The following is a 56,561-nucleotide window of genomic DNA, read 5'->3' as shown; positions in this document are numbered from 1 at the left end:
GTGCTATGGACTGTTCATCAGGGGTTTTTACCGCCATTTTTATCTGAGCAATAATTTTTTCACGAAGAAGTGAAAGCTTCTTCAACAGTGCAGGTGCGATATTTTCTTTTGTATAAATCCAGTCGTAATCTTTCAAAAACGTCTGATGGTAAATTCTTTTATACGCTAAAAACCGTTTATAATCAAACTGTGCCGGATTTAAGCGCTCAGGGATTTCAGTAACTTTCGCCTTTAATACAATGACATCCCCATAAGAAAGTTCTTTTGATTTTTCAGACTTTTTAAAATAAGCCAGAATCTTTCCTTTGACATTGTATAGCTTATTACCTGATTTAATATAATCAACCGTAAGAACCGTTTTGAGATTTTTTTCTTTTTCTTCAGGCATTTCTTTGATATGGCAAATAATTACAGCCTTATCAGATAGAAAATTTGAAAAATGATATGGCTTATAGATCTGGACATAAATTGCAGCAAGAAAATAAGATGAAAAAATGATGGATATATTTATCAGAAAGCCAATGAGTTTTCTGTATTTAAAGATTTTGAAAATACTCGCTTTTTCGAAAGAAATGCAGAAAACAAGAATAGCCAAAGGAATCAGGAGAAAAAAATAGCTTATCCGAAGCCCCGTGAAAAATATCAGAATTCCCAGCAGAAAAGGGACAATTAATCTTGTAAAAGGAACTCTTTTCCACGGACTTACGATTTGTTCCACCTTAAAACCTTGAAAAAACCTCAAAAATTATTATTTTGCAAGAAAAAATCCCAGTTGAAAGATAAAAAAAAAGGGCTGAAAAATCAGCCCTTTTAAAGATATTCTGACAGAAAAAATTATCTAAAGAGGGTAACGGTACCAGAAATGTCTTTTCTGGGTTCACCACGTAGCTGGTAGTTTAATACATAGTAGTAGGTGCCACCCGGAGCAGGTTTTCCTGTATTCATATTTGTGCCATCCCAATGATTTTCAGGATCATCAGTCCAGAACATTTTTTCTCCCCAGCGGTTGTAAATGGTGAGATCCCAGTATTCAACACTCTTCGACTTGATTTTGAAGACATCATTAACACCATCGGCATTACCCGGAGTAAAGACGTTAGGAATATCGAGTTCAACTTCAAAGAAGTTTTTCACCGTAATACATTGAGTATCCTGACATCCGTTCAGTCCGGGAACATCAATCCATGTCCACAGGCAAACCTGGAATGTCCCTTTATAGTTCTCAAAGTTGAATACATATTTATCCTTGCTCTGTGTCAGGTATTCTTCATTATAGGTTTTTGAACCGTCATCAGATGTACCTGTTACCGTCCATTTATACCTGTTACCACCTTTAGATTTATTATCAAAGGTGTAGATAGGCATTTTATTTTCGGCAATATCAAGAACGGCATCAGCTTTCATTACCCTGATATCCATATACTTGATTTTATCCGGGCAAGCTACCCCTGAACCATTCAGCTCAACCGTGTAAATAGTATCATAAGAATTACCGCTTGTAAACTGATGTGTAACAGTTGCTTTCGGTGGATGGTTAAAATATCCTGTTCCATCACCAAAATTCCAAGTAAGCGAAGGATAAGCATTATCGGATTGATCGGTAAATCTGGCAACGGTACCATCGCAGATAATAGTATCCCCGGTGAATTTGCTTGGTGGAATGGCATTAACAACCACGGTAAAGTAAGGATCGTCAGGATGGACATTGGTATCTCCATAAATCTGTGTACAATTGCCCCAATATCCGGGTGAAGGTACAGGGAAGAACACTTTTGCCGTACCGTTGAGTACAATGTGGTAAACACCGGCTTTTGTATATTGAATTGCCCATTGTCTGTTCCCCGGTCTTGATGTATCGGAGAAGAATGTCCCGTCACCTTTATTAAACTGCCATTCAGTAACTTCTTCAGATGAGTCATAAACAACGATATATTCCCCTTCACAGATTGTGTCTGAATAAACAAAGTTACCGTTTTTGTAAAGCCAGAATTTGGGTTTCGGGCCTAAAATATTGATATACGAAGGTTTTTCAATGGTATCCACACATCCGTTACTCATTTTGACAATCAATCTGACATTATAGGTCCCGTTTTTAGTATAGGTATGAACCGGATCTTTTAAATAACTATATTGTGAGGCATAAACACCATCATAGAAATCCCATCTCCAGTTCACCACACTGTCCACCTTGGTAGAATCCATAACCTGCCCGTTTTTGTCATAAATGTATTTGTAAATATTCAAACCAATAGATTTGTCAAGGAATTTAACCGGTTGAGGGGCACAAACCTCCGGAGAAGCTGCCGTATCAAATTCAGCAATTACACCAATCACCTTGATGTAATTTTTACGTTCAAGAATTTGCACACAACCATTGCTGTCTGTTGTCCTCATTTTAATGGTATAATCCTGAGGTTTATTAAATACCCATTGAATCTTATCAGTCAGGTTAGGATTGCGGTGCCAACCTGTGCCATCACCGAAGTCCCATTCAACTTTTTCGATGAAGGATGGAGGAGCAGGGGCCCCATTACGGGTACCGAATGCCGGGTCAAAAGTTCCAAGGAAGTTGGTCGGATCGACCCAGTATTCATTGGGATTCAAATCCGGGTCAAATGGAAATACTTTAATCCAGAAATAACGTACCATGTGAGTGAATGTAACGGTATCGCCACCTCCCTCATAGCAGATAATACGGTCGTCTGCTTCGAAGTCAGCATAATGTCCCACGATAATCTGTGCAGAACCACCTGAAGCACAACCATAAACATTCCGAATAGTAGCAGTAACGTAGTATTTCCCAGGGACGGTCAGACTCCAGTCTGGTTCAATCCTTTGTTTACGGGGAGCACCGGCCTGTTTCATAAAGAATGAGTCGCGCAAGGTTAGCTGCGGGAAAGTATCAATTGGTATGAAGCCCATCGAAGTAATAAGCTGCCATTCAGATTTGACCCATTTTCCTCCTTTGGTAAAATCAGGATAGGTGAAACACATGGTGTAAACCTTTTTATTGGTAAACGGATCGATGGTAAAGGAGTCCTTATGGCACATATAATAAATGGTATCACGTTTATAAATCGTATCGATTACCCAGTTATTACCAACTTTTTTCCAAACCGTATCAACGGTTTTCTGACAACTGTCTTCCATGTGTACATCAGGCCACTGGGGCGTGGTTGGAGGGAAAAACTTGTCGATAAAGAATTTAAACTCAGTAATACCCACCTGGTTTGTATCATTAACAGTTAAAATAGCCTGAGAATTCGGACAAATCTTGTAATGCTCCTGAGCCTGATAATTCATTCTTGGGTATTTACCGGGAACGGGGAATAGTTGATTATTAGGTGCCCTCATGAAACCATATTTGTTGGGATCATTTAAATTGAATCCATAATTGAGGTCGGCAATATACTTATAGTTATGATACCAGAAAGTATCGAAACAATCTCCTGTTTTCAGAATCAGCCCAAGGGTTTTCCATCCTCCCTTTCCGTATATCCATTGATTACCCATCATCATGAAGGTAATCATATCTACCCACTGACAACTGATAGTCTGGTGTTTCTGAACACTTTCTTTAATATTGTCAAGATCGAAGTCAAGATAAGTAGTTTCGGTGCATTTTACGGTAGGCGTATCGCATGTACCGAAACCTCTGGAAGCAGAGTCGAATACCATCCACCAGAACTGGCGGTCACAGGTAGGTCGTGTTTCCTGGAAATTTGGTATTTGCGGATAGTTTTGGCCCACACAAGGGACTCCATTCAATCTGACACCACGTCTGATGTCATAGGTTTTGTTCGGATTAACAGTAGTATCAGTAAATGTTCTGGGAGAAATCAACTGGTTATTATAATCAATGTAAGGGCTACTTCCATTCCACATACCATTGTATCTTCTTTTGGTAGGATCAGCGATACGTTCGGGAAGTATTTTATTCAGAGCCCTCTCCATGGCACCATAAGATGTAGTGTCCCATCCTGACCAGGGTGGTTCCATGACAATATTCACACTGGCTTCACTAGAACAGGCTGTTACTGTGTCAATGACAGTCAATGTTACAGAATAGCAACCTGGTTCTTTATACAAGTGCCAGGGAGCTACTTCCGTTGAATACTGACAATTTATATCCGGTTTCTGAACGGTTGAAGTACATGGTTTGGCTGTTCCGTCAGCAAAATCCCAGAAATAGAGCATACTATCGCTGGCCCACGGATAGGAAGGATTGTAACATTCATCAAATTTTATTTCCTTTTGCTTATTAGGATACTGGAAATAATCAAATGGTGAATTGTCAATCGCATAATACATCCTGTATTTGTAAGAATTGTTCGTAAATCTCACATAGTTGGGCGCTGTACAGTTGTGGATGTTCAGATCAGTATCGTGCATGGTTTGCAGGTTGACACTTCCGCTTTTTGGGAAATAGACAGTACCGTTCAGAATACCAGGAGGCAAAGGGGTACCGGGTGTCCATTTTCCCGGAGTTTCCTGAATACTGTCATAAAGAATATCTGTTTTAACCGGATTGGAAAGCAATGGATAGTTTATTCGTGTAGCAATGGTATTGCCTAACGGACAGGGATATGGTTTATATACCGTATCAAAATTGGCGGAATCCAGTAAACTATTGCAATAATAATCAATTTTCCCAACCTGATATTTAGCCACCTGGGTTCTTGTAACATAATCAACAGGATCAAGGTTTGGATTCCAGCACCGGGTACTTGCTGCATGCCAGAAACTTACAGGAATTGGTTTAGCCTGATTCTGATTATTTGGTGGGAATGGAGGGGAAGGCATATTGATAATTGCCTGGGGACCTTTTAGTGGAATATAGGTACAGAAAACAGTATCTCTGATACAGTTTGGTTCCCATATTTTCAATGTAATGTGATAAACGCCCGGTGCGGTATAATGATGGCATGGTTCCCAGTCTTCATCATTGGTATTCAACAACTGGGAAGGCGGATCATCAAAATTCCATAACCAATAATAAGCATTTGGACGTGGTTTCTGGGCAAAACAAAGGTTATTGTCTTGCCAGCAAATGGGTCCGCTTTCAGATTTTTTAATGTCGAAATAATAGAAAATATTTTTAGCTCCGGAAAATTTAATTAAACTGTCAATACAGCCATGGCAGGTTTTAACAATGAGTCTTGGATTAAATGTCCCGTCTTTCTTATATACATGTGTCCATGGTGTAGGATCAAATGTTGTCTGTGTATCGCGTGTTCCGTCTCCATAATCCCATATCCATTCGGTAATACATTTCCCCGTAGTATCTGTCTGGTTGGTAAATTTAACAGGTGTTTCGGGACATCCGATTTTAAACTGTGTCGAAAAACGTGGGTTCAGTTTGGGTAAGACCACAATACTGGTAACTTTTGAAGCAGTATCCCAACATTTATTGGTATCTGTAACGGTCAGGATAATAGAATAAACCCCGGACTGCGGATAAGAATAACATGGATTTTTTGCGGTGTTGGTATCACCATTTCCAAAGTCCCATAAATAAGTAGCAATAGGAGTATTGCTCTTCCCGGGTTTGGAGTTATCAGTGAAACAAAAATGGTTTGTCTCAAAACACATTGTAGTCACTGAAGGGAGTATCAGATCAGCATCGGGCTTATCAAACACTGTTATCGTAACACAACTTGGTCCGCATTTTACTGAATTGTCTGCATTGTACAAAGTAATGCATGCGGTAAAAGTACCAAAAGTGTCGTAAATGTAGGATATTGAATTCTGTTTCTGAATACTGGTTGAACCATCACCAAAGTCCCACAACAGATGGTCATAACTGATGGTGGACGGAAAAGAGAAAAGCACTGAAGTTCCCCGGCAAACTTTTGTTTGCGAAGCCGTCAGTGTACACTGTGAATACGCCCAATTGCCAAGCAAAAGCAGCGTCATCACAATAAAAACAACATTCCGAAGCTTTTTAAAATTTTCCATGGCTATTAATTTTAACATTACAAAACTAAATTATTTTATTCTTTTCAAATAGATTGTTCCTGATTTTTTTTCAATTGAGTTTGCTTCAGCAGTTTTATACTGCAAAAAGTAAAAGTATTGCCCTTCATCACATATTTTCCCTGTTACCTCATTTGTCCCATCCCATTTCTTGTCTTTTGATTTTGAAGAAAATACCTTATTCCCATATCTGTCTGTAATTTCCAGTTCAAAAAAGGTCTCGCCTTCAATAGTAATATAATAATAATCATCAACTCCATCTCCATCCGGTGAAAAATAATTGGGGATATATGGTTCTTTCAATACAGAATTTGCCCTGACTAAAATATCTTTTGTGATCTCTGATTTACATCCGAATTTATTTTCAGCCACTAATCTGACTGTAAAGGTTCCACCGTATTGGTAAATATGTCTGGGGTGAGTCAGTGCCGAAGAAGTTCCATCGCCAAAATCCCATAAATAATGATCGGCATTTGTAGTAAGATTTGAAAACTTAACTTCTCTTTCGTTTGTGTTATCAAATCCAAACTGTGCAAATGACTTAGGTTGAATATAAATTTTCTGTATCTTCTTTATTATCTGATTATCCATGGAACAGATAATGTAAATATAGTAAGTCCCGGGTTTATCAAACCTGTAATTTTTTACTCCTCTGAAACTATTTATTTGCTGATCTGGTAGAATCAACGTGATGTCAATATCATCAAATTTTGAAACAGGATTGAACGAAATCCTCAGATTATCACCTTCACAAAGTATTGTGTCTGAAAATATTACCTCTGGAAATGATGATTGGGTAGTTGTATTCTTCGTATAATCCAGTACAGAGCTTTGATCTGAAATTGAGTTATTTTCAAATTCATTTCTGCCTGTCTGACTATTGTCAGTTTTAAACTCAGGAATTGTCAAAACATGAGCTTTTTTTTCTATTTCGTCAGCTTTTTTGTTTTCATCTGAATTTTGACTTGAGAAAGAATCAGTATGAACAACTATCTCGTCATTATTTTGAGTTGAATTGTTAATCCCGTTATTTTTGTCAATATTGCTGATAATCAAAAGGGCAGTAACTGTAATAGTTATTCCGGCACTAATGATTCCCAAAGATTTAATGTTCAAATGTTTTGAAAAGGGGCTTGAAGATGTTGCAGGGTTGACAGAAATTTGGTTACTGACACTATCCCACATCTGAAGGATTTCATTTTCAGGAACTTCCGGTGAATAATTATCCAGCTTTTCCCTGAAGTGGCCTAAAAAATTATCAATATGTAAGTTTTTATCTGACATTTACGAAAACATCTTTTTTATCATTTCCTGCAGGCTTTGTTTGGCTTTGAAAAGTTGTGATTTGGAGGTTCCTTCAGATATGCCAAGCTTTTCTCCAATTTCTTTGTGAGAATAACCTTCGATGACATACAGATTGAAGATGGTACGGTATCCTAATGGCAACTGATTGATACAATTCAGGAGGTCTTCAGTCGTTAACCGGGATAACATATCTTCAGCCGGATCGCTTTCATTTGTATTTTCAAGTGAGATCTGCTCAGGTTCCGTGATTTTTTTTCTGTATTTATCAATGGCTGTATTAACCATGATTTTTTTCATCCAGCTGATGAGTGTTCCTTCAAATTTAAATGTCTCAAGATGCCTGAAGATTTTAATAAAACCTTCCTGAAGGATTTCCTTTGCATCCTCGCGATTATTGGCATATCTGAGACAAACACCTAACATCAGACTGTAGTATTTTTTAAAAAGTTTTTGTTGTGCCAGATGATTTCCCTTGATACATTGCTGCACCAACTGAAACTCCTCTTTATTGACTTTTTCATTGTCCATCTGGCATTTGTCTTTTTTGACGCAAAAGTAATATTAATGGTTGTCTGTATGAAAATAAAAAAAGCTCATTGAAAAAGGATATCCAATGAGCTTTAGTAGTGAGAATTTATTATGCTTATTCTTCTTCTTTCTTGCTTTCTTCGTATTCTTTCAGCAATTTTTCCTGAATATCCGGTGGCACCTGTGCATATTCTTCAAATTTCATGGTATAGGTAGCTCTTCCGTTCGACAGAGAACTTAAGGCAGTGGAATATTTATTCATTTCTGCCAATGGAACTTTAGCAATAATTTTCTGATAATGTCCTTCACGCTCCATTCCCAGTATTAATGCACGTCTGCCCTGAAGATCGGTCATGATGTCACCCATTCTTTCTTCCGGTAAAAAGACTTCAACCCTGTAAATAGGTTCAAGCAATTTTGGATTGGCATGTTTAAATGCATAGGAAAAGGCGGTTCGACCTGCAAGTTTGAAAGAAATTTCATTGGAATCTACCGGATGCATTTTCCCATCGTAAACAGTAACCCGAATATCACGTGCATAAGAACCTGTAAGCGGCCCTTCTTCCATTTTCTCCATAATTCCCTTTAAAATGGCAGGTAAAAACCTTGCATCAATGACACCACCCACGATGGCATTGTAGTAAACAAGTTTTCCTCCCCATGGCAGATCCATTTCTTCCTCTCCCCTGATGTTGACTGAGACTTCAGTTTCTGCTTTATTAATCTGCATCTGGGTAACTGAAGAATGATAAATGGTTTGTTTTAATTTGAAAGTCGAAGGTTTGGGTTTGGATGGTTCATAGGGTTCAATGATGAGACTGACCTGCCCAAACTGACCTGCCCCTCCTGATTGTTTTTTATGCTGGTAAGTAGCTTGCGACACAGAAGTAATGGTTTCTCTGTAAGGTATTTTGGGCACTAAAAATTCAGTTGGAATTTTAAATTCATTATCAAGATGCCATTTAGCAATATTTATGTGTTGTTCCCCCTGACCATGCAACAGCATTTGTTTCAGTTCTTTACTATATTCAAAAATCAAAGTGGGGTCAGATGCATTCATTCGCTGAAGAACAGATGCCAGCTTTTCATCATCTGCAGTATTGACTGATTTAATAGCTACCCTGTATCTTGGTTCCGGATAAGCTGTTTTTTCAACAGGTTCTGAAACAGATTTGTCGGCAAGGGTGTGTCCTGTGCCTGTATTTTTTAATTTAATAGTAGCAATAATATCACCGGCAACTGCTTTCTCGATTTTCTCCCGCTTTTTCCCAGCTACAGCAAATAACTGACTGACACGTTCCTTGGTACCATTGTTCAGGTTTTCACAATCATAGGATTCTGTAATTTCGCCACTGGCCACACGTAAGAATATCATTTCTCCCAAATGTTCTTCATAAGTTGTTTTGAACACGAAACCTGCAAAAGGACCGGCTGCATTACAAGGAATAATTTTCCCTGATGAACTTTTTAATGGCAATAATTCCGGTGAAGGAAAAACTTCAGTGATAAACTCCAGCAAACGATAAACACCTATATTATTTTTGGCAGCAGTACAGAAAACCGGGAACAACTCCCGTTTAATAATTCCATTTGTTATCCCTTTGAAAAGCTCTTCATCTGTAAGAGTGCCTTTTTCAAAGAAGATTTCCATCAATTCTTCATCGTTTTCTGCAGCTGCTTCAATCAGATTGTTTCTGATTTCTTCTACTTTTGCTTTCTCAGATTCAGGGAGGGCTGTGATCTCAGGCTTTCCACCCGTTGCCGGATACTTATATAATTTTTGGGATAAGACATCAATGATAGCATTGAAATCTTTTCCTGCATTCACCGGATATTGAATCTGTGCGACTTTACTGCCGAAATAATCTTTTGCCTGACGCATTATTTCATCAAAATCGGCCTTTTCGTGGTCAAGATGGTTGATGACAAATACAACAGGCTGTCCGGCATTTGAACTATTTCGCCAGGCTAGTTCAGTCCCGACTTCTATTCCATTATTACCATGAATTAAAATCAGGCTTACGTCAGAAACCCGCATGGCTGTAATGGTTTCTCCTATAAAATCATCAAAACCAGGAGCATCAATAATATTTATCTTTTTATTGTTAAATTCTGTAAACAGAATAGAAGCCACAACAGAATTTAAACGTTCATGCTCAATGGGACGATAATCGGATACAGTATTTTTTGCTTCTATAGTACCTCTTCTGTCTATTACTTTACCTTCAAATAACATACACTCGGCAAGCGTAGTTTTTCCGGTAGCCGGGCCGCCCAGCAATGAAATATTTCTAATGTCTTTTGTCTGATAAAATTTCATATTTTGCTTATTTACAAGGAGTTATCAGTAAAAAATTTTTTTCATGACTTCATTCAAAATTAATAAAAAAGCCCCCGCAAGGGGCCTGATGTGGTGAAGGGCAGAATCGAACTGCCGACACACGGATTTTCAGTCCGTTGCTCTACCAACTGAGCTACTTCACCGGCATTTTTTGAAGATGCAAAGGTAAGGGGATTTGAGAAATAACAAAGAGATTAAAAAATAATTTTTTAAGATGGGTCATCTTTTTTCTGAGCAAATAATTTTCTTCCAAAATAAGCTATAAGCATCCCAAGAAGGAAAAAAATACCACCATGAAGTGGTACTGTTGGCTCAGTTTGTCCCGGATTCCAACTTCCTGAAGGTGGGGCGTAGGATAAAAAGCTTGTTGCCGCAACAAAAAATATGATAGTAATTATTGTTTTTATCTTATTCATAGCTTACTGCATCCCGTAACAAAGGTAATAAAAAATTTGTTTCAAAATTCATCAATTTTAAAAATTCAAATTTCATGCAATGAATTTTTCCGCTGTATTTATGATAAAACTGTGCCAAATTATATTAACCTTTTTATCAATGAAAATTATTTTTCATTTTGAGAAAGAAGCATATACTATTTGTTGCAAAATTAATATACATAAGGAATAAATCGAAATTTAACTTTTCCACAGTAATTAATATAATCCGGGTCGGCAGAAAGATGTCTTTCTTCAGTATATGCCCGAATAAAATAAATCAATGACCAGATTATCATGCTTATTAATACTTTTAAATTAAAAATCGGGATACAAAATATCCACCATGCCAGCACTTTCGATATGTAGGCAGGATGCCTGACAAAACGATAAGGGCCTCTTGAAACAATCCCTCTGTTGGTTAAATTACTGCATTTATATCCAAGCGCTATGGTGGACCAAACGAAAATCAAGTAGAAGACCAAAACCATGAGGTAAATTAAGGTTGTAACAGTATTATTTATCCAAAAAATATTCTCATTTGTAAACAAAGGGAAAAGATGGTAAGTAACACTATTAAATGGTTTGTAACAAGACAAAGCGGATAGCCAACCAAGTATAGAAGGGTCAACCGATTTTACCACATTATTAAGTTTTTTGCTTTCGACAATATAGCCAAAACTAAAGAAAAGCGTATCAATACTGAAAATAATATAGGTCAGGAGAAAGAACCATGTGAATTGAGTAAAAATGATGCTGAAATCTGTCAGGTTTGTAAAAAAATCATACAGGTCAACAACATACATAATGAAATAATTCAACATGATGGGAATAAAAATAATCTTAACCAGGAAAAATAAAAACTTTTGTTTTTCCTCCTGAGATTCAAAAAATCTGTATTTTGATGAAAAATAATTTTTGTTAAAGAGAAATTTTAAAAACCTTAATGAAACTGATAATACAACATTGCCCTTAAAGAGTGTTTCATGATTATCCTTTAAAAGGTTAATAGGTAGAACGATAATCAGATATACAGCACCTAAAATGATTAAAACCAGCTTGGCTTGCTTTATCAGAAAATTGCCATAATAAAAGCCTTTCAGGTAAAATCCTAAAAGAAAAACTATGACGATAAACTCAGCCAAATAAATGGCTGCCCTTTGATGATCTTGTTTTTTGAGTAAAAGCATCAATAAATAATAAAAAAATCCCAGACAAAATTAACAAATGTCCGGGATTTTCAAAATAGTACTGATGCGAAATAAAAAATTATTTTAAAAGAACTTTTGAGGTATAATTTCCATTGTTATTGTTAATAGTTACAAAATAAATACCTTGAGGCAAATCGGTGTGAATTACAGAAAATCCGTTAAGATTATTTTTGTTTAAAATAGTTTTACCATTCAGGTCAATCACCGACACATGGTAGTTTTCATCATTGGTATTCACATAAATTGCCGATTGGTGTGCATAAACAACCGGTAAATCTTTTTGTTCTTTAAATCCTGTAGTATTGTCATTAATAGACTGATTTTGAAGGATATGTATTTTAAACCGGTTAGGGTTATCTCCAATATTTCCTTCAAAAAGATAATCACCGGTACGGAAATCGTGAATTTTATTCAGGAATAAATCTTCAAGTAAAACATACTTGTCTGTCAATAATTTCTGTACATCAGCCCTGATAGTGACAGGGCCGGAAATACCAATTTTGACATAGAGAGGTAATGTCATTGTTTGATTAAAAGGTAAAGAGTTAATGGAAATTTCTTTGTTATCGGTCGACAGCGTATAGACATCCGGCATATTCAAAACCGGGTTCATGATTTTTAAAGCATCGAATTCGCCATCAAAATCTGTACTTGCACTGTTGTCGAGTACAATAGAGGTTTCATCTGAATAATCAGTGCCTATCACTTTTATTTTCAAATACTCTTTTTCTTTATCATTTCCATCATTTCTGAAAGAAGCAGCAGAATTATGCTGAACAGTGGGTGAAATACCAAGTGTCCCTCCTCCAGCATTATTACATTGTACCCAAAAGGCCATTGTTGGTGGTATATAACGACCGACACAATTATTATTGACACCGTTTACATATTCACAATAATTATTGATGGAAGCATCCCAAATATAAATGGCATTATTGACATTTATCTTTGTCCAACCCTGGGTAGCATCCCAGTCGATGGTAGCAGGATAAGGATTTCCCATAAAATTGAACCCATCGGTTACTCTGGTTAAGGATGCAGAATAGCTTCCGGAATTAAATGTACCTGAAAAAGTAACTGTTTTATTCGTGTTTTTGTAATAGACATCATATCCTTTGAAATTAGTCAGCGTTGTATTGCTCCCAATTTTAGTCCAAGAGGCAGTTGGTTCATTATAGGTATAAAGTGCACTGCCCAGAAAAGTATTTGAATTACCGTTATTTACCGGGGATGAAACATAATGCCATCCATTTGCGGTTAAATACCTGTTGAAATAACAGACTCCATCTACCTGTAAAGTACCATAAGCAACCAGATAACCCGTATAGTTTGTGCTTGAATTAATAGTTACATCACCTTTTACAGTTAAGGTTTTATTTATTTTAATTACCACAGCAGCATCCGGCTGGATAATAAGGTTCCGGCATGTTGAATTGACGGTAACTTCAGGATCAAAGTTTCTTGCAGGAACGATACAGTTTGTCAAAGCATTAGGAACCATTTTGGGTAACCAGTTATTCGGATCATGAAATTCCTCAGAATAACCCTGCCATGTCAAATCAAACGAAATATTCACAGGAACCCATACCGGTGAATTAATAAGAGTACCCGTATTTTCGTTTTTACTACCATCATAGGCTTTTATCCCTTTGCCCGTATCAAATTTCCAGTAGGCTTGCAGAAAACTCCACTTGGCATCAGTTTCATTTATCCATTTAATTACCATACGGTTAGATATGTCATCAGCCGTAAGGGCAGTGTTCCAGATTCTTACCTCTGATATGTAACCATGAAAATGGCGACTGGTATCAGCATCATCATAACCAACATAAATCTTTTCAGTATTTGAAGCGATTGATGAAGAAACAGAAGATGAATTATCAAGTACTCCGTTTATATAAATTTTAGCTGTTGTTCCATCATAAGTAGCAGAAATATGATACCAAATACCCGTATCAAGTGTAGAAATACTTTGGAGTTCAAATGCACCGGAAGCAAGATGCATTTTAAATGATACTTTTTTAGTGCCCATGACACTCAGATTATAGCCTCCCTGAGGGCTGATGTCTTTCAGTTTATCAATAATGGCTTCATTGTTACCGAAAGAACGGGGTTTAATCCATGCTTCAAGTGTAATGGCGGAAGTAATATTTAATGAAGCAGGTGAAGAAAAATCAACGTACTGATTAACTCCGTTAAAATACAAAGCGTGATCGGTATAAGCAACAGGTGCAACGTTATTGTTCCATGTGGCACCGTTCATTAATGTGCCATCCAGTCCATTTACGACATCATCTGTAGTCGTACCGGTTCCTTCATCGAAACGCCAGTACCCTACAAGGTTCGGGTATTGAGGGTCATCCTGATCAAGTATCTGATACATTCTTGCCTGTATCTGGGTTTGAGTTAAAGCAATTTTCCAAATTGATACTTCATCGATAATTGCATTGGTAGCATGGCTGTGGTTATATCCGATAATCAGGGGATAGGTATCAGTTAATACCGTTCCTGTCCATGTTGCCGTTTTGACCAGTTCTCCATTCAGATAAAGCTTAAAATTATCACTCCCTAAGTTTTTGTCAAAAACACCTGTAATGTGATACCATGTATTTGCAGTGAGTGTTGGTCCACCTGTCAGAATTCCTCTGGCAGTATTTGTATTATCGTACAGAAAAAACCTGAGTTGTCCGCTACTTCCCAGGTCAATAGCATAATTTGTGGGTGTATATCCTGAGCTTTGCCTTTTACGGATAAAAGGAACATTTGCAGAAACATTTCTTGGATAGACCCAGAAACTAATGGTAAATGTATTGGTTAGGCTCAGGCTGTTATCATGAGGTATTGATACATAATCATTTGAATTGTCCAAATCAACGCCATAAGGATTTGAAGCCGGAGACTGGGAAAATGCTAAATTAATTACAATTATAACTAATGCAGGCAATAAAAGTAAACTTCGCATAGTACAATGTTAAATGATGATAAATGGACTATACATTAATTAATAAATATGCCATAAGAAAAGTGATTGATTTTCAACATATTAAGAAAACTAAATTGAAACAGCAAAATTCAAATTGGGAATTAATTTTAAAAATGAAGAAACAAAACTCTGATGAGTTTTGAGAACAAACCCGTTCTTACGAAATCTCAGCAATCAAGGGATTGCAAATTCAAAATCATTTATCAATTATTTTATTTATTTTCTCAGGCAAAGCATTTTTATTGACCATCACAGCAACAGTATTTAATCTGACATAAAACTCGCTTAAATACCAGAATCCATTGTATTTATTATCTGTTCCCCACGAATTTTTCACTTTGTAATATTTATTACCATATTGATCGTGAGCAATGCCTACAATATGCATCAAATGGTCATCAGTAGTTGAAAGATGATCAAAAGAAGCCTGCCTGTTTTCCTGAGTAACTTTCGGATAAACTGAAATATCTAAAGTGGCAATTCCCTTTTTTGATGAAAAATCACTTCCTGAAACATCACCATCCCAACAGACAGAATACCCTTTCTGCAGGGCTAAATCAATGACAGCCATCAGGTCATCGATCGGAATATTATAGTATTTATCGTGTGACCAGTTATCAGGAATCTGAAGATCGATAAAAGAATTAAACGGATAGCAGGAATAGGAGGTGAATTCTACATAATCGTTTACATCTATTCCGAACGATTCCCAAAATGATTTTGGTGAATATGCTTTGTTTTTAAACATAAAAGTCTCCGGTTTCTTCCCCAGGTAAAGATCCAATATATTGTTTATCAGATTAATACCTAAAGTAGCATCATTTTTCTTCTGAGAAAAAAGAACATCACTGACAGCTTTCAAAACCGCATCCAGTTCCTCATGATTATGTCCTGCAGACGGATACTGTATTCCTTTAAAAACTTCTTCCGGAACTAATCCATCTCTTTTAATGGCATTCAAAACATCATGAGCCTGTCCTCCTCTGCCAAGGTTGGCAGTCTTGTGTAAGCGAAGATAATTTTCACATTTTACCGGGTAAGTATTCCTGACAATATACATTTCAGATAGGTCATATTCACCTTTTCCCATCCTAAGAAGTTCTGATTCAATGAATGAGATTGTTGCAAAAGCCCAGCAGGTACCGGAATTTGCCTGATCTTTCACACTTGTGGACTTCACTTCAATATCTGTTTGAAAAACAGGCTCTCCGTTAAACAGGTTTTGTGCTGAGCCGTAAAAAGGCAGTAACAACACAAGCAATAAGACTAAATTGTTTTTCATAAGTTATTGTTTTTGAGGCTTATCTTTAAAATTTTTTTCGTTTCTTCAGAAATTTTAACGGGATCAGCAATCCGAATCCCTGCAATCCAGATGATATTTTTACCGGAAATTAAAACTTTTATCTTTTTCCGCTCATGTACCGGAATTTTTATATCTGTCAGAAAATCACTGACTTTCTTTTCAACATTCATTCCATAAGGAATAAAACGGTCAGAAGAAGCCCAGTTGCGGAGGATTAATGGAAATACAACTTTATCGGCATCTACATAAGCCACCTTGCTGTTTTTCAAATCTTCTCCGGGGTGAAAATCAAGCAATTCAATTCTCAGATTGCCAAAATCTTCAGATTGTTGTGTGAAATTAAAATATATTTCATTAATCTCTTCATTATCAGGAACGTACGGACTTACTGTCAGAGAATTTCTGTCTTTGCAAAAAAGGAAATTGTTAAAACAGACTTGTTTACCTGTTTGTGCGGAGGTCAGCTTGATAATTTGCTCAAACTGACTGAAATTCAGCTCATAAGCTTCAAGGATTTTATAAAGCAAAATTTCGGAATGGCCGGTTTTGTTTAATTCAATCAAATCTATTCTGATTGTCTGATCCCTGGAGGAAACAATTTTTTCTGAGGCCTCTCCCATTTTTTCTTCCAGAAAATGGTTTATTTTAGACAATATCAGCGAATTCCGATAAACCGTTTCGGTCAGTGAAGGATTAATTTTTTCAAGTTCAGGAATAATCTTCAGGCGAATTCTGTTGCGGTGAAAACTGATATTTTTATTTGAAGAATCAACTGAATACAGAATATTTTCCTTCTGTGCATAGGCTTCAATTTCACTTCTTGAGAAAGATAACATGGGGCGTATGATTTTATTAACGGAAGGCAAGATTCCTCTGAGACCCTTTAAAGAAGTCCCCCTGCAAAGGTTTAGCAAAACTGTTTCGACATGGTCATTTTTATTGTGGGCAACGGCAATTTTATCAAAACTATTTTTTTTACAAATCTCCGAAAACCAATCATATCTAAGCTTTCTTGCTGCCATTTCGATGGAAAGATGATGCTTCCCGGCAAAGGCAGCTGTTTCAAATTTTACTGAAAAAAAATTGATTTTGTGTTTGTTACAATATTCTTTTACAAAAAGTTCTTCCTTGTCGGATTCTTCACCGCGCAACAAAAAATTGACATGGCCGACATTTATCCTGAAGCCATATTTTTGAAACAAATGCATCATCACCATCGAATCCACCCCACCGCTGACACCTAATAGCAAATTATCAGATTTTTGACACAAATGGTTTGCTTCAATAAACCCGAGAAATCGATTTTCAAATATATCCGACTGATTATCAATCATTTGCAGGATATTTAGCCATTAAATCATGATAAGAAAATCCTGTAATTCTGACCTGATAAAATTCTCCCGTCAAGAGTTTTTTACGGCTTTTGACCAAGACTTCATGGTCAATTTCAGGGGAATCAAATTCAGTTCTTCCGATGTAATGATTGTTTTCAAGCCTGTCAATCAATACTTTAATGTTTTTCCCGACAAAAGATTCATTCTTTTTAAGCGAAACAGACTGCTGGATAGCCATGATGACGGAAGCCCTTTCCTGTTTCTGATACCTGTCGATTTTATTTTTAAGCCGGTAGGCTGCAGTGCCTTCTTCATCTGAATATTCGAAAACACCGAGTCTGTCGAATTCTACCTCTTTCACAAAATCACACAACTCTTCAAAATCATCATCGCTTTCTCCCGGATGTCCGACAAGCAATGTCGTACGGAGCGCAGCCTGAGGTGCACGTTTTTTTATTTCTTCGAGCAGCCTGTAGGTTTTAACAGAAGTAAACCCTCTTTTCATTGCCCTGAGCACATTATCAGAAATATGTTGAACAGGCAGGTCAACATATTGGCAGATTCTTTCATTAGCAGCCATCAAATCTATCAGTCTGAGCGGAAGTCCTGAAGGATACAGGTAATGTAATCTAATCCATTCAAATTCATTTATTTCTGCAAGCTGTGATACTAATTCTACGAGCTTTCGCTGACCGTAAAGGTCGAGTCCGTAGGCAGAGCTGTCCTGCGAAACCAATATCAGTTCTTTGACTCCTTTCTGTGCAAGCCAGTTAGCTTCTTCGATCAAGGTATCAATGGGAGTCGATTTGTGTTTTCCTTTAATAAGCGGTATGGCACAAAACGAGCATTTCTGATCGCATCCATCCGAAATTTTCAGATATGCATAATGTCCCGGTGTTGATAGTTTTCTCGAATATCCTTTTGGCACCAGCAAGCCGGGTTCAATGGCTTTAATAATTTCATCAAAACTGAAAACCCCGAAAAAATTTTTTATTTCAGGTATTTCTTTCTGTAACTCGACTTTATATCTTTCTGAAAGACAGCCAAATACAAAAATATCTTTTATCAGTCCCCTGTTTCTTTTTTCAATAAATTCAAATATGGCATTGACAGATTCCTGTTTGGCATCATTGATAAAACCACAGGTATTGACAATGACTATATCCTCTTCCTCAAGCTCCTTTTCATGAACCACCTCATAGCCAATCTGACTGAGTTTCCCCATTAAAACCTCAGAATCATAGAGATTTTTAGCACATCCAAACGTAAAAACATTAATTCTCTTCATCTGAAATGATTACAAATTATGAGGTCTTAAAAAGCGATTCCACGAATTTTCGCTTATCAAAGAGTTGCAGGTCTTCAATTTTTTCACCTACACCAATATATTTTACAGGGATTTTAAACTGATCGACAATTCCCAGAATCACTCCGCCTTTTGCCGTGCCATCCAGTTTTGTAATAGCCAAAGTATTGACTTTTGTTGCTTTGATAAATTGTCTTGCCTGTTCAATAGCATTCTGGCCGGTGGAGGCATCCAGAATGAGCACTGTTTCGTGTGGTGCATCAGGCACTACTTTCTTAATGACCCTGTCCACTTTTTCAAGTTCAGCCATCAGATTAATTTTATTATGAAGCCTGCCAGCTGTATCCAGAATAACTACATCTGCATTTTTTGTAACAGCCGACTTAACAGTATCATACGCAACAGAAGCCGGATCGCTGCCCATTCCCCTGCTGATAACCTGGACTCCGGCACGTTCACCCCAGATTTTCAACTGGTCAACTGCTGCGGCACGGAATGTATCGCCTGCACCAACAAAAACTTCTTTTTCCATCAGTCTGAACTGATATGCAAGTTTTCCGATGGTTGTTGTCTTCCCTACCCCATTTACACCAACTACCATGATGATGTAAGGTTTAATATTTTCAGGAAAATCAAAGCTCACATCCATTGTACCCTCATGCTCTGAAAGCATTTTGATGATCTCTTCCTTAAGAATACCTATTACCTCATCGGTGTTGAAATACTTTTCCCTGCTCACCCGTTTTTCCAGCCTGTCAATGATTTTTACGGTTGTTTCGATACCCACATCTGAGGATAACAATATTTCTTCAAGCTCGTCAAGAAAACTGTCATCAACAGTTGACTTCCCGACAAGAGCTTTTGTTATTTTACTGAAAAACGAAGTTTTTGTCTTTTCAAGGCTTGCTTCAAGTTTTTGTTCCTGTTCAATTTCTTTTTCCTTATTTCTGAAAATACCGAAAATTCCCATTTTGTTATTATTTACCTGTAAAATAAAGTGTATTGAATTTTTCAGATTGCCAAAATGCAATCAGCTCTTTTAATTTCTGATAACTGTCTGGTTCAATTATCTGTTTGTTAAACTGGATTTTTCTCTGAATAATAAGTTTTTTCCCTTTTTTGCTGATGTCAAAGAAAAAACTACCTGCCTCATTTTCAATGAAAAAATGGGTATTATTCCCTATAAAACGTAATTTTGAAGGATATTCCATGACTATTTTACGATTGTCGGATCTGATTGCCGGTAAAAAGACTGGTGTTTCCCTTTTGCTGACAAAAGCAGGAAGGTGCCACATTTCCATACCCGATTCCGACCATGGAATGCGAATGATTTTGAAAACCGTATCCTGTACAACTGCCAGTTTTTTATTTTCAGGAGAGGTCACCGAAAAAATGTAACCCTTTTCATCCATTTTTACATAATTAACACTTTGAAAATCAATCGATATACAATCGGAGCAGCTTGTCGGATCGTAAGTTGACATTCCTGAATAAAGAGGAAGATAGGTGGCGTAAACTACTCTCCAATAATTTTGATTAACAGATAATTCATCTTTCTGATCAGCATAATAAGTCAAATCCCTGCTCTCTTCTCCTCTGAGCATTATCTCAATCATACAGTCGGAAAAAGCATCAATATTCAATGAAGATATTGATTTTGTAATTCCCGGGGCGATCAACTTCAGAACAGGTTTAATTCCAACACTCTGTAAAATGGCATTCATCAGGGTAAGCTTTTCTATTCTGGTCCCTCCGCAATTCTGAAAAACCTCATCCGGAGTCTGAATTTTATAACCTGTCAGGTTTAGCGGCAATGGGTAAGTCCGGATATAATCAGTAATGTATTGATGAACTTTGGAAATAAAATCCAGATTGTCTTTTGAAGCAGATTTTGTCTTTTCAACCCACTGGCGTGCTTTTTCAGAAAGATAAAAACTCATGGCCGGTTGATTTAAAAACTCATTGTAAACCACTTTCAAATCTTTGGTGGTGAATATCAGATAGGGTTCAAAAACCTGAGGTGCCGGTTGCCAAAACTCTTCCGAAATTGCTTTCAGTTGAGAAAACTTCCATTCATATTGCCGCGTTCCTTTTTCAGAAACTATTTCCGGCTGAGCCTGAATATTTAGTAAATCATATTTCAAGTCAGTCTGCTCAGGGACAATAACTTTGATATTCAACTCGCCAACCGGTGAACTTTGCTGAATGCGTTCATTGCCCATCAGGCAAGGGAAAAAGCCATTTTTTGTAATCAGTGAATAATCCACATGAATAATACAATTGGGTTCAATCCCTGTATGAGTAATGACTAACCTCCTGAGAAAATTGTAAGCAGGGGCATCGGCAGCTTCAGCAGGCAACACTTCATTAATAGCATTTGCAGGCAATCTGACAATTTTTCCGTTTTCAAGCCGCGTAAATACTTCGTGAATTTTTATTTCCTGATAACGAGGATTGTAATTGATAACTGTTTCCCCGTACTTCCGGTGAATAGCATAATATGATAAGATTTTCAGGTCATGACTATAACGTTGTTCAATGGTACCATCCTGATGAAGAATAAATGTTTTTTCCATCTTTAGATAAACAGCATCTTCATTTCCGGCAAACAGCCTGAAAGAGGCAACTGTCAACAAGATTATGATTAACTTTTTCATTATCAGAAAGTTATTTTATTTAAAATAATTTTTGAAGCAGCAAGCCTGACCTGATTGTTTACCACCTGCCTGAATACAGGCCAGTCTTCTTTTTCATATACCCGTTTATTTAAGGAAACATTTTCCTTGAAGATCAGTGTCTTATCTTTAATCTGAAAGGATGAAAAGAATGAAGCAGGGGTTCCCTCAATGTCTTTTACCTGAGGAATAAAAACAGCGTTCATAGAAAAAGGCAGCTCCATGGTTTCATAAATTTCAATCCATTTTGAGCAGGCATCCCGAAAGCCATATTTCTTTTTTTCAGACTGCAGATTAATTTTCAGGTGTGGATGAAAATTTTTAAAAATGGCAGTTGCTGAAAATGGGGTAAAAATGAACTGGTTATCAACAACATTTGCAAAATTACCAATGTGGAAAACAGCTTCCAGCCTGAAAGGCTCACTATAATCATAAGCATCTGAAAATGAAATCTTTTCAATAGTCATCTGAGGAAAGACTGATAATAACTCTGTTTCCATCAATCTTTCCCAATTGTTGCGGAAAGTCCTTGTAAGAGAAGAGCGGAATGCGGCATCGCTTTGCCCTTCAGCAATCAGGAAAAGTTTACCGCTGAGACTGCCGTCTTCATGGAGTTTTGATTCAACTGTCAGGTTAAAATAATGGTTTTTAGCCGGAGAAACAGGAATTTCCTGCAGCTGTTCGCCTTTTGGGGTTCCGATAATATAGTTTTGTTGTTGTTCACGGCTCGACCAAAGCTCCCTGACAAAAGGTACCCAGGTAGGATCGAGCATATGAAGCTGGCCGTCTGACAACCTGACCGCAGTAACGGAATGATTGAAATGGTCGGCAGGAATATTTTCAATACGTGATCCTGCCATGGTCATGGCGGCATAAGCTTCAAATCCGGCTGCACGAAGCATGGTAACGAGCATGCCAGCCTTATCTTTGCAAACCCCGCAGCGGTCTTCAAAGGTCATTTCCGCTTTATGGAGGGTATATCCTTCTCCGCAACCCATGTTAAGCCCGAAATACCTGATATTGTCGGCAACCCAATGCGTCAGTCTTGAAACAGAGTCTAACTCATCTTTGGCTCCTTTCAAAATTTCGTCAGTTTTGGCTTTAATATCCGGTGTCCATTGAAAACTCCCGTAGTCTTCATTCACTTTGTAAAACCATCTCGACTTTGAAGGCCAATCGGGAGCGGTTGTCAGAATGAGTTTTGGTGCCACATCGAAAGGATCAACCATATTGGGTTCCCTTTCAAGAGGAGAAATGTTTTTCTTGCAAAATGAATAGCAGATTTTTCCATCCAGATTCCTGACAACTGGAGTAATTTCGCCATTGTAAAATGAATATTGAAGCAGTTTGGCCGAAGGAAGGATTGTTTGATAAACCTTTTCAAGAGTCTGCCAGCTGCTCCAGAAAGGAACTATATCGTAATAATGCCCGCGCATAGGAGGAATATATTTATCCTCATCTTCCTCAAGTAGGGCATAAGTGTAACCTTTTTTATAAATCTCAATTTCAACGGCTTCTCCCGGTTCCAGTCTGCCTATGGCAATCATTTGCTCGCGTGCACCCCAAAGGATCAGGGAAGCTGGTGCCGGATAATCGAAAATCCTGTCTTTGGCAAGCTCTTCAATATGTCCGTCATTCCTGTAAATCTTCACCTTTTTTACCGACATAAACATGCTCATTGGCTCATAGCCAAACTTTTGAATACTCAGGTCGAAAGCTCCTTTTTCAGTCAATGCTTTGTATAGTAAATGCAAATGAAAATGGCTCAGTCCTGATTCCATTACTTCCACCCTTGTGCTGTCAAAAATGACTAAAACAGGAGAATTAGGATATTTCGAGGCATCTCCGGCAGTTTTGATCAGGTCGGAATAATCGGCAGCTGACAGCTGGAGTAAAAGGGTGAAAAAAAGCACAAAAAAAACAGTAATTTGCCTGAAAATCATTGAAATAAAATGTTTAATGAGTTATATTGAGGGTACAAAGATAAAATTATCCACCTGATTGATTATCGTTTCCCTGCTTAAATGTAAGTTTGCCGGACATTATTCATTAGTTTTCAACGTTTTAAATGAGCAAATGATAAAAGCCAGGAATAAGTCAAATTCATTTTCGCACATCATCAGAAAAATCATACTTTGGATTCTTATTGTATTTTTTGGCTCAACCCTATTTTTCACCTTGTTGTACAAGTTTGTACCACCACCAGTAACTCCCCTGATGATAATCCGGCTTTTTGAACAAAAAAAAGCAGGAAAACCCCTGACACTTCAAAAGAAATGGGTAAGCCTGAAAAATATTTCAGGATATATGCCCGCTGCAGTTATCACCTGCGAAGATCAACATTTTCTGACTCATCATGGTTTTGACATTAAAGCCATCAAAAAGGCACAGCAACACAATGCGCGAAGCAAAAAGAAAAGGGGCGCGAGTACCATTTCACAGCAAACAGCAAAAAATGTATTTCTCTGGCCAAAACGATCCTGGTTTCGTAAAGGAATGGAAGTTTATTTTACTTTGTTGATAGAAGGAATCTGGGGGAAGAAACGGATAATGGAGGTTTACCTGAATGTCATTGAAACCGGAGATGGTATTTATGGGGTAGAAAAGGCAGCTCAGTATTACTTTCACAAAAATGCCGGAACTTTAACCAAAAGAGAGGCTGCACTGATAGCAGTTTGTTTACCTAACCCGCTGAAAATGAAGCCAAACAAATTAACCGGTTATCGTCTCAGGCGATTATCATGGGCTATGCGTCAGATAAATTATTTTTATCCTGTCGAATTCGATAAGAAAAAGAGAAAAGAAACTGAAAAACAATTTATTAAACAATATAAAAGCCGTCCTGAACCTCCTTCAGAGCCGGACCCGATGGATGAAAAACCTGAAGAATTTCTGGATGAAAGTCCGGTTTTACCAGGAGAGGTGATTGAAAATATAGGTGAAGAAACTGAAACCATTGAGCCAGATTCACTTCTTAAATAAGGAGAAAACTTCAGTAACGCAGGCTGGTGAGCGGAACGGTGTTGCTGATGAGATAAATTTCTGTAAGTAGGCAATAGGCAGTTTTCAGTTGGCACAAAAAACCAGTAACCCATTACTAATCACTCATTACTCATCACCCTTTACTCTTAACAGGTACCCCGCAACTTATTCTGGTTATTCACAAAATCATGATACTAAAATATGAAAATTGCAACAATCCACAAGCAGGAAGTCATGAACAGAATAGGTCTGATCAGGCTGAATCAGCTTAAACCCATCTGATATACTCTAAAGATTCTTTATTTCCTCAATCAGTTTTTGGATGGTAGATTTAGCATCGCCAAACAACATCCTTGTTTTTGGATGAAAAAACAGCATATTTTCAATAGCAGCGTAGCCTTTTCCCATTCCTCTTTTCATCACAATGACATTTTTAGCTTCTCTTGCCTTGATAATAGGCATGCCATAAATAGGAGAAGAAGGATCGTCTTCGGCAGCCGGATTGACCACATCATTGGCTCCTACAATTACCACAACATCAATATTAGGCATATCCGGATTGATATCATCCATTTCAATCAGTTTTTCATAGGGAACATCAGCTTCAGCCAGCAAGACATTCATGTGTCCGGGCATACGTCCTGCTACCGGATGAATGGCATATCTGACTTCCACTCCTTTCTCTTCCAGCATTTTATCAAGTTCGTGGCAGATATGCTGAGCCTGAGCTACTGCCAGTCCATAGCCGGGAACAATTGCCACTTTCTGTGAATAACTCAGTAATACAGCGGCATCCGAAAGAGTAATTTCCTTAACGGTACCGGTTTCCTGATTAGCTGCACTGCCTCCACCCCCAAAAGCGCCAGCAATGACATTGATAAGGGAACGGTTCATCGCATTGCACATGAGAATGGTCAGAATGGTTCCTGAGGATCCGACCAGAATACCTCCTGTAAGCATAGCCTGGTTGTGATACAGAAACCCACCAAAAGCAGCAGCAAGTCCTGTAAATGAGTTCAGCAGTGAAATAACCACAGGCATATCTGCTCCTCCTATCGGGCTGACAAACAAAATTCCATAGACAAAAGAAAGTCCGAATAATACCCACAGAAGCGTCATATCGAGGCTCTGATAACCTTCGTGATCAACATATTTCGGGAAAAACACGATGGCAATAATCAGGGCAAGTAAAACGAGCAGGATCAGAATGTTAATGGGCCTCATGATTTTATTTCTGATATCGCCCAGATTTCCATTCAGTTTTCCGAAAGCTATCATGCTTCCAGTAAATGAAACTGTTCCAATCATAGCACCTAAAACGATGGTGATGACAATACCTGCCTGGTAGTGCCCTCCCACCACATGAAGATGAGGATATTCCATCAGCGAAATCAAAGCAGCACATGCACCTCCCATTCCGTTAAATAAAGAAACCAGCTGTGGCATGGCGGTCATTTTAACACGTTTGGCCACTATCCATCCGATTAAAGTTCCGATAACAATGCCACCAATAATCCATCCTATGTTGTGAATACCCTGACCGTCTTTTTTATGGAATAAAATAGTTCCTGCAATTGCAAGCGTCATCCCGAACGCAGCCCATAAATTTCCTTTCCTCGCTGTTTCAGGATGGCTGAGCATTTTAAGTCCGAATACAAACAATACAGAAGCAATCAGGTAAATCATTTCGAGCAAAGACTGTCCGGAAGAAAACGACAGTTCTTTAGTAAAATTTATTATCTCGTTCATAACTTAGTCTTTTTTAGGTTTTTTCTTAAACATCTCAAGCATACGGTCTGTAACCACAAAACCGCCAACCACATTGAGTGTTCCAAGGATGACTGCAAAAAATCCAAGGATGATAGAGGCAGTTGTTTCGGCATGTCCCATCACAATAATGGCTCCGATGATAACGACTCCATGAATGGCATTTGCTCCCGACATCAACGGGGTGTGCAAGATAGCCGGAACATGTGAAATAACCTCAACGCCCAGTAAAATGGACAGGGCGATGATGAACAACATCTCTTTGTTAACGTATAAAAACTGAAATATCTCCTGCATGGCTTTAATAATTAAGGTTCAACAACTGATTTTATTCTTTCGCTGATGATATTTCCCGAATGAGTAACACAGGTGCCTTTAACAATATCATCTTCCAGATTAATGTTATAATTTCCTTCCTTATCGATCAGCAGTTTCAGGAAATTAATAATGTTTTTCCCGAACATACGGCTGGCATCAACAGGCATGGTGGCAGGGTAATCTGATTTGCCAATAATGGTTACACCATTTTTCACAACTGTACTGGCATTTTCGGTCAGTTCGCAGTTACCACCTGTCGAAGCAGCGAGGTCAATAATCACACTACCGGGTTTCATGGCTTCAACCGTTTCTTTCTTCAGCAGTATAGGGGCTCTTTTACCGGGAATCTGAGCAGTGGCAATGATGACATCCGATTTAACTGCATGATTATGAATAGCTTCCTGCTGTTTTCTTTTATATTCTTCCGTTTGCTCAACCGCATAACCTCCGGCTGCTTTATCTTCAACTGCCCCTTCAACCTCCACGAATTTTCCGCCAAGGCTTTTCACTTCTTCCCTGACAGCCGACCTGACATCGAATACTTCAACCTGGGCGCCCAGTTTACGGGCAGTAGCAAGTGCCTGCAGGCCTGCCACACCGGCTCCGAGTATCAGCACCTTTGCAGGTTTGATGGTACCGGCAGCGGTCATAAACATAGGGAAGAAAGTCGGTAAAAAGCGGGCAGCATCGAGCACAGCCCTGTATCCTGAAACAGTTGCCATTGATGATAAGATATCCATGGCCTGAGCACGGGTTGTACGCGGAATAATGTCAAAACTGAATGCTGTCAGGTTTTTGTTTTTCAGGTATTTAACCGTTTCGACATCTGACAGGGGATTGAACACCGACATGATGGTTTTTTGCTCTCCGATTTTGTCCATTTCCGATTTTTCGGGCGTATTGATACAGATGACTATATCGCTTTGTGTCAAAATGGTGTTTCTGTCAGTTATTTCAACGCCCTGAGCTACATAGTCGTTGTCGCTGGCAAAAGCTGTTTCTCCCGCCCCTGATTCTATTCTGACATGAACTTTCATTTTAACCAGCGTAGCGGCATCTTCGGGCAGCAATGCCACTCTTTTTTCAGGCTCTTTTTCTTTGAGTATTCCCAGAATCATGTTTATTTCCTTTTAGTTATCAAAAAATTAAAGAGGCAAAAATAAAACTTCTGGTTATTGGAAATAAGATTAATTCAGAATTTGTCTGAATACATCAGATGAAAGTCTAAATAACATTCTGAGGATCAATGTATTCTTCCTTTAAAACTACGCCAATATTTTTTTGTCCGTCAATTTTTATTTTAATCGGATTCTGAAAACGAATGTGCTTCAGATACTGATTTTCAAAAACACATTCTTTACTTTTCAGATAATCAAGGTCAAAATAACCATCATTGATAAACGGATTAATGGTAAAATATCCCACCCTGAAAGAAGTCAGGTTCTGAAAGAAATGGGTCCCCTGGCTTGGATCGATACGAAAACTTGACAGGCCAGATTCGACTATAATTCTTGCCTGACAAATCTGAGCCCACTTGACCGGAATACCCAGCCATGGATCGCTGCTGCCCCAGCGGCCCGGACCAACCAGCACAAAATACCTTTTTTCATCTGCCATTTTCGCATTCAGTTTTTCTATTTCTTCGGCAATTTGTTTGGTTGCTGATGATTTGAAAGTATCAGGTTTTACATAAATAAAATCGTAAATGTCGTTAATAATCCCGTTTCCCAATGCTGAGTTTGAATAAATAATACACTCGTTGGGTTCAATATCTTCTATTTTGCAGTTCAGTTTTTCGTCTGTCTGAACGATAGGCCGGATCTGGAGATAGTTGAATATTTTGGGGCTGTCTTTCGGGACATTGAGGTTGACGGCAAACTCAATCTCAATGGGTTTGTTCATCTCTTTTTGCCCTATTTCCAGTAAATAGCTCAGAATATCAGACAAAGGGAAGAGATGATGATTCAATATAGGTGAAAAAGTTACGATGATTTTCCCATTCTGAAAATAACCATCGCGAATGATATCATTTTGAAAATCATAGGTAGAAACCACATATTTAAGAGAACCATGCGCTTCAGCTTCTGAAATTTTAAGTTTCAACATATTGCAGCTATCATCAGTGGAGGGAATAAAGCGGGTATTTTCCATGTCAAGGGCATAAAAATATTTTTGCGTTTCCCTGAGTGCATTTTCAGTAGAAGACAGCTGAATAATCCGTTTGGGGTGTTTCGGGCTAAATCTTAGAGAAACCCCTCCATCCACAATATATTTTCCAAGTCCAAAGGCAACATTGGCCACTCCGTCTTTTGATTTTTCAGGATCTATGGGGTAGAAATTGATGGAGCGAGCCACCCCCGAAAGAGTTGGATAAAATTTTCCATTATATTGATTACCACACACTTCCTGTAAAACAATAGCCATCTTTTCGGCATCAATCACATTCGAAGTGGCTTGCATATAGGCTTTGCTTGATTTGTAAAACACGGAGGCATAGACGGCTTTGATGGCATTACTGACCAGTTCGAGAAAAGTTCTTTCATCGGTTTTAACATTGGGGACCATATAAGTGGAATAAACCCCTGCAAAAGGCTGATAATGGCTATCTTCGAGCAAACTTGAGGAACGAACGGCTATAGGGTTTTTAATAACAGACAAAAATGCCAGCAGGTCGGCATGGATTTTTACAGGCAGGTGGGCATTTAAAAAATGAGACAATATTGCCTCATCAGGTAAATCGGACAAGGCAATTTCCCATAAATTATTGATTTCGAGAAACTCATCAAAAATATCAGTGGAAATGACCACTGTCCGGGGAATGGTGATAATAACATCCTGAAATTTATCAATAATGTCATGTTTTTTAATCATTGAATCAATAAAGGCAAGGCCGCGGGCTTTACCACCAATACTTCCTTCTCCGATGCGGGAAAAAATAGTAAATTCATCAAACCTGGTCCTGTCAAAATCGGCAATAATACCCCTCCCTTTGTTTAATCTGTAAGCTACAATAGCATCATAAATGTATCGCCTGATCTGATCGAGGTCTTTGTTGAAATCTTCCATGGTCATGTACTTCAGCTTGTCAGCAATCGGGAACAATGCCCTGGCATTCAACCATTTGGAAAAATGATTTCTTTCAATATGATAAATGAAACTATCATCCGGAATGTCAAACAGTTTATGCTGCAGATCCTGAAGGTCAATGGCTCTTCCTATTTCTTCCTTTGTCTTGGGATCTCTGAATATAAAAGGGCCGAAAGCCAGATATTCATTGATATAATCGCGTAATTCGAGTGGCAGTGTTTTCGATTCCTTATACAAAAACTTGACATCAAGCTCTCTGGCATATTTTTCATTTTCAAGTTCAGACGACTGAAGTAATACCGGCAGGTACAAATCCTCTTCCTTCAATTTTCTGCATAGTTTTACACCCGCCAGCTTATCAGTCTCATTATTCCTTTTATAACTAATGTCGGTTATGACTCCCAGCAGATTGTTTTTATATTTCTCATAAAAAGTGATGGCTTCCTCGTAGTTGGTGGCCAGCAGAACCTTTGGCCTCCCTCTCAGTCGTAGCATTTTTTGGTGTTCGTTCAGGGCTTCGGTGATAAACTCCCTGCTCTGACGGAAAATAATTTTATAAAGCAAAGGCAAATAGCTGCTGTAAAAACGAATGGAATCTTCCACCAGAATAATGGTCTGAACTCCCACATTAATCACATCATCTTCGACATTCATCTTGTCTTCGATAAGTTTGATGATAGCAAGCAGCAAATCAGCATTACCAAGCCAGGAAAACACATAATCGACCGCACTAAGGTCTTCATTGGTGAGCTTAAGCGAAACCTCACGTGAAAAAGGTGTCAGTACGACAATGGGAATCCATGAATATTTACCTTTTATATTTTTTGCCAGCTCAAACGGATCCATGTCTTCAATACTTAACATATTGATAATCAGATCTATTTTTTCTGAAGCAAGGATTTGAAAAGCCGATTCGGCAGAGGTGGCATGGATGAAAGTCGGTGGATAACGCAGGCTAAGTGAAGTATATTCATTGAAAATCTGCTCGTCAATGCGACCATCTTCTTCAAGCATAAAGGAATCGTAAGCACTTGAAATAAGTAACACCTGATGAATGCGTTTTTTCATCAGGAGGTGAAATGAAGTTTCGTCAATTTTGCTTGAAAATCGGTAATACTTTGAAAATGGCATTTTAAATTTATTATGGGTACAACAAACGTTTTGTATTTTCCGGGGAATCCGTATCAATCACAATAAGGGGAAGTTCATGGGTATGGTTTGCTCCGTTAAACATCCATGTTTTTCCCAGTTTGTCGGAAAAATGACCCGTCAGAAAGGTAGATTCATGAATATGGCCATGCAAAGTCAGAAATGGTTGCCTGCTTTCGATAAACCTTCGGATAGCTATACTTCCGACATGGACATCCAGCGGAATATGATCTATCATTTTTCCATCGAAGGCAGCCCGGTCGAGTTTTGTCTGGTATGGAGGCGAATGAAATAAAAAAACAGCCTGAGAAACATCAGCATGGCCGGAGAGTCGTTCAAGGTCGTCTGCTATGGTAGCAAATTCGGTGTCGTAATCAGGCTCTTTGGTTCTGAACCCCTCATCAGGAGGAACACAACCCGGATCAACATAGCGCGAAACATCGTATTTTTCCCAGTCTTTCAGCAAAAAGGGCGTTGGCGGAACAAAAGAATATCCGTAGAAATCAATTCCTTTGAAATGAACCATTTTCATGTGAAGATAGGTCCATATTCCGCTTTTCTGGGCATCTATAAAAATGGATTCAGCAATCCCCGGGTCATCATTTCCCAAAATCAGGCCCACAAAAGGATATTCATCTTTCATCCCTGATCTCAGACTGTCAAAATTTTTTATCAGAAAATCCTCAACAAACTCATGAAAATCAATCTTTCTGACATGAGGAAGCAAATCACCGCCCAGCAAAACCACATCAGGCCTGATATTTTCAACCTGCCTGAACAATTCGTTATAGCGCTGAATTTTTCCGTGGAGATCCGATGTAAAAAGAATTATCATGAGCTTATTCTCCTGCAAATGGAATTTTTCGTGCCGAATTTTCGGTTGATCCTATCATGATGGCATAAGATGTCTTCTTCTCAATATCTTCATCTGTAATGATATGTAAATCAATCAATCCGTCTTCCGACAGGCAACCGGTTTTTTCATAATTGTATTCAGCGAGGGCATGACTCCAACCAGAGATATAAGCCAAAAGTGCATTTCGTTGCAGGTCATTTCCCCTGAAATGAATCAGGAGATCAATATCGCTTTTTGGCCCTGCCGTTGCGTTTTTTGTACTTCCAATTACATAACAGGCAACAACTCCGGTTTTTTCCCTGTCCAGTTTTCCGACCAGTTTTTCAACCATTCTGTATCGCCATTTCCAATGCTGGTCGTGAAAAACAGGCAATATCTCATTGCTTTCCATTTCATGCGTCAACAGATGACTCTCTTTTTGCAAAAGCTCAATCGTTTTTTGCAATTTACGGGAAAACAAGTATTCACTTATCTTTAAAGCAATGACATTCAACAACTTCTGTTCTTCAGGCAAAAACTGGCTGCCATTGATAAGGCGGATGAACTGCATATAAAAAACCTCTATTTTCCCCATTACCTTGTCGTCCACTACTATATCAGCAGACTGCACCCATAAAGTTTCCAGAAATTCTTCGGATTTAAACACTTCATCTTCATAGGTAATTCGTACACAACAAACGGAAGGATATTGCCATGCAGGAGGAATAATTTTTACAAGTTGTTGAAAAACATAGTTTAATGATGAATTCTCATGGCGTAGCAAATCAATCACCTGATACAGGCAATTCAGTTCTTTTGCCCTTTCATTCAGCCTGTCTTTAATAATATCTTTCATAGGAAATTTTTACACTTTTATGACAGCAATTCTTTTTTTACCATCCATCATCACCTTGAGTGGTTGTTCGAAACAGACATGGGTAAAGAAATTATACTTACTGACCAGTTTTCCTTTTTTCAGTAAATCCCAGTTAATCCATTGATTTTCATATTCCTGCTGAATAGTAAAATAACCCACATTCATTGAAGTTACATTATGAAAGAAATGGGAACCGGAAGAAGCATCAAGAGGAAAGTCTTCAAAACTTGTTTCAACAATCACTTTGGCATTGGAAATCTGAGGCCATGCAACCGGAATTCCAATCCATTGATCGCGTGTTCCCCAACGTCCAGGGCCTATCAGAATATAATTTTTATTCTGTTCGACCATCCTGCTGTTTATTTTATCAATTTCGGCTGCCATTTCCCGTGTTTTTGATTTATCAAAGTCCTGATAATCCACATAAATAACATCAGTCAAATTGTCAATCATTCCATTTCCCATCCCTTTAACCGTATAAAGAATGATTTCATCTTTTGGGATGTTGTCTGCCTCAAATTCGAAATCCTGAGCACTGCCGAAAAGCGGTTTGATCTGAAGCAGATAAAAGGAAGCCCTGTTTTTATTGTCTTTTGTCAAATCCACAGCGAATTCAATTTCGACCGGTGAGCCCAGCGCTTCCTGAACAATTTCCAGAATATCTGCAATGGTTTCGGCAAGCGGAATATACTGATATTTAAGTATATCTGCAAAGTTGATAATCCTTGGACCATATTCAGACAAGCCGGGGACTATACGCTCGTTGTCGCGGTCGTAAACAGAAGCAAGATGTTTAATGCTACCATGCGTTTCAGCTACATCAATATCAAGTTTTATAAGTCCGGCATCCTCTCCTTCCATCAGGTTAATATCTTTGTTTTTCAGGTTTACAGCATAAAAATAAACCTGGGAGTTTTTATACTGATCTTTAGGGGTGTTGATGTCGAGGGTCGGATATTTCGGACAAAAGCGATAGGCTTTTTCGCCCTGAACGACATAGGTTCCCAACCCAAGAGCTGCAACTGCAAATCCATCTTCCGGATTCATGTGCCCGAACGGATAAAAATTGTACGACTGGGCGACTCCGCTGATATGCGGATAATAATATTCATCAAACTGATTCCCAACAAGTTCCTGAATTACAACTGCCATTTTCTCCTCTTCGATTTTATAATGAACTGCTTCGATATAGGCACGGGCTACAGGAGAATAAACAGAAGCATAAACCAGCTTGATGGCTGACATACACTGTTCCAGCCTGACATTCAGGTCGGGATGATTGTTGGGCAATATATAGGTTTCGAAAATTCCGGCAAAAGGTTGAGCCAGGGAGTCTTCAAATAGTCCGGAAGAACGTATTGCCAGCGGTTTTGTAATGTTTTTCAGGATAAGTTTCAGTTTTTTTATCAGACCTTCCGAGAGATGTCCTTTAGCAAAATTTTCCCTGATGAATTCATATTCAGTAATGTGTTCATCGAGCACCTCTCTGAGATTGTTGCGATCAAGAAAATACTCGAATTCATCGGCACCAATGATGGAAGTTTTCGGGGTTCGTATATTAATGTTAGGTATAAGCTGATGAAAATCAAAATTATAGATAAGCGTATTGACAAAAGCAAGGCCTCGTCCTTTTCCTCCCAATGCTCCTTCTGTCAACAGCAGAATATTGCTCTCGTCATTGATAGCTGATTCTTCGAACGGAATCACTTTTCCCTGATTCTGCTCATTACGGAATTTCTGAATCACGTCAATCAGATATTCACGCAATTCCTGAGGACTCTTAAAATCAGAAACTTTAGCAGGATTGATAATTTTTGCTACCTGTATTTCGCCTCTTGCCATCAGCCAGAGCGAAAAATGATTGCGTCTTGCATGGTAAAGCAAAGAATCGTCAGGGATCACTCTTAATTGTTTTTCAAATTCCTTCAGGGAATGAGCCACCGCAATCTGAACCCCTTTGCTGTTGCGGTAAACAAAATTACCAAAACCCAGATAATGGGTAATAAAACTTCTGAAATCCTGCAGAAGGCTGTCGGAATTTTTATCTATAAAAGTTGATTTTAGTTCGAAGGCTAACCTGGCGTTTTCAGGATCAGAAGATTGAAGTATGACAGGAAGGTCTTTAAACCGGCTTTTCACATGGCTGACCAGTTCGTAACCTGCCATCGGATGATCAACACCGTTTTTCCTGAAGCTCATGTCGGAAATCAGACACAGCAGATAATCCTTATATTTTTCAGTAATCTCAATGGCCTCTTCATAATTGGTAGCAAGCAAAATCTTTGGCCGCGCCCTGAGTTTCAATACGCGGTAAAGCTCATCTGTTGTTACATCATCAATAATACGTTTGGTTTGTTCCATTACCACAGAATAAAGCATAGGAAGATAGCGGGTATAATAAATCGGGGAGTCTTCCACCAGCAGAATCACCCTGACCATCCCAATCCGTGTATCATTTTCAGCGTTTATTTTGTCCTCCAGATGCTTGATCATGGAAAAAAACACCTTCGAATCCCCGTTCCACACAAAAAGACGGTCAATAAACGGGTATGACTTATCATGAAACAAGGAAACATCCTGGTTGTTGTTGAGCAGGAAGAAAATCGGGATGTAGGGAAATTTTTCACGAACCTGATGACTGATGCGAACGGGTAATTTTTTATCCACACCAACCATAAAGATAATCAGATCGTAATGTTTTGAATAAAGTTGTTCAAAAACCTCTTCCTCTGAAGAAACACCGGTTATCCGTGGAAGTGAAGTCAGGTTGAGCTGATGATATTCGCCAAGTACATATTCAGAGAATCGCCCTTCACGTTCAATGCTGTAAGCATCATAAAGGGTAGCCACAAGGAGAATTTCCCGAACCTTATATGGCATCAGGTCGTGATAAATATCTCTGTCGTAATTGTTTTTATTTAAAAACTGATGAAGAAGCTTACGTCCGGGTTTCAATGTTCCCGGCACAATACAGCTTTCAGCTTTTTCTTCCTTGATTTTGAAGACCTCCCTGGCCAGCATGGAATTGAGGTAGCCTGTAATCAAACCGGCTAAATTATTAATAAGGTCACGTTCTTCTTTCATGAAAGGACCTTCATCAATCTCCATAAACTCACGGGTATAAAAAACCTCAATGCTCCCCTTTTTCCCGTCAAAAGATTCAAATCCAGCCATCTGCGACCATTTTGTTTCCAGAAATCCCTGGCTGGTATAAACTTTCCCATTGTATCGTATTCTTATGCAGGTAAATTCGGGATATTGCCATGCTTCAGGCAGGAAAAAACACAATTGCTGAAATGTATCATCCAAAGGTCTTCCTTCTTTCAGCAAACCTGAAGTCCGGTTGATGGCTGCCAGTTCCTTTAATCTCTCCCGGTGGGCATGTTCCAGTATATTTTCCTCGTTAAATGCTTTATTGGTATCTGCCATCTTTGTCATTTTGATTTAAACTGTTTGTGAGAATTTCTACAATTTTACAAAGCTTTTTTAAACAGTAATTATTTTCAGGCAAAAATATTCATTTTCGGGGTACCTTTGCATGTTTTAGTTGTCATGCTGAACCACCAGAAAATCATTGTTGTCCTTCCTGCTTTCAATGCAGAAAAAACACTGGTATCTACATTTTCAGAAATACCTTTTCCATTGGTGGATGAGGTGGTGCTGGTGGATGATAAAAGTACCGATCAAACCATCAGTATTGCCAGAAAATTAGGTATCAGGCATATCATTGAACATCAGAAAAACCTCGGATATGGTGGAAATCAGAAGAGCTGTTATAAAAAAGCACTCGAACTTGGCGGAGATATTATTATCATGCTTCATCCTGATTATCAATACACTCCCAGATTAATTCCGGCAATGGCAGAAATTTTATCCAGTGGACTCTACAAAGTAGTTTATGCCTCAAGGATTTTGGGGAGAGGTGCACTGAAGGGAGGAATGCCACTTTATAAATACATTGCAAACAGGATTCTCACCCTTTTTCAAAACCTGATGACCGGGGCAAAGCTGTCGGAATATCATACAGGATATCGTGCTTTTTGTCGGGAAGTATTTGAAAAAATTGATTTTCAAAAGAATTCTGACGATTTTATTTTTGACAATGAGCTGACTGCCCAGATTCTTTATTCCGGTTATGAAATTGCTGAAATTACCTGCCCTACCAGATATTTTAAGGAAGCATCCTCTATCAATTTCAGACGAAGTCTGATTTACGGCTTAGGGGTCATTAAAATTTCCATCCTCTATTTCCTTCAGAAAAGACTTGGCTTTAGTTTCAGCTTATTCAGAAGAACCAATCAATAAAATAATTAAATCATTATAAATCAATCATTTAAAAAGACAAAAGTAACATTTTGCCATGGCAGGGAATGTAAAAGCAGATTCTTTTCATTTCTACCAGTGGCTGCAGGTTCATAAATTTTGGGCCTGTAGCTTTTTTTTTATGAAAAAGATTGAAAATTAAACCAGATCGCAGGCTTCGGGTGGCATCCACTTCGGGTCTTTTCCATGCCACTTGATATTGCAGCCTATCGGATTAGTTACGGATTTCCTGACCGGCCTGCCGTTTAACACATCCTCCAGGGCATTTTCAAGATCGTTGACAGTGCTGAGGTGTGCCTCACGCGGGTTATCCAATGCCCTGCCGGTATAAACCAGCCTGCGGTTTTGGTCAAATACAAAGAAATGAGGAGTTTTCAATGCTCCGTAATGCAGGGCAGATTGCTGGCTTTCGTCAAACAGGTAAACCCAGGGAAACTTCTTTTCCGCCATTCTTTTAACCATATTTTCAAAACTATCTTCCGGATAAGTAAGCGGACTGTTGGCATTTATGCCGGCAAAAGCCACTCCTCTTTCCCGGTATTTAAGCACCGTTTGCCGGGTTGACTCATCGGAACCAATCACATAAGGACAATGATTACAGGTAAAAAAGACCACAAGAACCTTTGCATCTGCAAAATCTGAGAGGCTGTAAACTTTACCGTCCGTAGCAGGAAGGTGAAAATCAGGGGCACTTTCCCCAATCTGAAGTGTGTATCCCATAAAAAATTTTTTGGGCACAAAAAATTCAAAAATTAAACCAATAATTAATTTGTCGTGTCTGAATTCTGCTATTACCTTTGCGCAGTGTTTTGTTCTGGTTATTTGAATTTTATCAATTCATTTTGACAAGATTTAGATTACCGGCCCAAAGCAGGAATAATTTTTAAAGTATTTATAATGAACATTTACATCGGTAATCTAAGTTACACCGCAAGAGAAGACGAAATTTCAAAGATTTTTGGAGCTTACGGACTGGTTGAATCAGTTAAAATCATCACCGACCGCGATACCGGCAGGTCAAAAGGATTTGCTTTTATCACCATGCCCAATGAAGACGAAGCCAAAGATGCCATTGCTGCATTAGACCAGAAAGAGTTTTTCGGAAGAAAAATCAAGGTCGTTGAAGCCAGGGAAAATACCTCTCAGAGGTCATTCAATCCCAACAACAGGTTTCAGTCGGGCAGACGGAACTATTAATACTTCCTTTAGTTTAGCGTCAGACTTTTTATAATCCCGTTGACTACGGGCTGGTAGTGTTTTTTCTTCTGCTCAGGGCATTGGAAGACAAATATAATGGTTTGGTTATCATTTATTTTTCCTCCGAAAATACTCATAAATTGTCCCGAAGTATTTTCGCCTGATTCAGAAATTTCCATGACACATACCTCCTGACGGTTGTTTATCAGTTGGGTTTTGCTGCTTCTGACCGATTTGTTTTCGGTAAATACCGAAATCTGGTCAAGATAAGATTTAATCAGATCGCAGGAGGCATTGGCGGGTTTTGTATCGACCAGAAATGCCCAAAGGGTGGTTTCTGCCTTTTTGGTTTGCCAGACCTTCAGTAATTTCAGTACTTCCCTGTCCTGAAAATCTTTGACATCCTTTTTTTCCAGCTGAACTGGAATAGTTATTTTTACTTTATTGTCGAGGAAAACATATTTGATGTATTTCTGTGAATAGGAAACCTGTGCGATTAGTCCACAAAACAATATCATTATCAATACCTTACGCATATCTTTGATTTTTTGTGCAAAGATACCCGTTCAGCAGTTGGGAATTGTCAGAAATTATTCACATCCGGCACGCCTACAACTCCATTCCAAGGAAAAGTAACCGGAGTGTCCATTGATTTTCATCAAACAGATAAGGCACCCTGATACCGGCATTAAACTCAAACGGCAGATTCAGAATATTGAAATCGAAGTTGATATCAAAACCTGCTGACCTGTAAAGAGTTGAATTTCCCTGAAAACTTCCGGCACCATGGTCATAGAACACTGCTGACCTGACCCGTTTCAGGTAAAATAAAGCTCCGATGGGCAGATCGGGATAAAGCACCGGAAAATGATAATTGACTGAGAACCGCCTGAAATTATCCTGTCGCTCATAAGTGTAACCTCTGACAAAATTTACATTGCTTGCAAACCAATAGGTTTCATGATGATGTTTTTCAAAATCAGCCTCAATGGTGATCACATGGCTTTTAGCCATTCCGGGAAAGTTAAACGCAGACTGAAGTGAAAAAATATTGCCTACCAACTGGTCTGAAAACAATGAGCGGCTGTAATGAATTGTTAACGACTGCGACCATCTCGAATCCACATCACGTTGGGCAGACGATTTTGTGTTTGAAATCTGAAAGGAGGCATTTAAGGGAATAAACCTGCCGTTAAAAGCGTCAAAGCTATCGACATCGGTCCGGCCATCTACCTGACGAACACCCGAAGAAAGGCTCAGCATGGCAAAACGCTGCCAGGCTCCGCGATTATTAAACAAGGGTATATCCACACCGGCTGTCAGATCTTTTTCATTCCATAAATTGCCATTGCTATTCCTTCTGTTTCTTTCTGCAGACAGGGTAAATAATGGATAAAAACGATTGTAGCTCAATGAAAAACCGGTGCTCCATGTTTTATCCCTGTTGTAATTTGCAAATAAATTTATACCTGTCGTATTCAGCAGGTCATTGGAAGTGAGGCTGAAGCTTCCTGATTTGACAGAGGGCAAAAAAGTCCATGAATGGACATTCAGCAAATGAGCAGACTGATGATAGTCTGTTTCGGGATAAACGGTTTCAGGAATACCTGTTTCTCCTTCGAAAATGTTCCTGCCCTGTTCCTGCTCAATCATTGGCTCAAAATAGCGGGTTTCTCTGACCTGCACATCTTCGATGGGTTTCCATGTTGCAGGATTGACAGCTATTTCTGCAATATTGTATCCATATTCGGAATACTCAAGGAAAAGCATTTTGCTTTCATCATCAGACAGTGAGGCATTAACTCCGGCCAGCATGCAATTGGTAATCTGATAACGTTTTCCTGTCTGAATATCAATAGCATAGAGGTTGTCAACTCCTGAATAAGGGGATTCATAAATGATATAATTCCGGTAAAAAACAGGATTGGCAATGTTTTCCCATGTCTCCGGAATAACTACCTGATATGCTTTTGTCTCCAGATCAAGGATGACCAGAGATTTACCGTTAAACTTCTGACGGGTGAAAACCAGCTTTTTACCATCTTCCGACCATGAAGGGGTCTGAATAAAGGCATTGTCTTTTTCAGGAATACGCTCAAGAATTGCTCCCGTTTTAAAATCAAAAATGACCAGATTGCATCTCCGGTCGGTGGTGAATTCTACTGCAACAATTTTTGTAAAATCAGGAGAAATTTCAGGCACAAAAAACCTGCCTTTGGTGGTTAAATATCTGGTCTGCCCTGTTTTGAAATTAAAAAGTACAATGTCTGAGTAATTTTGATTCAGATAACGCTTGTCGTAACAATATTCATTATAGCAGATATAATCTCCGGCAATAGATGGCTTCTCGTAAACAGGCAACTGTTTGATTTTCTTTACACTACCATCTTCAGGATTTACAGAGACCAGATGAATATCGTCAGCAAGGCCATATTGTAAGGCAATGATTTTTCCATCCGCGGAATAAACCGGATTTTCAAAATTCGTCCAGATTTTATTGTTTCTCTTATTAATGATTTTTGATTCAGTAAACTGAAGACCACTGACCTGCCAGCGATAAATTGAATCCAGTTCATCCATGGCAGCATTGTAGGTTTTTCTGGCATTTAAACCCGTATATTTTTTCATCATTCGTGAAAACCGGAAAGGACTGACAGAAAACCACGACACCCGATTGTGAATTTTATCCCATGTATCGGGCGGGTTGTGTCGCCTGACATAGCAGTTCATCAGATAGCCAAGGGTGTACCAGTTGGGATAATAATCTTTATAAGATAGCATATAAGCTTTGTAATAGCTGTATCTTTTCCCTGCCAGCAACAAGGCTCTGACATGCAGGTCAAAGTCAGGAATACGACCACGTCCGGTGGCGGTGAGGGAAGTTTCGGTGCCAACCGCATCCCCTTCCCAGAACCACATTGGGACAGAGATGACTGATAAAGCATTTACACCTGTCTGTCCGAAAAACAGAGAAGCGATACGTGTCAATCCGTGATTAAATTTATCGTACTGAACCATGTGACGACCTTCATGAACCGAAAGCAGCCGGTACCATTCGCCAGTTCCGACCAGTGAGCCTTGCGGAGGAGCTGAATACCATTCACTTCTGCGGGGTGCCAGACCGACATATCCGTTGGCCATTGCTCCACGGTTGGTCAGCATTAATGTCCATTTGCCGAACTTACGTGGTTTTAATGTTTTCTGCAAAGGCTCCCTTACATATTCCAGCGTATTGGCTACCCGCCGGGCCTCAGCTGATAATTCTTCCGGATAAATGATTTTGTAATGGTCTGTTTTTATCTGTTTCCATCTGATAAACGGCTCATTTTGCTGAATGTCCTGTGCTTTGTTAAAATAAAAAGCCAATACTAAACACAACAATGCAATCATTTTTTTCATAAATCAATGATTTTCAATTTGATAACAGATACAATCTCTTAATCTAAAGCTGACAGATAATCAGTAATCAGCCGGAAAGCTCCTTCATAACCTTTCATCGAAACGTTTGAAGGGACATCGCCAATCCCATGATAATGATAGTTTTTCTGCGGATCACCCATCAGATAGAGGTATATGGCATTTACTTTTTTCTCTGTAAACGGATAATGGTCGCTGATCGGAGAATTCTGACGCGACTGAATATCAACGAGATACTTCTTTGAAGTATTGATACTTTTCATTTTTGTAAATTCAGATTTACCGTTCATCACCATCAGGCCGGTTTCTCCAGTTGACATCATGTCGAGGTTGATCATCAGGCGGATATCAGCCAGTGAAATTTTTGAATGCTCAGTAAAATATTTTGATCCGATAAAGCCGGCCTCTTCAGCCCCGAAACCGATAAAAATCATTGAATAATCCGGCTGATTAAACACATCGGCATAATGACGTGCCAGATCAAGCATCATAGCTACTCCGCTGGCATTGTCGTTGGCCCCCGGAAAATACAGGTTTTTCCCCATGCATCCCAGATGGTCGTAATGTGCCCCTATTATGATATACTTATTGGGATATTTTTTCCCTTTCACCATCCCGATTACATTCTGTGTTTTATAGTCGTAATAGAATTTTGTATCTATTTTGAGTGTAACCATTTCGGCTTTCTTCGGGAAAACTTCTTTTTTCACGATGACTGTCGGAAATTTTTCAAAGTAAGTGGAAACTCCCCACATCAGGTCGTTTGTCAGCAACATGATGGCATCGGCTTTCATCTCGTTGGCAATGATTTTTTTAATGTATTTATTGTAAGGCTCTTTCTCAAAAGTCGCGACATCAATCACCATACAATAACCTGTAAAATCTTCAGCCATAAAGTTTTCAAAAGCAGCGTCATCTTTGATATGACGGGGAGCCAGATAATAAATGTCGAGTTCCTTTAAAGGGGTAGGCCCTGATGATGGCGACACCAGAAAATCTATTCCCGGTTTTAGCTCGGTTTTATCAATCATGAGTTTTACCGTTTCAGGAAACGTGTTTACCTTCATCGAAAACTCCTGCTGATAGGTCTTTATAGGTTGCCCGACCCTGCTGCCTGAAGTTGCCACAACGGTATCAAATGGGAGCAAGCCAAATTTAATAAACTCATTTTCAATAAAATATGCTGCCTTTTTATCTCCGGCACTGATGTATCCCCTGCCAAACATGTCGGCTGCACACAGCTTTTCCATCACTGTTTTTGCATAATCAAGGTCTTGTGCAAAAACAAACAGGGAAAATAAAATACTTACAAAAACAAATATCAGTCTTTTCATGATTCAGTTTTTAAAAAGATCAGTGATAAAATAATGTAAATCAATATAATGAGAGGTATTGCAAGAAAAAGAAAAATGATAAACATGACCACAAACAAAGCTACCAGTAAATACTGGAGCTTATTTTCGGCAAAAGACCAACCTTTCATTTTAAAACTGAATAATTTCAGCCTGCTCAACATTAAAAAAGAAAGCAGGAGAGAAATAAACAGCAGAAGCCATGGATTCAGAATAAAATCCTTGAAATAAATGGATTCCAGGTTAAAAATATAAAGGTCGTAACGTAAAATAAGCGGCAGAGAGGCCACCACCAAAGCAGAGGCAGGAGTAGGTAAACCTTTGAATATGGCCGTTTGTTGCTGATCAAGATTGAAACGGGCAAGCCGGATAGCAGCAGCAGCAGGCAGAATAAAGGGGATAAAAGTAACTGCAGGTATTTCTGTAAAATAAAGCGTTTCAATCCAGTTTGCGTGTGCCCGCAGCAGGAGAACATGGAGGATAAATGCCGGCAAAAGTCCGAAACTGACCAAATCGCTGAAAGAGTCGAGTTGTTTGCCGATATCGGACATAAGATTGAACTTTCTGGCGGTAAAGCCATCCAGAAAGTCAAAAATACAGGCCCAGATGACAAACCACGAAGCAGTGAATACATCCCCGTAAAGGGCATTTACTATTCCTGAAAATCCGCAGAAAAGATTGAGCAGGGTAAAAATATTGGCAGTATTTCTTAAAATAAAATTCATCTGAATGGAGGCAAAGTTAATAAGCCTCTTTCATTTAGAAAATATATTTGTACAACTGCCCGGATTTTGCATGTTCAGGCAGAAAATAATGAAAATGGGCAACCACTGGGACATTCGGTATGCTACCACTGAATATATTTACGGAACAGAACCAAATTTTTATTTCAAAAACTTTATCGACCGGCATGAACCGGGTAAAATCCTGCTTCCCTGCGAAGGAGAAGGCAGAAATGCAGTCTATGCAGCCCTCAGAGGCTGGCAGGTTGATGCTTTTGATACCAGCACCGAAGGCAGAAAAAAAGCATTGAAACTTGCTGCCGAAAAAGGCGTTGAAATCAACTATTTCCTGCACGATGTTTTTGATACCAATGGCTTTGAGGCTGATTATGATGCAGTTGCCCTGATATTTGCCCATCTTCATTCATCAAACAGAAGAAGAGTTCACCGTTATTTCAGCGGCTTAATCAAAGACGGAGGCTTTATTGTCCTGAATGCCTTCGCCAAAGAGCAACTGCCGCTCAACACAGGGGGACCGAAAGACATCGAAATGCTGTATCATGTGGAGGAAATTCGTGAAGACTTCAACACCCTGCATATACTCGAACTGGTTCAGAAAAAGATTCAGCTCGATGAAGGTAATCTTCATTCCGGCTGGTCGGAAAATATTTTGTTTTTGGCTCAAAAAAGTGATGCAATATGAGAGCACGTTTTATTCCGGCAATTTTAACCATCTTTTATTTTTCGACTGTAAAGGCTCAGTTTGTTGATCCTGAAATGGTCAGATTTGCAGAGAAATTCAAAAAAGCATTGATGGCTCAGCAGGTAGATTCATTGATTGCCCTCAAACCCACACCTGAAATATGGAGAAAACTCTATCCTGCAGAAACCCGGAAATTGAAGGATGAAGATATCATCAGCAACATCAACAAAAATGAGAAGACCATTGAAGATTACAACAATATCATTGAATCGGCCAAACAGGAAAAAGTCAATCTGGCAGGACTTCAGTATGTCAGCTATAAACTGAATGATTCACCGGACGGGAAAATGTTCAGTGCTGAGATTAAATACAAATATGGCGGACGGGATGAGGTAGTGTTTTCCTTCAGTCTTGTCAGATATGAAACCACCTTTTATCTGAATGAAATCCTGCTTAGCTATGAAATTTTCAAACGTTATTATTTCAACCGATGATAAATGAAGAACCCCTATCCTATTTCCTTAAAAAGGAAGGCTTTAACCGCTTGAACATCAGGAAATGGGTTCCGGGAGAAAAATACGGGGCAATTTTACTGAAAAACGGCAATATTGGCGTTTGTGCCACACTCAACCACCCTCAGCTTACCGATATTCCTGAAACAATTGAACTTACCAGAATTTCTGATAGAATTTTTTATCAGGCTTACCTGAATGCCATCCTGAACTACAACAATCACTACACTGAAACTTCCGATATTTCAGGAAAAATAGTATTTGGCCGTTATCAAAAAATTGTCATGATAGGCTGGTTCAGAACCTTAGCAGAAAAAATAGGTCAGACGCGGGCAGAACTGAGTATTTTTGATATGGATCAGGAGGATGAAACAATTTGTCCGGCAAAACAGATGAATGAAAAGCTGCAGCAGGCAGATGCCATTATCCTGACATCAACCTCGGTGATGAACAATACATTTTATGACATCATCAGCCAAAGCAAGGAAATCTGTGATATTTTTACGCTGGGGCCAAGCACATTGCTCGACAGGGATATGTTTCGCTACAGAAACATCAGGCAATTGTTCGGTGCGGTATTCAGAAAAAACGATGCCCAACTGCTGGAAATGATTGCTCAGGGACATGGAACCTCAACATTTTCGATACGCATGCAAAAAGTTTATTTATTGCCCTGAAAATAAGGAAATTTCAATCAGACAGCAAAATAATACATTAATTTGCCTTATTTTTGCAGCATTCACGCGTTTTGTTCTTAATTTACTGGGGCCGACCGGAATAGACAGGTTAGCAGTTGTATATGTAAGCATGCAGGTTCACGCGATAGAAACCTCAACAGCGGTCGCAAACAATTAAACGGCAACGTTTCTTATTCTCTGGCTGCTTAATCTTTACCGATTAAATAAGCCAGTCTTCCCGGCACTCCGATTTCTGCCGGAGAGCCATCAGGGAGGATCGCAAAGCAGAATAAGCGGGTGAAGGGTCTCGTCAGCCTGCCGACAAACTCAGAGACTTGTGCAGCAAACAGTCGTGTTTCAGGCCTGCTGCTGCAGACATAAACTGAAACTAAGCATGTAGAAAGCATATAGGACGCTTTCTCTGGACGGGAGTTCGATTCTCCCCGGCTCCACTAACAAAACCACCTGTGAGGGCATTTAAATATTTTTTATTTCTGTCGATTGTCTTATTTTCAGAATATCTTTCTGCCCAGGAAGATACCAATGCTATTCTTGCCCTCATTACCGTTGACAGTTGGGAAAAACCAAAAATCTCCGGTGCCAGAATAGCCTGCACCAACCTGAATACCATGGAGGCAAAAGGAACAAAGACTACCAATGGCCTTGCCCGGCTTTATCTTAGTTTTAACACCCTTTACGTCATCGAAGTTTCCTATCCGGGTTTTTATAAAAAAGCCATTCATGTTGAAACCACCATCGGCAAAAAGGACATCTTGCCCAATATGACCGTCAACATTGAATTCCTGTTAAAAAAGAATTGTGAAAACGACAGCATGGAAGGCACCATTATGAATGAAGCCATGGGCAGAATCACTTATAATAAACACAACCGTCAGTTTGAATATGATACCCGCTATACTTACCGGATGGAAAATATTTATGAAGATATACGTAAAAAGAAATGTGAACTGGCAGCAAAAGTCAGGCGGGCGCAGAAAATTGCAGTCGAAATGGGTGACTCAGCAAAAAATACCGCAAAGATAGCCGAGCTGAAAGCAGAACTGGAGCAACTGGCTGTTGAAATTCATAAGCTTGAGGAAGGGGTCAGAGAGTATTATGAAAAAGATCTGAAAGATAAAAATGTGGCCTCATTTTCAGGAAAGACCACTGCCTCTGCTGATACTGTTACAGATTCTGACACTACTTCATCAGAGGATTGGAAAAAAGTTAAACCTAAATTTGATGAAAAAAAACCATATATTTTCATTTTTCCGCGACACGGATGGCCCAGCGAACTGGCTAATTACCTGCAGGATTCCAGTTACAATGCACATTCCATCGGTTATTTCTGTTATTCTTTAAATGAAGAAAAGCGGGAAATATACATAGAAGATGCTGCCGAACTCCGTGAAAAATTCCCTGCCGAATTTGACAAAGCATTTTATAACTGGGATTATATCGTAAATGTAAATAAGAGAAAGGAATAGAAAAAAACGAACAGCATTCTGGTTCAATTAATAATATCTCCCCTGCTTATTTGTAACCATGAATATTTTCCGGATAAACTCCTGTCGCATTGTTTTTCAATTCTTTATCATTAATTCCATTCTGATATTGCTGTTGGTCAGGGAAGGTGATGAGTGATGGGTGATGGGTTTGCCCGTGCCAGAAATATGGAAGAATTCCGCCTTGGACAACAAAAAATTTTTTTTAATTGTATAAAACTTTGTTGCTTTTGTATCTGAACAAAAACATTAATTTTGCCTTCAGAATTTAAGTCTAAAATGATTTTCATGGCTGAGGCGTATTCAGGTAAAGTAAAAAAATACACAATATTGCATATATCCAATCGTTACCAACAATGCGAAAAAACTAAAGACAATGATAATAATTTTTAATTACAAATCTACTAAATGTGAATAAAATATGAATGAAGCATTTTTTGAACTTCCTTTCTTTACTAATCTATTAATTATATTAGTTGCTGCAAAATTATTAGGTGAATTGTTTGAGCGTTTTAAACAACCTTCAATGATTGGAGAAATATTAGCAGGAATAATTTTAGGACCTAGTTTATTTAATTTAATCCATAGAACAGAAGACATAAAGGTTATTTCTGAACTTGGAATATTCCTTTTAGTAATTATGATTGGTTTAGAAATAAATATTAATTCAATTCTAAAATCTTTAAAAGGAAGAAATCTGATTATTTCATTAATGGCTTTCTTTATTCCCATATTCTGTGGTACAAGTATTGGTTTTATATTCAATCAAAGTATTATGACATCTTTATTTATAGGACTTTGTGTTGCAATAACTGCACTTCCTGTAAGTATAAGAATTTTAATGGATTTGGGTAAAATAAATACCGATATTGGACAAAAAATAATTTCAGTGGCAATTTTTGACGATGTTTTAGCACTGACCATACTTGGTGTTTTAATTAATATAAAAAATACTGATTTTTCCTTCTTTACAATTTTAAAAGCAGGTTCATTTTCCTTACTCAAGTTAGTAGTGTTTATTGTAATTTTAAGTTTTGTATATATTTTAATAAAAAAAATTCTTCGTAGGGGCGATTATATTGAGAATTCATTGAATAAACTCACATCATCACTAAAAGGTAAAGAGCCATTGTTTGCTTTATTTTTTGTATTTATTTTATTGTTCTCAACATTTACAGAGACATTAGGGTTACATTTCATCGTTGGTGCTTTTTTTGGTTCGATGCTTATAAGTGAGCAATTAATAGGAAAAGACAATTTGAAAGCAATAGAAAAAACTACAGGTAATATTTCAATGGGTTTTTTAGCCCCTATCTTTTTTGCAGGCATTGGTCTTGAGTTTAATTTTTTGTCTATAAGTAATATTGGACTTTTATTAGCAGTTATTTTTGTTGCATATTTTTCAAAAATTTTGGGGGGTTATTTCGGTGGAAGATTTGCAGGACTTAATGGAAAAACTTCTTTAACACTTGGAATAGGACTTAATGCTAGAGGAATAATGGAATTAGTTATTGCCAATATTGCTTATAATGCAGGACTTATAAGTACAGAGATTTTTTCAATACTTGTGATTATGGGAATTCTTACAACCTTAACAACGCCAATCTTATTAAAAAGAGCATTTAGACATGAATGAAAACGCACAGTTGGTAACAAAGTGTAGCAGTAATAAGGGTTTTAGAGGGTATTTAAGCGTTCTAACTCGCATAAAGTTTCGTGTAGGTTGATAGTGATGAAGCCCGTAATCCCTTACTACTGCTACACTCGAACATTAACGGTCATGCTAAAAAAAGCCAGCCGCATCCCGATAGCTATCGGGACACAAGCCCACGCTTCGCAAAACCAAAAGTGCCATTTTTTTGTCCACACACCAATGAATAATAATAACTTTGCACTTATGATATTTGAGTAAATAATGACCAATCAGAACCCGGAACAAACAGCAAGAGATAACATCGACAGGCAACTGAATGCCTGCGGTTGGGTGGTTCAATCCAAATCCAAAATTAATTTTAGTGTCGGTATTGGTGTGGCTGTTCGTGAATATCAGACGGATGTCGGACCTGCCGACTATGTGCTGTTTGTTGACAGAAAACCGGTTGGAATTATTGAGGCAAAACGTGAAGAAGAAGGGCATAAACTCACCGTACATGAAGGGCAGGCAGAAGATTATGCTGCCGCTAAACTCAAATACCTGAACAACGAAAAACTACCCTTTGTGTATGTAAGCACAGGCGAAGTAACTTTGTTTACCGACTTTAGAGACCCTAAACCAAGAGCCAGAAATGTATTTACTTTTCATCGGCCCGAAACGCTGCGGAACTGGCTGAAGAAAACCAAATCGCTGCGGGCAGCCCTGCAAGACCTTAACAATTTGCCCACCCGGGGATTACGCGATTGCCAGATAAATGCCATCACCAACCTCGAAAAATCGTTCAGGCAAAATAAGCCGAGAGCCTTAATTCAGATGGCAACCGGTTCGGGAAAGACTTTTACCGCAATTACTTCTGTATATCGTCTGCTAAAACTGAAAGACGATAACAACAATAATGTAGTAAGGCGTATTCTTTTTTTGGTGGACACCAAAAACCTGGGCGAACAGGCTGAGCAGGAATTTATGAGCTACCTGCCCAATGACGATAACCGTAAGTTCACCGAATTGTATAGTGTTCACAGGCTTAAATCAGGATATATTCCTGACGATAACCATGTGTACATCAGCACCATCCAACGCCTGTATGCCGTGTTGAAAGGACAGGACCTTGACGAAAGTGCCGAAGAAGATAATCCACACGAAAAGTGGCAACCCAAAGAAGTGCCACCCGTAGAATACAACGAAAAACTGCCGGTTGAATTTTTCGACTTCATTTTTATTGACGAATGCCACCGCAGTATTTACAACCTGTGGATGCAGGTACTGGATTACTTTGATGCTTTTCAGATTGGACTCACAGCAACGCCCGATGCCCGCACTTATGCCTATTTTCAGCAAAATATCGTTTCGGAATATTCACACGAAATGGCCGTAGCCGATGGCGTAAATGTGGGTTATGATGTGTACCTGATTGAAACTAAAATATCCAAAAAAGGGGCTACACTTTGGAAAGGTCAATACATTGAAACACGCGAAAAGCTCACAAGAAAAAAACGTTATGAACTGCAGGACGAGGACGAAAGCTATTCTGCACAGCAGTTGGATAAAGACATCGTAAACCCCAACCAAATCCGTATGGTTATTCGCACCTTCAAAGAGCATCTGCCACAAATGTTCCCTGACCGCTACGACAATGACGGCAATTTTGAAGTTCCCAAGACACTGATTTTTGCCAAAACCGACAGCCACGCTGATGATATTATTCAGATTGTAAGAGAAGAGTTTAACGAAGAAAACCGCTTTTGCAAAAAAGTAACCTACCGTGCCGAAGAAGACCCCAAATCGGTGCTGGCTCAGTTTCGCAATGATTATTACCCGCGTATTGCCGTAACGGTGGACATGATTGCCACTGGCACAGACGTGAAACCGCTTGAATGTCTGCTCTTTATGCGCGATGTGAAAAGCCGCAACTACTTTGAGCAAATGAAAGGACGCGGCACACGGGTAATCAATTTTGACGATTTGAAAAAAGTATCGCCCTGCGCCAAAATGGCTAAAGACCATTTTGTGATAGTGGATGCCATTGGTGTTACCAAAAGCCTGAAAACCGACAGCCGTCCGCTGGAGAAAAAGCCCGGTGTGCCTTTGAAAGATTTACTGGGTGCTGTGGCTGTGGGTGCTCGGGATGAAGATTTATTTACCTCTTTGGCAAACCGCCTGACCCGATTAGACAAACAGATTACCGAAAAAGAAAAAAAGCAGTTTGAAGAAAAATCAGGCGGCAAATCGCTTACACAGGTAGTAAAAGACCTGCTGAATGCCTACAACCCCGATACCGTTGAAGCCATTGAGCAAAAAGTAAGAGAGGAAAAACCTGGCGAAGCACCTGCCCTAATTGAAGCAGAAATCAATCAACGATTAGAGCAACTACGCCATGAAGCCGCCAAAGTATTTACCGGAGAGCTGAACGAATTTATTGAAAATGTTCGCAAAGCCCACGAACAAAAAATTGACCTCCTTAACCCCGATGAACTGATAAACGCAGGCTGGGACAAAGACAATACTTCGACAAGCTCAGCATTAGTAGCTGACTTTAAAGCATGGATAGAGAGCCACAAAGATGAAATGGTAGCTTTGCAGATTTTTTACAGCCAACCCTACCGCAGGCGTGAACTTACCTATGCCATGATTAAAGATTTGTCGGAAAAAATCAAAATGGACAAACCCTCTCTTGCTCCTATGAGTGTGTGGCGGGCTTATGAGCAACTGGATGCTTCGACTCTTCGACAGGCTCAGGGCTCAGCACCCATTGGCAGTCCTAAAAACGAACTGGTTGCATTGGTTTCTTTAATCAGAAGAGTGATGGGAATTGATAATGTTTTAACCCCTTACGACAAAACCGTAGATAAAAACTTTGCCGACTGGGTGTGGAAAAAACAACAAGGTGCCGGCATCAAGTTTACCAAAGAACAGATGGAATGGCTGTATATGCTGAAAGAGCAAATTGCCACTTCGGTTCATGTTGATATGGACGACCTTGATTACACACCCTTTGATGCCAAAGGTGGAAGGGGCAAAATGTGGCAACTCTTTGGCGATGAAATGGAAAACATTATTTACGAACTCAACGAAGCACTGGCAGCATAATGTCTTGAACCATGATTATAAGGATTAATTGATTACTTGATTATGAAATATGAAGAATTGACACGAAAAATTATTGGTGCTGCCATGGAGGTGCATAAACATCTCGGAAATGGATTTCAGGAAGTGGTGTATCAAAGAGCACTTTCCATTGAAATGAACTTACAGGGCATAGCACACGAACGAGAAAAGGAGATGCCATTGCAATACAAAGGTTATGATATTGGCACCCGCAGGGTTGACTTTTTTGTGGAGGAAAAAATAATGGTAGAAATCAAAGCCATCATTAATCTTGAAGATGTTCACCTGGCACAGGCCATGAACTATGTAGAAGCCTACAACATGGAAATAGGTCTGTTGCTGAATTTCGGTTCAAAAAGCTTGCAATTCAAACGTGTTCATAACAATAATCTTATTAATAAATCAAGCAATCATGGCCATCAGGCATAATCATGGTTCAGACAATTGAGCAGCAATATGAACGAAAATAATATATTACCGAAAGGGTGGAGAACAAAAAACCTTTGCCGATGATATGGAAACAATTATTTATAAACAAAACCAAGTACTAGCAGCGTAATGAGTGAAAATATTTTATATAAAGCAGAATTACCCACTGGTTGGGCACTCATAAATTTTTCTGAGACTTGTGATAGTATTTCCTTGAATGGGATTAAAATCAAACAGAAGGATTATCAGCAAAAAGGGAAATATCCTGTTATTGACCAAGGGCAAGAATTAATTGGTGGTTACTTTGATAAAGATGAGTTAGTAGTTGAAGGCGACCCACCATTCATAATTTTTGGAGACCATACAAAGGTTATGAAATTCGTCAATTTTAAATTCATTGCGGGTGCTGATGGAGTAAAGGTTTTAAAGCCTTTTGAATTTTTAAATCCTAAACTATTTTTTTATTTTTTACATTGTATAAATCTTCCTGATAAAGGTTATGCAAGACATTATCAATTTTTAGGAAAAGCGGAATTCCCAATCCCCCCCCTTCCCGAGCAGCACCGCATTGTAGCCAAAATAGAGGAGTTGTTCAGCAGTTTGGATAAAGGCATTGAAAGCCTGAAAACCGCACAGCAGCAGCTCAAAGTATATCGGCAGGCGGTATTGAAATGGGCGTTTGAGGGGCGTTTCACCCACCCGAATGTAAAAGAAGGCGAATTGCCGGAGGGGTGGATTTCCACAACACTTGGTGATATTATTTCTATCAGTAGCGGTACAGGTTTAACTAAAGCTAATCGTAGTGATGAAGGCGAATATCTTGTTTACGGTGGTAATGGGATTACCGGAAAGCATAAGGAATATCTATTCGAAGAAGAAAAAGTGATAATTGGCAGAGTGGGTGTTCATTGCGGAAATATCCATATTACAAAACCTAAAAGTTGGATTACTGATAATGCTTTTGTAGTGTCTTTTGATGAAGAAAGTATTGATTTGAAGTTTCTACATCATTTACTGAAAGTTTGCAATTTAAATAAATACGCAAGTTCCACCGCACAACCAGTTATTTCTCAAGGAAAATTATATCCTATTGAAATTTCTTATCCAAAAAACAAATCCGAACAACAACTCATCGTCTCCGAAATCGAAAAGCGCCTGTCGGTAGCCGATAAGCTGGAAGAAAGCATTGCCACTGCCCTGCAACAAGCCGAAGCCCTGCGCCAGAGCATTTTGAAAAAAGCCTTCGAAGGCAAATTATTGAGCGAAGCTGAATTAGAGGAGTGCCGCAACGAACCCAACTGGGAGCCGGCTTCGGTTTTACTGGAACGAATTGCTTCGGCAAAGCTCAGCATAAAAAAAGCAGAAAGGGGAAAAAATAAATCTGAAAAGGCATCTAAAAAATCAAGTCAATCATAAAAATCATATAAATCACAGTTCAGACAATGGATAGCAGGATTGAAATATACCAAACTTCCGATAATCAAACAGTAGTAGAAGTCAGGTTCGATACCGATACTGTCTGGCTTTCGCAACAACAAATGGCATTGCTTTTCGGGCAAACAAAACAAAACATCAGCTTGCATATCAACAATTGTTTTAAAGAAGGCGAACTCGATAAAAATTCAACTGTCAAGAAATACTTGACAGTTCAAACCGAAGGAAAAAGAAAAGTATCCCGTAACATTGAATACTACAATCTTGATGTAATCATATCTGTTGGCTACCGTGTAAAGTCTATTCGTGGCACCCAGTTTCGCCAGTGGGCTACACAGCGTTTAAAAGATTATCTGGTGCAGGGCTACGCCATCAACGAAAAGCTGCTTGCTGAGAAGCAAATGCAGGTGGAAGAACTCATCAATTACGAATTATCAATTACGAATCATCAATTACGAATTATCAATTACGAATCATCAATTACGAATCGTCAATTACGAATCATCAATTACGAATCGTCAATTACGAATCATCAATTACGAATTATCAATTACGAATCATCAATTACGAATTATCAATTACGAATTATCAATTACGAATTATCAATTACGAATTATCAATTACGAATCGTCAATTACGAATCAGCAATAATGAATAATCTGTTATGAATAAATGAAAGGGAAAAGAAATGAAACAAAATAATGTCATTCAGCAAAAATCGTTTGAGTTTGCCATCAAAATGGTGAATGTGTATAAACATTTAACCATAGAAAAAAAAGAATTTATACTGGCAAAGCAGCTACTACGGTCCGGAACTTCTATCGGTGCTAATATTGAAGAATCTATCGGAGGACAATCGGAAAGAGATTTTCTTTCAAAAATCAGCATTGCATATAAGGAAGCAAGGGAGAGTAAATACTGGTTAAAGTTGCTGAAAGCTACCGGATATCTGACCGAACCAGTTGCTGACACCCTTTTAAATGACATTGAAGAAATATGTAAAATAATCGGAAAAATACAAACCACCATCAAAAACCGCAATTGAAAATTGACAATTCGTAATTGAAAATTGACAATTGAAAATTGAAAACTCGTAATTGAAGATTGAAGATTCGTAATTGAAAATTGAAGATTGAAAATTGAAAATTGAAAATTGAAAATTGAAAACTATGACAGAAAACAACACTTCCAGCATCATCAGCAAAGTATGGAGTTTTGCCACCGTATTGCGTGACGATGGTGTAGGCTATGGCGATTACCTCGAACAAATCACCTACCTGCTGTTCCTGAAAATGGCAGACGAGTTCAGCAGACCGCCTTACAACCGTAAACTACCCATTCCAAAAGAATACAACTGGGAAAGCCTTACGGCTAAACGTGGCGCGGAGTTAGAAAATCATTATACCAATTTGTTGAGAGAATTATCACAATCAAAAGGTATTCTGGGGCAAATCTTTATCAAGAGCCAAAATAAAATACAAGACCCTGCCAAACTCTCCAAACTCATTGATATGATTGACAAAGAGCAATGGAGTACCATGGGAGCCGATGTAAAAGGCAAGATTTACGAAGGCTTGCTGGAGAAAAACGCAGAAGACACCAAAAGCGGTGCCGGTCAGTATTTCACCCCCAGAGCCTTAATCCGTGCCATGGTGGAATGTGTTAGACCAGAACCCATGAAAACCATAGCCGACCCTGCTTGCGGAACGGGCGGTTTCTTTCTGGCCGCTTATGATTTTATTGCCAACCCGGCCAACTACTCACTCACCCGCGAAGAAAAGGAATTTCTCAAGCTCAACACTTTTTTCGGAAACGAAATTGTTCAGAATACCCGAAGGCTGGCGCTGATGAACCTATTCCTGCACAACATAGGCGATTTTGACAGCGACAATTTTATCTCTCCGGCCGATGCCCTCATTTCCGACACAGGTTTGCGGGTAGATTATGTACTGACCAATCCGCCTTTCGGCAAAAAAAGCAGCATGACCTTCACCAACGAAGAAGGAGAACAGGACAGCGAAGATCTCACCTACAACCGTCAGGACTTTTGGGTAACCACCAGCAACAAACAATTGAACTTTTTGCAGCACATCCGCACCATGCTCAAATCGAACGGACGAGCCGCTGTAGTTTTGCCCGACAACGTATTGTTTGAAGGCGGTGCAGGTGAAACCATCCGAAAGAAATTGCTGGAAACCACCAACCTGCATACCATACTCCGCTTACCGACAGGAATTTTTTACAAGCAAGGCGTAAAAGCCAACGTGTTGTTTTTCGACAATAAGCCTGCAGCCAAAGAACCCTGGACTAAAGAAATTTGGTTTTACGATTTCAGAACCAATATCAAATTTTCGCTCAAGAAGAATCCTTTGCGTTACGAAGATTTGCAGGATTTCATTAAATGCTATAATCCATCCAACATACACCAGCGCAAAGAAACCTACCATCCCGAAACCAATCCCGAAGGCCGTTGGCGCAAATTCACCTATAATGAAATTATTGAACGGGACAAAACCAGCCTCGACATTACCTGGATAAAAGACAAAAGCCTTACAGACCTTGACAATTTACCCGACCCGGATGTATTAGCCAGCGACATCATCGAAAACCTGAGAGCAGGCATAGAAAGTTTTGAAGAAATAATGGGAACAATAAACGGGAAATAGCCCACGCATTTGCAAGCACATGTAAAAACTGCACACTTGTCCGGAACTTGTCGAAGGAAGCCAACGCTTAAACCAATACTGTTAAAAGAGATTGCAAAGCCAAACCAAAAGAAAAGAAATTTTAAAAAATGCCCGACTCACGACAAAAGACAATGAAGATGACTGCAAGAAATAGACAGACTATCCCCGGCAGACAAGGAAGCACCGGTGGTAACAGGCGTTTGGCATAAGTGAAGTGGTTAATTGAGTACCTGTTCCTGTCCATGCCTGAAAGATGGAAGAATTCCGCCTTGGATAACAAAACATTTTTTTTATTGTATAAAACTTTGTTGCTTTTGTATCTGAAAAAAAATATTAATTTTGCCATCAAATGTAAGTGAACATAATTTTTATGGAGGAGGCGTATTCAAGTAAAGTAAAAATATACGCTATATTGCGTATATCCAATCGTTAT

41 protein-coding genes, 1 tRNA gene and 1 other RNA gene are annotated in these 56,561 nt (G+C 38.8%); 16 read left to right on the top strand and 27 right to left on the bottom strand.

Features of this window, described 5'->3' with window-relative positions:
* From GX437_03585 to GX437_03545, 9 genes are all read right to left on the bottom strand, one after another.
* A partial coding sequence (locus GX437_03585) for a DUF4131 domain-containing protein (GenBank protein ID NLJ06734.1) occupies positions 1-742 on the bottom strand: 742 nt, incomplete at its 3' end.
* A 92-nt stretch (positions 743-834) separates the two neighbouring features.
* Positions 835-5,958, bottom strand: a complete 5,124-nt coding sequence (locus tag GX437_03580) for a PKD domain-containing protein (GenBank protein ID NLJ06733.1) — start codon at positions 5,956-5,958, stop codon at positions 835-837.
* Between the two features lie 30 nt (positions 5,959-5,988).
* Positions 5,989-7,260 carry a T9SS type B sorting domain-containing protein gene (locus GX437_03575; GenBank protein NLJ06732.1) on the bottom strand — a complete coding sequence of 424 codons (1,272 nt, stop codon included), beginning with the start codon at positions 7,258-7,260 and terminating at the stop codon, positions 5,989-5,991.
* Entirely contained in the window at positions 7,261-7,809 is a 549-nt protein-coding gene (locus tag GX437_03570) for an RNA polymerase sigma factor (GenBank protein ID NLJ06731.1), read from the bottom strand.
* A gap of 115 nt (positions 7,810-7,924) precedes the next feature.
* Positions 7,925-10,129, bottom strand: a complete 2,205-nt coding sequence (locus GX437_03565; protein NLJ06730.1) for an elongation factor G — start codon at positions 10,127-10,129, stop codon at positions 7,925-7,927.
* 91 nt (positions 10,130-10,220) lie between these two features.
* Positions 10,221-10,293, bottom strand: a tRNA-Phe gene (locus GX437_03560).
* Between the two features lie 66 nt (positions 10,294-10,359).
* Positions 10,360-10,566, bottom strand: coding sequence for a hypothetical protein (locus GX437_03555; GenBank protein ID NLJ06729.1), 207 nt, complete (start codon positions 10,564-10,566; stop codon positions 10,360-10,362).
* A gap of 191 nt (positions 10,567-10,757) precedes the next feature.
* Positions 10,758-11,774 (bottom strand): hypothetical protein, encoded by a 1,017-nt coding sequence (locus GX437_03550; GenBank protein NLJ06728.1) that lies wholly within the window; start codon positions 11,772-11,774, stop codon positions 10,758-10,760.
* 79 nt (positions 11,775-11,853) lie between these two features.
* Positions 11,854-14,757, bottom strand: coding sequence for a T9SS type A sorting domain-containing protein (locus GX437_03545; GenBank protein ID NLJ06727.1), 2,904 nt, complete (start codon positions 14,755-14,757; stop codon positions 11,854-11,856).
* Positions 14,758-14,780: 23 nt separating this feature from the next.
* Here GX437_03545 and GX437_03540 point away from each other — a divergent pair, with 23 nt between their 5' ends.
* Positions 14,781-14,921, top strand: coding sequence for a hypothetical protein (locus tag GX437_03540; GenBank protein ID NLJ06726.1), 141 nt, complete (start codon positions 14,781-14,783; stop codon positions 14,919-14,921).
* 53 nt (positions 14,922-14,974) lie between these two features.
* On the opposite strand, the gene GX437_03535 is transcribed toward GX437_03540, so the two are convergent.
* From GX437_03535 to GX437_03510, 6 genes are read right to left on the bottom strand one after another with little or no spacing between them, the layout of a single operon-like run.
* Positions 14,975-16,060: an aminopeptidase gene (locus tag GX437_03535; GenBank protein NLJ06725.1), complete on the bottom strand. Its 1,086-nt coding sequence runs from the start codon at positions 16,058-16,060 to the stop codon at positions 14,975-14,977.
* Positions 16,057-17,415 carry a tRNA lysidine(34) synthetase TilS gene (gene tilS / locus GX437_03530; GenBank protein NLJ06724.1) on the bottom strand — a complete coding sequence of 453 codons (1,359 nt, stop codon included), beginning with the start codon at positions 17,413-17,415 and terminating at the stop codon, positions 16,057-16,059. Before tilS ends, GX437_03535 begins: the two co-directional genes overlap by 4 nt.
* Positions 17,408-18,703 (bottom strand): 30S ribosomal protein S12 methylthiotransferase RimO, encoded by a 1,296-nt coding sequence (rimO, locus tag GX437_03525; protein NLJ06723.1) that lies wholly within the window; start codon positions 18,701-18,703, stop codon positions 17,408-17,410. Before rimO ends, tilS begins: the two co-directional genes overlap by 8 nt.
* 16 nt (positions 18,704-18,719) lie before the next feature.
* Complete coding sequence (gene ftsY, locus GX437_03520; GenBank protein NLJ06722.1) at positions 18,720-19,691, bottom strand: signal recognition particle-docking protein FtsY; 972 nt, start codon at positions 19,689-19,691, stop codon at positions 18,720-18,722.
* A gap of 7 nt (positions 19,692-19,698) precedes the next feature.
* Entirely contained in the window at positions 19,699-21,378 is a 1,680-nt protein-coding gene (locus GX437_03515; GenBank protein ID NLJ06721.1) for a DUF3857 domain-containing protein, read from the bottom strand.
* Positions 21,379-21,380: 2 nt separating this feature from the next.
* Entirely contained in the window at positions 21,381-23,339 is a 1,959-nt protein-coding gene (locus GX437_03510; protein ID NLJ06720.1) for a DUF3857 and transglutaminase domain-containing protein, read from the bottom strand.
* A 133-nt stretch (positions 23,340-23,472) separates the two neighbouring features.
* Between GX437_03510 and mtgA the strand changes: the two genes are divergently transcribed.
* Positions 23,473-24,378 (top strand): monofunctional biosynthetic peptidoglycan transglycosylase, encoded by a 906-nt coding sequence (mtgA, locus tag GX437_03505; GenBank protein ID NLJ06719.1) that lies wholly within the window; start codon positions 23,473-23,475, stop codon positions 24,376-24,378.
* Between the two features lie 288 nt (positions 24,379-24,666).
* On the opposite strand, the gene GX437_03500 is transcribed toward mtgA, so the two are convergent.
* From GX437_03500 to GX437_03470, 7 genes are all read right to left on the bottom strand, one after another.
* Entirely contained in the window at positions 24,667-26,127 is a 1,461-nt protein-coding gene (locus tag GX437_03500) for an NAD(P)(+) transhydrogenase (Re/Si-specific) subunit beta (protein NLJ06718.1), read from the bottom strand.
* 3 nt (positions 26,128-26,130) lie between these two features.
* A complete protein-coding gene (locus GX437_03495; GenBank protein ID NLJ06717.1) occupies positions 26,131-26,442 on the bottom strand; it encodes an NAD(P) transhydrogenase subunit alpha in 312 nt (103 codons plus the stop codon).
* A gap of 11 nt (positions 26,443-26,453) precedes the next feature.
* Positions 26,454-27,581, bottom strand: coding sequence for a Re/Si-specific NAD(P)(+) transhydrogenase subunit alpha (locus tag GX437_03490; GenBank protein NLJ06716.1), 1,128 nt, complete (start codon positions 27,579-27,581; stop codon positions 26,454-26,456).
* A 106-nt stretch (positions 27,582-27,687) separates the two neighbouring features.
* On the bottom strand, positions 27,688-30,681 hold the full coding sequence (locus GX437_03485) for a phosphoenolpyruvate synthase (GenBank protein NLJ06715.1): 2,994 nt from the start codon (positions 30,679-30,681) through the stop codon (positions 27,688-27,690).
* 10 nt (positions 30,682-30,691) lie between these two features.
* Positions 30,692-31,534, bottom strand: coding sequence for a hypothetical protein (locus GX437_03480; protein ID NLJ06714.1), 843 nt, complete (start codon positions 31,532-31,534; stop codon positions 30,692-30,694).
* 4 nt (positions 31,535-31,538) lie between these two features.
* A complete protein-coding gene (locus GX437_03475; protein ID NLJ06713.1) occupies positions 31,539-32,390 on the bottom strand; it encodes a hypothetical protein in 852 nt (283 codons plus the stop codon).
* 9 nt (positions 32,391-32,399) lie between these two features.
* Entirely contained in the window at positions 32,400-35,432 is a 3,033-nt protein-coding gene (locus tag GX437_03470) for a pyruvate, phosphate dikinase (protein ID NLJ06712.1), read from the bottom strand.
* Between the two features lie 531 nt (positions 35,433-35,963).
* Between GX437_03470 and GX437_03465 the strand changes: the two genes are divergently transcribed.
* Entirely contained in the window at positions 35,964-36,716 is a 753-nt protein-coding gene (locus tag GX437_03465) for a glycosyltransferase family 2 protein (GenBank protein ID NLJ06711.1), read from the top strand.
* Positions 36,717-36,872: 156 nt separating this feature from the next.
* On the opposite strand, the gene GX437_03460 is transcribed toward GX437_03465, so the two are convergent.
* Positions 36,873-37,454 (bottom strand): thioredoxin family protein, encoded by a 582-nt coding sequence (locus tag GX437_03460; protein NLJ06710.1) that lies wholly within the window; start codon positions 37,452-37,454, stop codon positions 36,873-36,875.
* Between the two features lie 177 nt (positions 37,455-37,631).
* Between GX437_03460 and GX437_03455 the strand changes: the two genes are divergently transcribed.
* On the top strand, positions 37,632-37,931 hold the full coding sequence (locus tag GX437_03455) for an RNA-binding protein (protein ID NLJ06709.1): 300 nt from the start codon (positions 37,632-37,634) through the stop codon (positions 37,929-37,931).
* 8 nt (positions 37,932-37,939) lie between these two features.
* Here the strand turns inward: GX437_03455 and GX437_03450 are convergent, their stop codons facing one another.
* The 4 genes from GX437_03450 to GX437_03435 all read right to left on the bottom strand — a co-directional run bounded on the left by GX437_03450 (position 37,940) and on the right by GX437_03435 (position 43,425).
* On the bottom strand, positions 37,940-38,467 hold the full coding sequence (locus GX437_03450; protein ID NLJ06708.1) for a hypothetical protein: 528 nt from the start codon (positions 38,465-38,467) through the stop codon (positions 37,940-37,942).
* Positions 38,468-38,540: 73 nt separating this feature from the next.
* Positions 38,541-41,330 (bottom strand): hypothetical protein, encoded by a 2,790-nt coding sequence (locus GX437_03445; GenBank protein ID NLJ06707.1) that lies wholly within the window; start codon positions 41,328-41,330, stop codon positions 38,541-38,543.
* A gap of 38 nt (positions 41,331-41,368) precedes the next feature.
* On the bottom strand, positions 41,369-42,682 hold the full coding sequence (locus GX437_03440) for a M20/M25/M40 family metallo-hydrolase (GenBank protein NLJ06706.1): 1,314 nt from the start codon (positions 42,680-42,682) through the stop codon (positions 41,369-41,371).
* Positions 42,679-43,425 (bottom strand): hypothetical protein, encoded by a 747-nt coding sequence (locus tag GX437_03435; GenBank protein NLJ06705.1) that lies wholly within the window; start codon positions 43,423-43,425, stop codon positions 42,679-42,681. The genes GX437_03440 and GX437_03435 overlap by 4 nt, the downstream gene beginning before the upstream one ends.
* Before the next feature lie 94 nt (positions 43,426-43,519).
* Here GX437_03435 and GX437_03430 point away from each other — a divergent pair, with 94 nt between their 5' ends.
* From GX437_03430 to GX437_03375, 12 genes are all read left to right on the top strand, one after another.
* The gene (locus GX437_03430) at positions 43,520-44,125 is read left to right on the top strand and encodes a class I SAM-dependent methyltransferase (protein ID NLJ06704.1); all 606 of its coding nucleotides are present in this window, start codon (positions 43,520-43,522) and stop codon (positions 44,123-44,125) included.
* Positions 44,122-44,619 (top strand): hypothetical protein, encoded by a 498-nt coding sequence (locus GX437_03425; GenBank protein NLJ06703.1) that lies wholly within the window; start codon positions 44,122-44,124, stop codon positions 44,617-44,619. The genes GX437_03430 and GX437_03425 overlap by 4 nt, the downstream gene beginning before the upstream one ends.
* Positions 44,616-45,314 carry a hypothetical protein gene (locus GX437_03420; protein NLJ06702.1) on the top strand — a complete coding sequence of 233 codons (699 nt, stop codon included), beginning with the start codon at positions 44,616-44,618 and terminating at the stop codon, positions 45,312-45,314. Before GX437_03425 ends, GX437_03420 begins: the two co-directional genes overlap by 4 nt.
* Positions 45,315-45,401: 87 nt before the next feature.
* Positions 45,402-45,769: a transfer-messenger RNA gene (gene ssrA / locus GX437_03415) on the top strand.
* Positions 45,770-45,781: 12 nt separating this feature from the next.
* Complete coding sequence (locus tag GX437_03410) at positions 45,782-46,801, top strand: hypothetical protein (GenBank protein NLJ06701.1); 1,020 nt, start codon at positions 45,782-45,784, stop codon at positions 46,799-46,801.
* A gap of 439 nt (positions 46,802-47,240) precedes the next feature.
* Complete coding sequence (locus GX437_03405; GenBank protein NLJ06700.1) at positions 47,241-48,455, top strand: cation:proton antiporter; 1,215 nt, start codon at positions 47,241-47,243, stop codon at positions 48,453-48,455.
* A 279-nt stretch (positions 48,456-48,734) separates the two neighbouring features.
* A complete protein-coding gene (locus GX437_03400; GenBank protein NLJ06699.1) occupies positions 48,735-51,560 on the top strand; it encodes a DEAD/DEAH box helicase family protein in 2,826 nt (941 codons plus the stop codon).
* Positions 51,561-51,602: 42 nt separating this feature from the next.
* Entirely contained in the window at positions 51,603-52,007 is a 405-nt protein-coding gene (locus tag GX437_03395) for a GxxExxY protein (protein NLJ06698.1), read from the top strand.
* A gap of 129 nt (positions 52,008-52,136) precedes the next feature.
* Positions 52,137-53,423 (top strand): hypothetical protein, encoded by a 1,287-nt coding sequence (locus tag GX437_03390; protein NLJ06697.1) that lies wholly within the window; start codon positions 52,137-52,139, stop codon positions 53,421-53,423.
* 26 nt (positions 53,424-53,449) lie between these two features.
* Entirely contained in the window at positions 53,450-54,109 is a 660-nt protein-coding gene (locus GX437_03385) for a hypothetical protein (GenBank protein NLJ06696.1), read from the top strand.
* A 20-nt stretch (positions 54,110-54,129) separates the two neighbouring features.
* Complete coding sequence (locus GX437_03380) at positions 54,130-54,486, top strand: four helix bundle protein (GenBank protein NLJ06695.1); 357 nt, start codon at positions 54,130-54,132, stop codon at positions 54,484-54,486.
* A 124-nt stretch (positions 54,487-54,610) separates the two neighbouring features.
* On the top strand, positions 54,611-56,107 hold the full coding sequence (locus GX437_03375) for an SAM-dependent DNA methyltransferase (protein ID NLJ06694.1): 1,497 nt from the start codon (positions 54,611-54,613) through the stop codon (positions 56,105-56,107).
* Positions 56,108-56,561: the final 454 nt, after the last annotated feature.

Source organism: Sphingobacteriales bacterium (genome assembly GCA_012517435.1).
Lineage (GTDB): Bacteria > Bacteroidota > Bacteroidia > CAILMK01 > JAAYUY01 > JAAYUY01.
The sequence above is the reverse complement of the archived record's forward strand: the minus strand, read 5'-3'. Positions and strand labels throughout refer to the sequence as shown.

Excerpts from the sequence above, each read along its gene's own strand:
- GX437_03580 (NLJ06733.1), bottom strand. The coding sequence starts at position 5,958 with ATGGAAAATTTTAAAAAGCTTCGGAATGTTGTTTTTATTGTGATGACG.
- GX437_03575 (NLJ06732.1), bottom strand. The coding sequence starts at position 7,260 with ATGTCAGATAAAAACTTACATATTGATAATTTTTTAGGCCACTTCAGG.
- GX437_03570 (NLJ06731.1), bottom strand. The coding sequence starts at position 7,809 with ATGGACAATGAAAAAGTCAATAAAGAGGAGTTTCAGTTGGTGCAGCAA.
- GX437_03565 (NLJ06730.1), bottom strand. The coding sequence starts at position 10,129 with ATGAAATTTTATCAGACAAAAGACATTAGAAATATTTCATTGCTGGGC.
- GX437_03555 (NLJ06729.1), bottom strand. The coding sequence starts at position 10,566 with ATGAATAAGATAAAAACAATAATTACTATCATATTTTTTGTTGCGGCA.
- GX437_03550 (NLJ06728.1), bottom strand. The coding sequence starts at position 11,774 with ATGCTTTTACTCAAAAAACAAGATCATCAAAGGGCAGCCATTTATTTG.
- GX437_03545 (NLJ06727.1), bottom strand. The coding sequence starts at position 14,757 with ATGCGAAGTTTACTTTTATTGCCTGCATTAGTTATAATTGTAATTAAT.
- GX437_03540 (NLJ06726.1), top strand. The coding sequence starts at position 14,781 with ATGGACTATACATTAATTAATAAATATGCCATAAGAAAAGTGATTGAT.
- GX437_03535 (NLJ06725.1), bottom strand. The coding sequence starts at position 16,060 with ATGAAAAACAATTTAGTCTTATTGCTTGTGTTGTTACTGCCTTTTTAC.
- tilS (NLJ06724.1), bottom strand. The coding sequence starts at position 17,415 with ATGATTGATAATCAGTCGGATATATTTGAAAATCGATTTCTCGGGTTT.
- rimO (NLJ06723.1), bottom strand. The coding sequence starts at position 18,703 with ATGAAGAGAATTAATGTTTTTACGTTTGGATGTGCTAAAAATCTCTAT.
- ftsY (NLJ06722.1), bottom strand. The coding sequence starts at position 19,691 with ATGGGAATTTTCGGTATTTTCAGAAATAAGGAAAAAGAAATTGAACAG.
- GX437_03515 (NLJ06721.1), bottom strand. The coding sequence starts at position 21,378 with ATGAAAAAGTTAATCATAATCTTGTTGACAGTTGCCTCTTTCAGGCTG.
- GX437_03510 (NLJ06720.1), bottom strand. The coding sequence starts at position 23,339 with ATGATTTTCAGGCAAATTACTGTTTTTTTTGTGCTTTTTTTCACCCTT.
- mtgA (NLJ06719.1), top strand. The coding sequence starts at position 23,473 with ATGATAAAAGCCAGGAATAAGTCAAATTCATTTTCGCACATCATCAGA.
- GX437_03500 (NLJ06718.1), bottom strand. The coding sequence starts at position 26,127 with ATGAACGAGATAATAAATTTTACTAAAGAACTGTCGTTTTCTTCCGGA.
- GX437_03495 (NLJ06717.1), bottom strand. The coding sequence starts at position 26,442 with ATGCAGGAGATATTTCAGTTTTTATACGTTAACAAAGAGATGTTGTTC.
- GX437_03490 (NLJ06716.1), bottom strand. The coding sequence starts at position 27,581 with ATGATTCTGGGAATACTCAAAGAAAAAGAGCCTGAAAAAAGAGTGGCA.
- GX437_03485 (NLJ06715.1), bottom strand. The coding sequence starts at position 30,681 with ATGCCATTTTCAAAGTATTACCGATTTTCAAGCAAAATTGACGAAACT.
- GX437_03480 (NLJ06714.1), bottom strand. The coding sequence starts at position 31,534 with ATGATAATTCTTTTTACATCGGATCTCCACGGAAAAATTCAGCGCTAT.
- GX437_03475 (NLJ06713.1), bottom strand. The coding sequence starts at position 32,390 with ATGAAAGATATTATTAAAGACAGGCTGAATGAAAGGGCAAAAGAACTG.
- GX437_03470 (NLJ06712.1), bottom strand. The coding sequence starts at position 35,432 with ATGCTGGCCAGGGAGGTCTTCAAAATCAAGGAAGAAAAAGCTGAAAGC.
- GX437_03465 (NLJ06711.1), top strand. The coding sequence starts at position 35,964 with ATGCTGAACCACCAGAAAATCATTGTTGTCCTTCCTGCTTTCAATGCA.
- GX437_03460 (NLJ06710.1), bottom strand. The coding sequence starts at position 37,454 with ATGGGATACACACTTCAGATTGGGGAAAGTGCCCCTGATTTTCACCTT.
- GX437_03455 (NLJ06709.1), top strand. The coding sequence starts at position 37,632 with ATGAACATTTACATCGGTAATCTAAGTTACACCGCAAGAGAAGACGAA.
- GX437_03450 (NLJ06708.1), bottom strand. The coding sequence starts at position 38,467 with ATGCGTAAGGTATTGATAATGATATTGTTTTGTGGACTAATCGCACAG.
- GX437_03445 (NLJ06707.1), bottom strand. The coding sequence starts at position 41,330 with ATGAAAAAAATGATTGCATTGTTGTGTTTAGTATTGGCTTTTTATTTT.
- GX437_03440 (NLJ06706.1), bottom strand. The coding sequence starts at position 42,682 with ATGAAAAGACTGATATTTGTTTTTGTAAGTATTTTATTTTCCCTGTTT.
- GX437_03435 (NLJ06705.1), bottom strand. The coding sequence starts at position 43,425 with ATGAATTTTATTTTAAGAAATACTGCCAATATTTTTACCCTGCTCAAT.
- GX437_03430 (NLJ06704.1), top strand. The coding sequence starts at position 43,520 with ATGGGCAACCACTGGGACATTCGGTATGCTACCACTGAATATATTTAC.
- GX437_03425 (NLJ06703.1), top strand. The coding sequence starts at position 44,122 with ATGAGAGCACGTTTTATTCCGGCAATTTTAACCATCTTTTATTTTTCG.
- GX437_03420 (NLJ06702.1), top strand. The coding sequence starts at position 44,616 with ATGATAAATGAAGAACCCCTATCCTATTTCCTTAAAAAGGAAGGCTTT.
- GX437_03405 (NLJ06700.1), top strand. The coding sequence starts at position 47,241 with ATGAATGAAGCATTTTTTGAACTTCCTTTCTTTACTAATCTATTAATT.
- GX437_03400 (NLJ06699.1), top strand. The coding sequence starts at position 48,735 with ATGACCAATCAGAACCCGGAACAAACAGCAAGAGATAACATCGACAGG.
- GX437_03395 (NLJ06698.1), top strand. The coding sequence starts at position 51,603 with ATGAAATATGAAGAATTGACACGAAAAATTATTGGTGCTGCCATGGAG.
- GX437_03390 (NLJ06697.1), top strand. The coding sequence starts at position 52,137 with ATGAGTGAAAATATTTTATATAAAGCAGAATTACCCACTGGTTGGGCA.
- GX437_03385 (NLJ06696.1), top strand. The coding sequence starts at position 53,450 with ATGGATAGCAGGATTGAAATATACCAAACTTCCGATAATCAAACAGTA.
- GX437_03380 (NLJ06695.1), top strand. The coding sequence starts at position 54,130 with ATGAAACAAAATAATGTCATTCAGCAAAAATCGTTTGAGTTTGCCATC.
- GX437_03375 (NLJ06694.1), top strand. The coding sequence starts at position 54,611 with ATGACAGAAAACAACACTTCCAGCATCATCAGCAAAGTATGGAGTTTT.